This window comes from Psychrobacter sp. CCUG 69069 (assembly GCF_021023115.1).
Taxonomy (GTDB): domain Bacteria; phylum Pseudomonadota; class Gammaproteobacteria; order Pseudomonadales; family Moraxellaceae; genus Psychrobacter; species Psychrobacter namhaensis.
This window is the reverse complement of the sequence record NZ_QQAI01000016.1, coordinates 1-53,678: the sequence shown is the minus strand read 5'-3', so window position 1 is coordinate 53,678 and position 53,678 is coordinate 1. Positions and strand designations below refer to the sequence as shown.

Below are 53,678 nucleotides of genomic sequence, written 5' to 3'. Positions count from 1 at the left end.
CTCTGTATAACAAGATGCTGTTTGCACTGGATTACTTTAAGTACAACATTAACAGCTGCATATTCTACGATTGGTGCAAACAAACACTGGTCCCAAGTCTTAAAACAAAATGCGTGATTGTCATGGATAATGCTCGATTTCATAAGAATAAGCGTATTCAAAAGCTACTGAACAGGCATGGTCATCGTATTTTATGGTTGCCACCGTACAGCCCAGACTTAAACCCTGAGCGAGGATAAAGCAAAGCACTGCTTTGCCCGAGTGCAAGACGAGAGCTGTGCTCGAGTGAGAAAAAATGGGCTCAGGTGAAGTTTCTACGCCAAGGCTGGATGGAGAATGATTTATCCAAATTGTTTTATGATATTTGTCCAAAGCATAACAGTTTTATTTTAAACTGACTATAGATATATTTGTCAAAACTAGATTTTTGGGTGAAAATATCACTTGGATTGTTGAAGCAAAATATTGGAAAAGCAAAGTAACTAAGGCTCAAGTATTGACACTAAGATCAATTGTAGATGATATAGGTGCAGACCGCGGGTTTATTATATCTGTAGCAGGATTTCAGAGTGGCGCTTTGAGGCAGCTAATAATACTAATGTAAAACTTAAAACCTTTGATGAATTGAAAATTGATACCAAGGGACTAATTGAAACTGAAATTTTAAAGACATATTATAAACGACTCTTACTTTTAGAAGATAGGTATTGGTCACACTCTAAGAGATTGAGAATTGAATACGGTCTTCGTCACGAAATTATGGATTTCTCAATGCAATTCACTGGTCAGCAATTATTAATGACAGCGCGAACAGCTATTATGGCGGCAGAAGAACGTAAATATCCTATACAGTTAGAATCTTTTTTAAAAGAACAAAAAGGTGAAAAAATTGCTCATAATTTTCAACAGCTCTCAATGTGGCTTAATCTTAATTTAAATCATTTTGAAGAGAAGCTACTGATGGCTGAATGGAAAATGTATAAAAATGGTGACTATAAACCCAATACGAGATATAGAACTAGTGATGATAAACAAACCACTACCCAAATTATGGCTGAGACAATCTATAATGTAGGAAAAGAACGATAAAAAATGCAAAAAAGGACATTTCTTACTTTATGTCCTAGTCGCAAACGTTATATAACTAACCAGTTACTATTTTAATGGTTGAGTTCTTAGATAGTATGAGTTTTTAAAACTAAAGAGTATTCTTGTGTTTACAAACCCTTTTTTGCTACTGCAAAGTTAGCACGCTTGAATAAGACGAAAAACTCTTCCAGTGTCAACTCTAAACTTGCATTAGACAAAGTAGTGCCAGAATTTTTAAACTCATCATAGCTCATATCTGTATAGCTAATATTTACCGTAAAATTTCTAGCTGTATTGCTATATGTTGCTTCAAAGCTGAATATAACTTCATTAGATTGAATGTATCCAGCATCTTTCACATAATCTGAAAGTGTTCTAATATCTGCATCATCAAATGCAGCTCCACCGACCCAGTCATTGTATTGAGTTGTAGCTATTTTATTTAACATTGTTAGTTTCCTAATATATAGTCAATCCCACTTAAAAGTGTTATAAACTAATTATCAAACCTAATTGTTATCATAAAGACCATGACTTACTCCCTAGATTTTCGAATGCAAGTACTAAAAAGCTTAGACGAGGGTATGACCTTTGCCGAGGCGGCTGAGTTCTATAATCTGAGCCCAACCACTATACAGAACTGGAAGCGGCGTGTTCATAGCAAAACAACCAGGCAAACCAAGCCCTATAAAATACCAGATGACGTGCTACTTAATGATGTCAAAGAGCATCCCGATGATTACCAGTATGAGCGAGCACGTCGTCTAAACTGTAGCAAAACAGGCATTTATCATGCCCTAAAGCGTCTTGGTATCAGTCAAAAAAAAGACCTTAGAACATCCAAAAGCCTGTCTGATAAAAAGAGCGGCGTATCAGAGTAAGCTTGATAACTTTAAACAGCAAGGCTATCCCATTGTCTATATGGATGAAAGCGGCTTTGAGCATGAGACCATCCGCTCTCATGGTTACGCGCCTATTGGTAAACCCTGTATTGATCGCTATAACTGGCAAGGTAAAAAGCGAACCAACGTTATCGGCGCTCTGTATAACAAGATGCTGTTTGCACTGGATTACTTTAAGTACAACATTAACAGCAGCATATTCTACGACTGGTGCAAACAAACCCTGATCCCAAGTCTTAAAACCAAATGCGTGATTGTCATGGACAACGCTCGATTTCATAAGAATAAGCGTATTCAAAAGCTACTGAACAGGCATGGTCATCGTATTTTATGGTTGCCACCGTACAGCCCAGACTTAAACCCTGAGCGAGGATAAAGCAAAGCACTGCTTTGCCCGAGTGCAAGACGAGAGCTATGCTCGAGTGAGAAAAAATGGGCTCAGGTGAAGTTTCTACGCCAAGGCTGGATGGAGAATGATTTATCCAAATTGTTTTATGATATTTGTCCAAAGCATAACAGTTTTATTTTAAACTGACTATAGTTCAATTTGAATAATTCATATGGAGGTTTATAGCTAAAATTTCAATATGATTTTAATGAACTTAAGTTTTTTATTTTAATGCATTGCTAAACATAAAATATTATTCAGAAAGCTGGAAGCGCATAACATTATATTTTAACCAAAAACCCAAAATTACTTAATATAGATCAGTGTTTTACCTACAGTATTTTAAAAAAACTGACAATCCAAAAATAATAAATATCAAAGGAGAAAATATGACAACCTCAAAAGTAACTTACCAAGGCGATCTACGTACCACCGCCATTCATCTGCAATCAAACAATGAAATCGTCACCGATGCGCCAACGGATAATCAAGGTAAAGGCGAAGCGTTTTCACCGACTGATTTATTGGCGACTAGCTTAGCCAGTTGTATGCTAACGATCATCGGTATCAAAGCGCGGGAGATGGGTATCGATATCGCAGGTACTACGAGCGAGGTGACCAAAGTCATGGCCGCTGAACCGAGACGTGTTAGTGAGATACATGTTACTATTACTTTTAATCAAGAATTAGATGATAAGACGCAAAAAATATTTTATAACACGGCGCTGACTTGTCCGGTTGCGAAAAGCATCCATCCTGATATTATGCAGAAGGTGACTGTTAATTCTAAGAGCTACTAACTTTAAGAACTACTAATTCCAGAAACTAGTAACCTCTATAATGGTGATTGATATGGCTACCAAAACCTTACTTATTGTCGCTCACGCACCGTCGCCCAATACCGAGAAGTTGGCACAAGCAGCTTACGATGGGGCCAATCATCCTGATATAGATATCAATGTCATTCTAAAATCACCGCAGGATACACAGCCCGAAGACGTAATCGCAGCCGATGCACTATTATTAGGCACGACTGAGAATCTTGCGTATATGGCAGGGCTGACCAAGGACTTCTTTGATCGCTGTTACTATCCCGTATTAGAAGAGAAACAAGGCATGCCATTTGCCTTGTACATTCGCGCAGGCCAAGATGGTACAGGTACCAAACTTGCGATGAAAACAATTACGACTGGGCTGCGTTGGGAGTGGATTCAAGAGGCGCTGATTTTACAAGGGGAGTGGCAAGAGGTATTTGCCGAGCAAGTCGAAGAGCTGGCCATGACACTAGCCGCAGGAGTAGAGGCTGGGATTTACTAGCATTAATGTTATGCGTTGTCTAATACTGCCAACGTTGTCTTTATTTATGGGTGGGATCAGTGCAAAGATTCAATTTGGGTAATACAGATGTAGAGCCGCGGGAGACACTGCCATTTTCTCAAGCTTGTGAGAATAATAAAGAGGCCATCTTAGCGGTATTAAAAACCGTACTGGCATCGTCTGCGCACGTCTTGGAGGTGGGATCAGGAACCGGGCAACACAGTGTGTACTTTGCACCGCATCTGCCACATTTGCAGTGGCAAACCAGTGATTTGGACAGCAATCACACGACTATCCGAGCTTGGCACAATGCCTATCCATCGACTAATTTGTCTCTGCCGTTGTCGCTTGATCTGGCAAAAAGCGATTTGCCTGTTAGCGTTACCCAGCCGTTGCCTTATGACGCTATTTTTACGGCCAATACCCTACATATTATTACTTGGCCATTGGTTGAGCGGTTATTTGCGCTAGCGGGTGACACATTGCCCATATATGGAAAGTTGATAGTATATGGCCCATTTAACGAAAAGGGACGCTATACCAGTGATAGCAATGCTCAGTTTGATCAATTGCTACAGCAACGAAACGCTGGTAGCGCTATTCGTGACAAAGAAGCGGTTATAGCATTGGCTGACAGTCACTATCTAACGCTAGTCGCAACTCATGCTATGCCTGCTAACAATCAACTGTTGGTATTTGAAAAGGTAGCTACCTAGTATTAAAACTCAGCTGTATTAAGTCTCTCATCGTACCTACTTTTTATTGATAAAAAGCACCGGCACCATAGCTTACATAGAACTGCTACAGTACCTGTGCTTCGTAAACATCACTATTTACCTTAGATAGAGTCAAGAAGTCTCTTATTTGTTAGGGTACTCATTCGCTAAAAAATCTAAATAACGGTTCCATGAGCGCTTATCCGCCCGAGCGCCGTATCTGTCGCTACCAAACACAGTAAAGGCGTGGGGCGCACCGCTATAGGTGATCATCTCATGAGGCACCTTGGCCGCCTCTAACGTCTTGCCTAAAGTCGCAAAGCTCTCTAAGGATACAGAGTCATCAGCAGAGCCATGGAACACCAAAATCTCTCCAGTAGTCTGATCATAACTTTGACCCGTTGGAATATCAAAGGCACCGTGGAAAGGGACAAAGGCTTTTTGCGGGAACCCTGAACGTGCTAGCTCTAACGCAACGGTACCCCCAAAACAGTATCCCATGGTAACGCCTTTACGCACATCATTACCTTGTAGTCGTCCTGCATTCAACGCTCCCTCTAGCAAGCGCCGCATTTTGCTGCGATCGTCATATAATGCGCCGGTTAGGCGTTTATTTTCCTCAACAGAAGTGGGGCGGATTCCTTGTCCAAACATGTCTGCCGCTAGGACGTTGTAGCCTTCAGTCGCTAGCATCTCAGCGCGTTTGCGTTCATAGTCTGTGAGTCCATCCCAATCATGAATCAGTAAAATAAAAGGGGCGTTGGGCTTATCCGCTTTGGCGTAATAGCCTTCGTATGCTTGGTCATCCACAGTATAGGTAACATTTTTGGTTGTAATGGCAGCAGCCGTTTGGCTGACGGTCAATGCCATCATGCTCACTGCAGCACTGATGATCAAAGAGGAGTAAGCACTTTTAGAGAGAAAACGCGGTGTTGATAACATAGTCGGTAGCCTTATGGTTTTATAAAAAAGATAAATATATGGCTAAAAACTATGTCCATTTTATTTATCAACGATGATTAGCACGTGTCCTCACTATGAATCATTTAGAAGATTATCGATTAAATGGAGAACACGGCCTAATTGCTCATAAAATCATACCGTAAAGAATAACTACATTACAAGATGCGATTGTTAAAAGTTATACGTCATTAAAAAACGTAACGTTCGCTTAATCCATGAATGTGTGCAAAGTTTAACCAAAAATCAACAAGGTTCACTATATAAAAAACTGAAATTTTGGTTAGTATAAGTCGCAGGCCTATTATTTCTTTTTGTTTTAATAATTGGTAACGCTGGAAGCACAGATAATAAAAGACATGTGAAGTCACAACTATCTCAAAGGATACTAAATCTGTGTGAGCACATTTTTGATGGTCTCAAAAAGACTATTTTACTCATTAGTAAGGATATTTTATGAAAAAGAATCTTGATCATAACGACCCCGCTAAAAATATGAATACGGAGCGTGGGAATGGAGGTGAACCTCACCAGCGTGCTGAAGGTGACACTCAAGTGTTAACCACGCAGCAAGGTGTGCCTATCTCTGACAATCAAAATTCTCTAAAAGCCGGAGACCGTGGTCCAACGCTGTTAGAAGATTTTGCCTTACGTGAAAAAATTACCCATTTTGACCATGAGCGTATCCCTGAACGTGTCGTTCATGCTAGAGGTAGTGCGGCTCATGGCTATTTTGAGCTGACCGAATCACTGGCAGAGTACACAACGGCCAATATCCTAACTGAAACTGGTAAGCAAACTCCGGTCTTTACCCGTTTCTCAACGGTAGCTGGTAATAAAGGCTCAAAAGATACACCGCGCGATGTGCGTGGTTTTTCCACTAAGTTCTATACGGACGAAGGCAACTGGGATTTAGTGGCTAACAACATGCCTATTTTCTTTATTCAAGACGCTATTAAATTTCCAGATCTCATTCATGCAGTAAAACCAGAGCCAGATCGCGGATTTCCACAAGCCGCCTCTGCCCATGACACATTTTGGGATTTTGTCTCTTTAACCCCTGAAACCATGCACAACGTTATTTGGCTGATGAGCGACCGTGCGTTACCACGTAGTTTTAGTATGATGGAAGGTTTTAGTATTCATAGTTTCCGTTTGATCAACAAAGAAGGTAAAAGTACGTTTGTACGTTTCCATTGGAAGCCAGTAGCAGGCGTGCAATCACTCATTTGGGATGAAGCGGTTAAAATTTCTGGCGCTGACCCTGATTATAATCGCCGAGATTTATTTGAAGCGATTGAAGCGGGTGATTACCCAGAATGGCAATTGGGCGTTCAGCTCTTCACTGAAGAAGAAGCCGATAAGTTCCCATTTGACCACTTAGATGCAACCAAGCTGATTCCAGAAGAGACCGTACCAGTGAAGATTATCGGTAAGCTGGTACTGAACCGTTATCCTGATAATTTCTTTGCAGAAACTGAACAAGTAGCGTTCTGTCCATCGCACGTACCACCAGGTATCGATTTCAGTAACGATCCTCTATTACAAGGTCGTCTGTTTAGTTATTTAGATACGCAGTTATCACGTTTGGGTTCACCAAACTTTGCGCAGATTCCAATCAATGCGCCGAAGTGTCCGTTTGCCAACAACCAAAAAGACGGTCATATGCAAATGCGAGTGCCAAAGACGCGTGCTTTATATGATCCACAGAGTCTAGATCCAGAAAGACCCCGTGAAAGTGAAGAGAAAGGCTTTAAATCGTTTGATGAACAACTGGATGATGGTGTTAAAGGTCGCGTAAGAGCAGAGAGCTTTGCCGATCACTATAGTCAACCGCGCATGTTCTATCGTAGTCAAACGCCAGCAGAGCAAGCCCATATCGCCACCGCTTATACCTTTGAGCTCAGTAAAGTAGATACACCACATGTACGTACACGTATGCTTGGACACTTGCGTCAGATCGATGAAGAGTTGGCTTCTCGCGTGGCTAAGGCGCTGGGTATGGAGCTACCAGAACCTGCTAATGCTGCGGCACCAGTACAAGATTTAGCGCTATCAGAACCGTTGCAAACGATTGGAAGAACACCTAAAACCTTACAAGGTCGCATGATTGGTATCTTGGTCGCAGAAGGCTCAAAACATAGCGAAATTAAGAAGTTTGAAGAAGCTGCTATGAAAGAGGGCGCACGAGTCAAGATTGTTGCACCTAACAAAGAAGTAGCGTTAGATGATGGTACGCGTATCCAAGCAGATGAGCGGGTATCAGGCGGACCGTCAGTGTTTTTTGATGCAGTCGTGAGTATTATTATGCCGGATCAAGCCAAAAAAATGGCCAAAGACAGTGCTACGTTAGATTGGTTTAATGATGCTTATGTACACTGTAAAGCGATTGCCTATTGCGGTGCGACAGATGAGTTTATTTTAAGTAAACTACCGGTCAAAAAAGATGCCTTTGTTACGCCACTGGCTGAACTCGATAGCTTTATTGATAATGCCAAACAGCGTTTATGGGAGCGTGAACCAAAGGTACGTGATTTGGCATAAGCGTTTTCTAACCCAACTTTACTCTTATCATAAAAAGACTCAGCCTAAGTGCTGAGTTTTTTTATGGATAAAAAATACATGAGGAGAGTAAAAACGATAGTCACAAGCGTTCACTGAAAAGGATTTATTTTGTACTGATCAAGGCTATACTAAAAATACAAATATAAGCCAGTCAGGGATGATGAATGAGTTCATGTGAAATTGTACGCTTAGAAGGATATATTCAAAGCACCTACCTTGCTGTGTATCCCAATAAGATATTATTGCTGGATGGTGGCTGTCGCCCTGATGTCGCGATGGTGCTAGACTACATCAGACTTACTTTACAAAGGCCGATAACGGACTTAAAAGTAGTCGTAGTCACTCACATGCACCCTGATCATGCAGGCGGCGCCCATAAATTTAGAGAAAAAACAGGCTGTCTGATTGTGTCTGCAGACAAGTCGCGTCAGTGGTACAGTGGTCTTGGTGGACGTGCCATGCACTTTGTGGATATGAATCTTGCTAACTACGTAGCAAGACGTCAAGGTCGATCTCTCACAAATCTATATTATCCAGCGCACCTCAAACCCGATGTTAGGGTTACAGAGGGTGAGTGTGTGCCAGAATTTGCGGACTGGCAGATACTTGAGACGCCAGGACATACTGACCGTGATCTCTCTTTATTTCACGTAACAAGTCGGCAGGTATATACGGCTGATTTGATTATTAAGCTGCGCCATAAATTCGTTGCCCCTTTTCCCATTTATGACCCTAAAATTTATATTAAGTCGCTACAAAAAATCAGAGAATTAAAACCTTCGATGGTGATGATGGCGCATGGCGGTGAGCTGGCCATAGATGAGGCAACTTTTGATAAGCTGATCGCCCAAGCGCCTAAGCATCCACGTACGATTAAAGATACCATTAAGCATAAGCTGCTGTGGCGCAAAGATGCTGACTTTAGCGTTTTTAAAAGACGCCGTAAAAAATAAAACAACAAACAGAAAAAAGCCCAGTCACTATCACATAGTGACTGGGCTTTCTAAATATGGTGGGCCGACCGCGACTCGAACGCGGGACCAATTGATTAAAAGTCAACTGCTCTACCAACTGAGCTATCGGCCCTGAGAAATATAAAAAAGCAGTGCTTTTTTAGTTTCGCAAGATAAACTTCCTTAAAGGGAGGTTTATTAAAACTAGACATTTAAACAATGTCTTAAAAACTTTAATTTATCCTGTTAATGCCGAGTAGGGCAAAACACATGATAAACGTCATACTAAATATGGTGGGCCGACCGCGACTCGAACGCGGGACCAATTGATTAAAAGTCAACTGCTCTACCAACTGAGCTATCGGCCCTGAGAAGCGTTAAAAAATTGCATGACAATTTTAGCTTCGCAAGATAAATTTCCTTAAAGGGAAATTTATTAAAACTAGACATCTAAACAATGTCTTAAAACTTAATGCTTTACATACTGAGTTATCAATAATAAAAGAGACAGTAAGCTTGCTTCAGCGTTTAAAGAGTTTGTATCCCTAAACGTGAGAGCACATTATATATATTATTATGACAATTACAACCCCGTATTATAAAAAAAGTGCAAATCTCACGTAAAAACCTGTCTTTTTTTAGGATTTCGTTATTATATCCCTTTTAAGCGCTTATATTCGGACCAAAAGCGTTAATCATTAGCAGCTAGTCTCTGGAAAGTGCTTCAACGGGATCTAATTTGGCGGCATTACGGGCAGGCAAGAAGCCAAAAATAACACCAATCAAAGTTGAGCAGACAAACGCGGCAATGATAGAGGTCGGTGAGTAAATAACTTTGAAACTATCACCGCCAACACGATTGATTAATTCGCCAACGGCAAAGGCCAAACCAATCCCAATTAAACCCCCTAAAATACATACCAAAACGGCTTCAATCAAAAACTGCTGCATGATATCGCTTTGGCGTGCACCGACGGCCATACGCACCCCAATCTCGTTGGTGCGTTCGGTCACTGATACCAGCATGATATTCATCACACCAATACCGCCGACCACTAAAGAGATGATAGCGATGGAGGAGATTAACAAAGTCATTGCCGTTGTAGTAGACTCAATGGTTTGGCGAATAGAGTCTGAGTTGCGTATACGAAAATCATCGGTGCCGTGGCGACTTTCCATCAACTGAGAGATGGCAGACTCAGCGGCTGAAGAAGATATGTTGTCATTAATGAGGGCGACAAAACTTTCAATATTATTGCTGCCTTTGATACGCGACATCATCGTGGTATACGGCATATAGAGGGTCGGTGAATCAACACTTCTACCAAAGCCACCATCATTGGGCGCAAGGACACCAATCACCCGACCTGGTACACTGCCTATTAATAAAACCTCCCCGATGGGATTGGCATTATCTGGAAAAAAGGTTTTTTTGGCATTGTCGTCGATAATAATGTCTTGCGTACGGCGTAACATACTTTGCTCATCAAAACCTTGGCCTTGAACCAAGGTCTCACCACTGACACTAAGATAATCTTGACCGACACCACTGACGCTAGCCGCTTCTTGTATGTTGCGATAGCGCACATTTAGATTGGCATCAAGCTGAGGACTCACACTGATGACATAGGGCTGGTCTGCGATCGCCTGAGCGTCTTGTGGGGTTAAGTTTTCATCATTGTACTGGCGTCTTGGGTCGCCATAAGGATAGCCGTCACTGACGGTAATGGTGTTGGTGCCAAGAGAGCTGATATTGGTCAGGATTTGCGCCTGTGAGCCTTTGCCTAGCCCTACGACTGATACGACTGATGCGATACCGATAATAATACCAAGCATGGTCAAAAGGGTGCGCATTTTATGAGCACGCATCGCTAGTAAAGACATTTTAAACGCTTCAAGTAGGCGATCGATAAAGCTACTAAAGGCGCTTTTGCGATTATTGTCTAAAATGGGCTCAGGTTGTATGTGGGTTTGCTGATAATGGTCGTTTTTATAATCGGCAATCACGTAGCCGTCTTTGAGCTCAATCACACGCTCGGCTTGCGCGGCAAGTTTTGGGTCGTGCGTGACCATGATGATGGTATGACCTTGATTGTTTAGGTCATGCAATATCTTCATAACATCGTCGCCAGACTTGCTATCAAGCGCCCCCGTGGGCTCATCTGCTAAGATAATATCACCACCGTTCATGAGCGCACGCGCAATAGACACACGCTGCTGCTGCCCACCTGAGAGCTGATTAGGACGGTTGTGGATTTTGTCTGCTAATCCTAAATCTGCTAACAGTTTTTCGGCGCGTTCGCTACGAGTTTGTCCATCCATACCAGCATACACCGCAGGGACAGAGACGTTGTCTTGGGCGCTAATATCGCCAAGCAAGTGATAACGCTGAAAAATAAAACCAAAATGCTCACGGCGTAGCTTGGCCAGCTCATCAGCGTCTAAGCGATTGACTGACTGTCCGTATATTTTGTATTCACCCGCAGTGGCTTGATCCAAGCAGCCTAAGATATTCATTAGGGTTGACTTACCAGAACCGGACTGACCGATGATAGCAACCATCTCGCCTTGATTGATGGTTAGGTCGATATCATGGAGCACGCGAATGGTTTGCTCACCTGCTTTAAACTCTCTGATTAGTCCTTTGACCTGCATCAATGGCACGTCTGCTGCAATACTAGGGCTTGGGTCTTTGGTACTCATTTACGCTGCTGCCTATATCAATACTGCTTATACAATTGCTGTTACAAAAAGTGAGAAAACGTTTATGTATTAAGGTACATGCACAAAGGTGAAAGCACAGTTTTTGTATTTAAGGATTAAAACGGTCTACCACCTTTGGGACCTTGTCCTTTCGCCGCACTCTCTTCGCTTAGTATCACCTCATCACCTTTGTTGAGACCGCTTAAGATTTCTACATTGACGCGGTTGTTAATACCCGTTTTCACGATTTGTTCAACCACTGAGCCATTCGCTTTTAAAACGCGAACTTTAGCCATTTTTGTGTTTGGATCATCGTTAGTGGCGGCTGTCTTTTGGGGCTTATCAAGGGGCTGCAGGGCAGCGGCAGGGATTAGTAAGGCATCTTTTGCTTGATTGATGACGATGTAAACCTGAGCCGTCATATCAATACGAAAGCGCCGATCGGTATTGGGCACCTCAATATAACCGACGTAATAAATAGCAGCGTCGGTTGAGCTGGTGTCGCTAATTTGTTCAGGAGCAGGCTCAATTGCTTTGAGTACAGCGTCAAATTTTTGATCAGGATTACCAATGATGTTGAAATAGACGGGCATACCAGCGCTGACATTGATGACGTCTGCTTCAGAAATTTGAGCGTTGATACGGACAGTGGATAAGTCTGCTAACGTCACGATAGTGGGGGCCGTTTGATTGGCGTTGACGGTGGTGCCTTGCTCGGTGGTAATCGATACCACGGTGCCTGATATCGGGGCACGGATCGTGGTGTAACTGAGGTCTTCTTCAGCAGTGCTGACGTTGGTTTGCGATTTGCGTAACGCGGCTTGCTGACTTTTGATATTGGCCTCGGTAGTAGCAATGGCGGCCTTAGCGGTATCGATAGCAGCACGAGCATTGGCAACGGCGGCTTTTGCGGTTTCAACGCTAGTCGCTTGCGTATCATACTCTTGCTGAGAGATGGCATCGATAGCGACTAAATCCTGCAAACGAGCAAAATCTGCCTGTGCTTGCTTTAGCTCAGATTGACGACTGGCAAGGTCGGCATAGGCGCTCTTTAAGCTGGCTTGGCGGCTTAACGATTCTGCTTGAGCGCTTTGTATTGCCGCTTGGCTTTGCTCAAGGCTGGCGCGTTCATTGCTTAAGTTATTTTTTTGTGTGACTTGATCGATTTGGGCAATCAGATCGCCTTGCTGTACCTCATCACCAACCTCAACGTAGAGGCGTTTCACTTCCCCTGAAACCTGAGCACCGACATCGACCGTGTTTAGCGCTTTGACTTTGCCAGACGCCATCACATTATTTTCGATATCGCCAATCTCAGCCGTTGCCGTTAAATAGTTGGGGGTGGTTTCTTTGGGTTTTAAGAAGGTATAGGCTAGCGCCCCTAGTGCTACGACAATTAAGGCGACGACTCCCCATTTAACAGCAGATTTTTTGCTCATTTTGCGCATGACAACTATCCAATCACAATTAAATCAAGTGTAGCTATAGTAGAGGCTTCACAGGCAAAAGGGAATGGTAATTAGTTTAAGAAAGGTTAAGGCAACGTCGGGGCGGTAAAAATATAGAAATGGGGTTGATGCTAACCCACAGACAGGGAAAATACAGTCAGTTGAAAGTAAAATCGATACATTGATATCATCGTGCGAATGGGAAAGTGGGCTGCATTATCTTGTGGTAAATAAACGCTTGCCCGCTAATTCAAGCGCCGCCTGTAATAACAACTCCCACGCGGGCTGGCGAATAAGACCTTTGATTGCTTGGTCACAGCGATACAGCAAGGCCGGCCATTCAGCAGTTTGCGCTTTTGATTGCCTGCGGCACGCTTGTTGGTACAAACCTTGTTTACTGCGCCAAATCCCAAGTGCTTGCGGGTCTTGACCGTCCATTAACTGCATAATTTGACGCATGTCTTTACTGATTGCCCAAAGCACTAAGGTGGTGGGTTCATCGGTGGCTTTTAGCTGAAACATAATTTTGGCAACTTGGGCGCTGTTACCTGTCAGCATGGCATCCGACAAATCGAACACGCTAAATTGAGCATCACTGACCAGCGCGGCTTGTAAGTCTTTAATGTCCAGCGCCACGTTTGTCGTAGGCGGTGTAAGCGGACTCGTCTCCTGTCTCGAGTCATCACTGTTGCCGACTAGCTGCGGGGCAAACAAATAAGACAGTCGCCATAGTGTCTGATAAGCACTAAGTAAATGGTGCTCGGTATGTGACATCAGCAACTGCCAAGCATCTTGAGACAGCTTTAAACCAAACTGCTGCGCTTGTATCTGTAACAGCTGCTGGCGCTGCTGCTCGTTGTACAAGTTACAGTCAATGACATGACCATATTGAGCAAAAGGAGCAAACCACTTGCTGCTCTGACTGCGCTTATCTTGTTTGGGTGTGAGCCATAATAAACTATGACTGTGCGCCCCTGTTTGGGCGTCCTGCGCAAAGCGCGTAAGCTCGGCAATGACCGCTTTATCAGGTTTGTGATTACCCGTCACAATTAAGGCACTGGCATCGTCAAATAAAGACTGACTCCCCAGCTCTGACAGTACCTCTTGCCAGCTCTTAACCGATATCAGCTCTATACGCTTGATCGCGTAATTCTGCGCCCGCCAATGTGGCCGCATGGCATCGATAAGCCACTGACTCAGTAATGGCTCATCACCATGCGCTAGCCACAAACCAGCGACCGCAACGGAGGGTTGCAGCAGCTTTGGATAGGCCTTTATAAAAGTATCTTGCATAGAGTGGGGGTACACAGATTGGTGAGCGTGTCATACCAATCTCAAAAATATGATGAGCGCTGTCAAACTCGTTTAGCCTACTAAAAGTAGGGCTGACATGCGCTTTTTTGCTGCTCAGATTTTTGAAAATGGCATCATTTAATAATAGTATTGATCAAATACTATGGCTTTGGCATCACTACGACCGTAGGAGCCGTCTCTTTACTCATCTGCACAGCGTTATGTGTGGCAGGGGGGACTTTAGGTAGAGAGATAGCGACATATTGATCCGTGATACGGCGAGCCAAACTGTCATACAGCCAATCGCGAATCTGATCGCCTTGCTGATCATCGGTACTAACTGACGCTTCATTGTACTGATAGCTACGCTCGACTTGGATAGCATTGGTCAGCGTAACCGGCTTGCCGTTTTCTATCGTTTGATAGCTGACATCCGCTGATAAGACCAAGCGGATTTCTGTCAACACCCCGACCAGCTCATAACGTTTAAAACGCACGTTGCTGACCTTGATGGCAGCAATCGGTTCAGCGCCCGCTTGTTGATTGTTACTAGCAACATTGGCCGCCGTCATATTTTCAATGACATCGACCCCTAAAGTTTCTAGGCGCTGTGTTAAGGGCAGTTTAAGCGGAAAGGAAGTGCGATTGTCTTCGATAATCACCGCTGTTTTGGCGACGTTAAGCAGCATCGGAGCATCATAACCCCGTAGCTGGAAGCCGCAACCACTCAGACCAGCCGTTGCCCCCAGCACCGCAAACATGGGTAGGGCCGCCAGTAGCGCTGTCGCTAGTTTTGATCCACCTGATTGGTGAGCAAAATAATGGCTGAGTTTGCTTAATCTGGTTTGACGTGACTGCCCAGCTCGACGCTTATACGACATAATCGCTATCCTCATTTATAGAAGGCTTAGAGTCCTAAGCCTAAAAGTCTTCGCCTAAGACACTTAGCCTGCAACCACGATATTAACCAGTTTGTTAGGAACAACGATTTCTTTTTTGATCTCGCCTGTCAGGAATTTTGCCACCCCTTCCATTGTCCGCGCTTGCGCTTTTAACTGCTCTGGATCACTGTTTGGTGCCACATCCATCTTACCACGCATTTTACCGTTGACCTGTACCACCATCGTGATTGTGTCCTGTACAAGCGCACTCTCATCGACAGCTGGATAGTTCAATGTCAATGTATCAAGCCCTAGCTGCTCAAGTAAATGCTCACCAACGTGCGGGGCATATACCGATAGCATAATCAGCAAATCCACCAAGGCTTCATGCTGTACTTGCAGGTCTTGCTCATTATTGGCTTTAAAGCCGGATAGCTCATTGGCAAGCTCCATGAGACTAGAGACTGGCGTGTTCAATGCCAAACGATCACCCAAATCATTATCAATCTTGGCAATGGTCTCATGCGTCTTACGACGTAAGTTTTTGGCTTCTTTGCTTAAACCGTCTGTACTTAAGGCGTCATTGTTTAGCGACTCTACGCTTAAATTTGCAGCAGTAAGCGCTTGCATGTGATCGCTTGCAATGCGCCACACTTTTTTCACAAAGTTATAAGGGCCTTTTAGGGCATCATCTGACCATTCTAGCGTTTGGTCAGCAGGGGCCGTAAACAAAGTGTATAAACGCACCGTGTCCGCGCCATACTTATCGATGGTTATTTGCGGATCAACGCCATTGTTTTTTGACTTAGACATTTTTTCGATTTTACCAATCGTTACAGGCTTACCATCTAGCTTTAGTATGGCTTTGATCGGTTGGCCGCGCTCGTTGTAATCAATATCGATGTCTTCTGCAAAATAATACGTGGTACTGCCATCCGCATTGACGCGGTAAAAAGTACCAGCGAGTACCATGCCTTGAGTCATGAGATTGGCAAATGGCTCATCACCAGTGACTAAGTTCTCATCACGCATGAGCTTGTGGAAGAAGCGTGCATATAATAGGTGCATTACAGCGTGCTCCACACCGCCCACATATTGATCGACAGGCAACCACTTATTGGCAGCAGACTTGTTGACCATGTTTTGTGCATCGTCTGGGCTGGCAAAGCGTGCGTAATACCAGCTCGACTCAACAAAGGTGTCAAAGGTATCGGTTTCACGCTCAGCGGGATTGCCGCATTTAGGGCAAGTGGTGTTGACAAACTCTGGGATATTTTTGAGTGGATTACCACGGCCATCAGGGACAACGTCAGTCGGTAAGACAACCGGCAAATCTTGCTCTTCCACAGGTACCGTGCCGCAATGCTCACAGTTGATCATTGGGATAGGGCAACCCCAATAACGCTGGCGCGATACACCCCAGTCGCGCAGACGGTACTGGATTTTTTTCTTTGCCAACTCTTGTGGCTCAAGTTTGGCCAGCATTGCCTCAAACGCTTGCTCAAAGTCCAATCCGTCAAAATCACCTGAGTTGACCAGGGTATTCCGTTCGGTGTAAGCAAGATTGGCCTGAGTATCATTTGCCTTGGCGTCTGCTGCTACCTCATCAAAATAACCGTTCGGAATATCGATCACTTGTTTAATAGGGAGGTTGTATTTGGTCGCAAATTCATAATCGCGCTCATCATGAGCAGGTACTGCCATGACCGCGCCTGAGCCATAGCTCATGAGTACATAGTTGGCAACCCAAACAGGCACTTCTTCGCCAGTCAGTGGGTGCGTCACGGTGAGACCTGTGTCCATACCGATTTTTTCGGCTTTGGCCAGATCAGCTTCCGCCACTGAGCCTTTTTTGCAAAGGGTACAGAACTGCGCAATCACATCATCTTTTTCAGAGGCGTATTGCGCAAGTGGATGCTCTGCCGCGACCGCAACATACGTCACGCCCATCAAGGTGTCAGGACGAGTGGTAAACACATCTAGGGTATTTTTTTCACCCGCAAGCTCATAAGGGAAGTGGACTTCCATACCAGCACTACGGCCAATCCAGTTGCGCTGCATGGTCAGCACCTCTGATGGCCAATGGCCTTCTAGTTGGTCCAAATCATCCAATAGCTCATCGGCATAATCGGTGATGTTAAAGTAATACATGGGGATGTCGCGTTTTTCGACGGCAGCACCACTACGCCAGCCTTTACCGTCGATGACTTGCTCATTGGCTAAAACCGTATTGTCCACCGGATCCCAGTTAACCGTGGCAAGTTTTTTATAGACTAGGCCCTTTTTGTACAGTTGTAAAAAGAGCCACTGTTCCCACTGATAATACTCAGGACTACAAGTAGCAAACTCGCGTGACCAATCGATTGATAGACCCAGCAATTTGAGCTGTGCGCGCATGTTGTCGATATTGGCAAACGTCCACGCGGCAGGCGGCGTTTGGTTGGCAATCGCAGCGTTTTCTGCTGGCAAGCCAAAGCCGTCCCAGCCCATTGGCTGCATGACTTCATAGCCTTTTAGGCGGTAATAACGGCTCAACACATCAGAGATGGTGTAGTTACGCACATGGCCCATATGCAGCTTGCCGCTTGGATAAGGGAACATAGACAGCATATAACGACTTGGTTTGTCGCTTGGCTCATTACCCACTTCAAAGCGCTTGTCTGTTGCCCATTTGGTTTGCTGCGCCGCTTCAATCAGCTGCGGTTGGTACTGGGCATTCACATCAGAGTGGTCGTTAGAAGTATTATTGGTCATGTCATTAGCATTGTTAGTATTAGATTGGTCTGCTGTCACGGCGTTGCTCATAGTCGGCTCGGAATTGGTTAATACAGATAAAAATAGGTGGAATTTGACAATGCCATAGCATAGCGTAATTTGGCAAAAATTGCGACGATATGATGTGGTTGCTTATGAGGTTTATGGCAGAAAAAGACCTTAGGAATGATAGACTGTCTCTGTTTATCCAGCCTTGGGTATAATAAGACAGACAATGATCATTGACGAGGAACTTATATGACCATCACCATTTACGGTATCAAATCTTGTAGCACCATGAAAAAAGCGGTTACTAAGCTGGATGAGTTAGGCATCCCTTATGTTTTTCACGATTATAAAAAACAAAGCATCGACAAAGACACGCTACAACGCTGGGTGGATGAGTTGGGTATTGATAAAGTACTCAACAAGCGCGGCACGACATGGCGCAAGTTAGAGGACAGTCAAAAGCAAGCAGCTGATACCAGTGTGGATAACGCGATAGACTTATTAGTCGCAAACACCAGTATGATTAAACGTCCGATTGTAGAAGGACAAATCGAAGACAAAAACCAAGGTCAGCCAATATTGTTGTGCGGCTTTGATGAAGCCAAGTTTGATGCCACTTTTTTATAACTTTTATAAAAGAACATCATGATAAAGCCCGAGCTAGTAGCCTCTTAGCTCGGGCTTTATTACGCCTACAACAAACCAAATGACGCTGGCAAGCCAAACAATGAGCACGTACAGACGGATTTGTTCTGCGCTCCAATCTAGGGCAAACCACTCAATGAGAAAAAATGACTTCCAACCCTCGACCCATTTTGCGCCGCCATAACCAATAATCCACCAGCAATACAGGCTTTCTAGGAGAAAGATTAGACACCATAGCCACAGCGCCATTGTTTGCTCCTAAAGCAAGGCTGCATCCAAGTCGCGACTGATGAGCGTGCCAACCCCTTCATTGGTGAAAATCTCCAGCAAGGTGGCATGAGGCACGCGGCCATCGACAATAACGGCACTTTTGACACCGCTACGTACCGCGTCAAGCGCACACTGAATTTTGGGAATCATACCGCCTGATATCGTACCGTCTTCAATTAAGCTGTCGACTTTCTTTGGCGTGAGTCCAGTCACCACCTCGCCGTCACGACCGAGCACCCCTTTGATATTGGTCAGTAGCATGAGCTTTTCTGCTTGTAAAAACTCCGCCACTTTACCCGCGACTAGATCAGCATTGATATTATAAGTGTTGCCTTCACTATCAACACCAAGCGGGGCGATCACTGGGATAAAGTTGGATGAGATTAGCATGTTAATCACGTCTTTATTGACGCTAACGACGTCACCCACGAACCCTAAATCGACGGGCACTGCCATCCCATCTGCACCGATTTTTTCCATCATTAACTTTTTGGCCGTAATCAAGTTGGCATCTTTGCCGGTCAGACCGATGGCGCGGCCACCGTGCTTGTTGATTAAGCTCACGATAGATTTGTTGACGCTGCCACCCAACACCATCTCGACGATATCCATGGTGCTTTTGTCGGTGACGCGCATCCCATCGATACGGTCTGACTGACGGCCCAGCTCTTTTAACAAGTTATCAACTTGTGGTCCGCCGCCATGGACGACCACAGGATGCATACCAACGGTTTTTAGCAAGACGATGTCGCGGGCAAACGAGCTCTCAAGCGCAGGGTCAGTCATGGCATTGCCGCCGTATTTGACCACAATCAACTTATCGACAAAGCGCTGAATGTAGGGTAGAGCGGTGGTCAATACTTCAGCGGTAATTTTGGCATCATCTAAGTTAAGCGTCATTACAAACTCCTAAAGGACAGGGGTAAATGGATGGGTGGTTTGGGCACAGTGTTTGCGAAGTGTAAGCAAAACATATTCCAGTAGTACGAGGATATGAACGTATTGATTTTACTTTTAACGGATTATAGAGTTAGGACACTATAAAAGAGACACAGCTAGACTGCTATCAATTTTTCTTGGAAGCGTTTTGTCACAAGCCTACTCTGCAGGAATAGCGACAATTTGCTCTGCCAGTTTTTTATCAAACGGCCGACATAAAGTGGCAAATGTCGCTTGAACTGCTTTGAGGTCTTTTAAGCTGTTGCCCGCAAAGCGTGCGGTCAAATGATGGCTGGTATTTGATTGACGCACCACCCCAAAACCATGCGCAAAATCCAAACGCACGCCATCGATACAGCTTAGCTTTGTTCCGACTGGCAGCAACCGTCTCGCTTGCTCGAGCGTCAAGTGTTGTCTGTGCGCTGAACAGTGGCAAAGCGGGGGTGAACATGCATTCAGCAAGTCAAAGTCACGGCTCGAATCCACTGATTGGGAAGTCTCCACGAGCTGGCGTAGATACTGACAAAGTCGGGCCAACTGCTCTATGATTGAACAATCTGTCGGTCTCGTCTTTGGCACTGGTAGATAGTGGTCAGCGGTACTCACCATATCAGGTAGCGTGTGAGTAATGTCCGCTAGTACTTTTTTACCCCCGTGCTCGTCAGCAGCGGATAACCAGTGCAGCAGTCGCAATGCGGCGTACATGGCGTCATCATAAACAATAAAGCGGCGGTCATTAAATATAAAATGCCCTGAGAATTCTCCAGCAAAAATAATTTGACTGGCAGGCTGCTGCATCTGTTGACGCATAAAGCTGCTACCCGTTTTACTGACCACGGGTACTGTACCAAGCTCAGACAGTAGCTTTGGCAAATGATGGGAGCATTTAATATCAAAAAGGATTTGCGAGGTAAGTTGTGAATCAGCTAAAGCATCAGGACAGGCGGACAGTGCTACTTGGGCTAACAAGTATAGTAAATGATCAGGCATGACCACTTTACCGTTGTTATCAACCACCATCAAACGATCACCATCTCCGTCAAAGGCTATCCCTATATCGGCTTGATGAACAACAACGCTCTGCTGTAATGGTACAAGACGTTGAGGTTCGGTAGGATCGGGATTGCCAGCGGGGAAATTGCCGTCCGGTGTGTCGTTGAGCATAATAACTTGACGGCAGAAACGCTCAAACAAACGCTGGGCGACATTGCTGGTCGCCCCATGCATACAGTCAATCACTACCACTAAGTCAAGTTTGGCAGATGAGTAGTAAGTATCCTTAGGGTGCTGTTTATTGATTGGATAGATTTGATCAAATACTTGGGCAATGGCATCAATATAAGCTGTTGCGACTTGCTCGTGAGGTAAGACAGTCTGATGGCCGGTAACAGGCACAGCAGTGTCTATGCAAGGTGTACGTTGTTCTGGCTTCACTTTTTGCTGGTCGCTTGGATGATGGGCAGCGCTATCTACTAATTGCTGATACAGCATCTGAATATCGGTGCCGCTTGGGGAGCGATGGTCTACTAACCACTTGATCCCTAAAATGTCTTTGGCAGAATGACTGGCCGTCACAATAATACCATGACCCTGATATTGCTCTGCCCAAAAAACCATCATTGGGGTGGTCACTAGGTTTAGTTGAACCACGTGCAAACCATGCTGAGTCAATATATCAGCCAACCGATGAGCGATAACGTCACTACCGCAGCGCACATCATAGCCGATCACGATGATGGTTCTTTTAGAGTTAATAGTTTTAGAGTGAACAGTTTTAGAGCCAACAGTTGGCGTCAGTGAGCGGCTGTTGGCAGAGACGTCTTTTGAACCGCAGTTTTGCTGATGATAAAGCTGGGCAAAGGCAAGGCCCAATGCGGTTACAAAACGAGCAGTGAAGTGCTGGCGTGACCCACGAATATCATAAGCACGAAATAAGCATTGCTGCGCAGCAAAAGACGGCATTGCTTATTCTCCTTACTATCATGATTAATATTGTCGTGAACAATGTTGTCGTGGTTATTGATACCGCTACTCATACAACTTGAGTGTTAACTTTAATAATTGTCAATGGCGATGTCTATCTAATCTAATCACCGCTACTGCTTAGCAGCGACTACTGACGTCCTGAATGGCCAAAACCGCCAGCACCGCGAACGCTTTCATCACTAAATTCTGAGACGACCTCAAACTCAGGACGAGCGACCGGCACCACGATATACTGAGCCATGCGATCGCTTGGATTGAGGATAAAGTCTTCGTTGCTGCGATTCCAAATACTGACCATGAGCTCACCTTGATAGTCCGCATCAATCAGCCCAACCAAGTTACCCAAGACGATACCGTGCTTATGACCGAGACCTGAGCGCGGCAAAATCATACCCGCATAATTAGGGTCTTGGATATAAACGGCAAGGCCGGTGCCGATTAAGTGCGTGGCACCCGCTTTAATCGTCAAAGGCTCATCGATGCAAGCCCGCAAGTCAATACCTGCACTACCATCAGTGGCGCGAGTAGGAAGAGAAAACGCTTTATCTTCGGTGATTTTAGGGTTTAAGACTTTCACTTGTACAGCTTGCATAACGCACTCACTTAACGATTTAATGGTTTTATAAATAGAACAAATTTAACTTTTCAACACAAATAGACAGTATGCTTTTAAGGCAAAAGCAAGCCTCTGTCTTTAGACTACTGTTTTTAGATTAGGGTCTTTAGACTACAGTATCAGCACACTTGCTAAGCCCAAGAAAGACATAAAGCCGACAATATCCGTCACGGTGGTTAGGATAACCGAGGCAGATAATGCAGGGTCAATATTCATGCGTTTTAGCAACAAAGGAATACTAATGCCGGAGACGTTCGCTGCTGTCATATTAATGGCAATGGCAAAACCGATGACTGCACTGATTTTAATGTCATGAAACCACAATTGGGCAATAAACGCCATGATTATCGCCCATATGATACCGTTTATCGCGCCAACCCACAGCTCTTTATTGAGTAGCCACAAGCGGTTAGAGCCCCCGATTTGACCCATGGCCATACCGCGGATCACAACAGTGAGTGTCTGCGACCCTGCAATACCGCCCATGCTCGCGACCACGGGCATGAGTATCGCCAGCGCCACCACTTGTGCTAACACGGCTTCAAACTGCCCAATCACCGCAGCGGCTAAAAGAGCAGTACACAAATTAATGCCCAGCCAAACACTCCGACTTTTTGCGCTGGTCAAAATAGGCGCAAACAGCTCTTCGTCCTGACTGACACCGGCTAGGTTTTTCATGGTGCTGTCGACATCATCTTGGATAATCTCCATGATGTCCTCACCATTTAATTGACCCACCAACTCGCCATAGCTATTAATAACGGGCGCAAAGCGAATGTCTTCTGACCGGAAAATCGCGGCGGCATCTTGAATGTCTAAGCGATCATTAATAGTGACAGCCGTATCAATCAGCTCTGAGACTAAGGTGCTTTGGTCGTGTTTAATCAAGTCAACCAGACTCAGTAGTCCGAGTAACTGCTGGCTTTGATCGACCACCAACAGCTCTTGGCTCTCATCATCGAGTAATTCATCATTTTCTCGGAGCCAGTTTTGTACTTCAGCCAGACTCACACTGTCGCTTACCTGAATCAGGTCAGGATCCATATAACTACCAACTTCCCAGTCGGCATAGGTGTCGAGCTTATTCACCTGAACGCGAATGTCTTCATCCAAGGTGGCCATGACTGAGGAACGTACGCTCTCGGTCACGGTATCCAAAATCTCAGAGATGTCTTGAGCATCAAGGTCTTGGGTAAATAAGGAGATTTCCTTGGAGGAGATGTTTTCCATCAGTGGCTGACGGGTATCAAACTCTAGCTCAGCGAGCACCTCACCCTTTATGTTTTCAGGCACTTGCGCCCAAATCAACAGACGATTTTGGGTAGGAAAAGACTCTAGCAGGTTGGCGATTTCATACTCTGACTGCCGTTCTAAAAATTCAGTAATCGCCTCATAAGCCTTATCAGCAACCAGCCCCTGTAAGTACAGGAGCTTATATTCGGCGCTATATTCTGCCGGATTATAGTCTCCCGGTAGCACTGATGGTCGTTCCTGATCGGGCGTAGAGCTAGGCATAAAGGTTCCAGAGTTTTTAAAAGGTACAAAGTTTTTAACAGAGGTAATAAGGGCAAAGCCTAAAATGTTTGATTAAGCCATAAGCCACCAATTGACTTTTGACTTTGCGATCAAGCACTGAGCCGAACGCTAGCGTTTACCCAATAATGCTCGAATATTGGCCAAATACTCATCAGCGACTTTTTCAGGGTCTTTGGTGGCTTTTTTCTTTTTCGCCTTGGCCGGCCAGTCAATATGATCTTCTGGCAGCTCCTCTAAAAAACGTGACTCTGAGGTAACGCGCATTTGACCACCTGCACGGCGCTGGGTGGCGAGCGTCAAGGTTAGCTCACGGCGCGCACGGGTAATACCTACGTACATCAAACGCCGCTCTTCTTCGACCGTTTCGCTCAAGATAGAGTTGCGGTGCGGCAGCATCTCCTCCTCAAGCCCCATGATATAAACGTAATCAAACTCTAGGCCTTTTGCCGCGTGCAAGGTCATCAGATTGACTTTATTGGTATTCTCTTCTTCTTGCTGTTGCTCGAGCATATCAAGCAATACCAGCTTACGAATGATGGTATCAATCGTCCGATCTTCGTCTTCTTCCGCGCGATTGATCAACGACTGGATGCTGGTGTAGAGCATATCGATGTTATCGATGCGGTTTTTTTCTTGTTGCGGCGTTTTGGCATCACTACGGACAAAGTCAATATAGCCCGTCTCATCGATCATCTGGCGCACAATAGGCACAGGGTCGGGGTGTTGATCGAGCTCGCGCGTATAGTGCTCAATAAACTCACCAAACTCTTTTATCGTGCCGTAAGCCTTGGATGGCAAAACATGCGTCAAGCCAGCATGGGTACAAGAGGCCAGTAGCGAGATGCTGTGCTCTTGGGCAAACAAGCCTAATTTCTCAAGCGTAGCAGGACCCATGCCGCGCTTTGGCGTGTTAATAATCCGCAAAAACGCACTGTCGTCTTCAGGATTCAAAATCAGGCGCAGATAGCCCATGATGTCTTTGATTTCACTACGCGCAAAAAACGACTGACCGCCGGATAACTTATAAGGCACTTGTAGCTGACGCAACTGCGCCTCTAACATACGTGCCTGAAAGTTACTGCGATAAAGGACGGCATATTGCTCCCACTCATTCCCAAAACGCAGTTTATGTGTGACGATTTCTTTGGCCACACGCTCGGACTCATCATCGTCGTTACGGCAATTAATAATACGGATTTTCTCGCCTTGGCCTTTATCTGACCACAGTTTTTTCTCAAATAAATGCTCATTGTTCAGAATGACCGCGTTGGCCGAGGTCAAAATACGCGTGGTTGAACGGTAATTTTGCTCAAGCATGACGATTTTGAGCTTTGGAAAATCTTCTTTGAGTAGTGCCATGTTTTCAGGCTTGGCGCCGCGCCACGCATAGATAGATTGGTCGTCGTCACCCACGACCGTAAAACGCCCTTGGGGACCGACCAAATATTTGATCATTTCATACTGAGCGGTGTTGGTATCTTGATACTCATCGACGAGCAGATAGCGGATACGGTTTTGCCATTTGTCACGCAACTGCGCATTTTCACGCAGTATTTTCGTTGGCAATACAATCAAGTCATCAAAATCAACCGCGTTATACGCACGCAAATTACGCTCATATAAGGCGTAAAGGGTCGCAAAAATCATGTCTTCTGGATCGTCTAACGTTTCCATTGCCTGATCAGGCTCAATCAAATCGTTTTTCCAATCCGAAATCATCTTGATCGCTTTACCCACCAGCTCACGACTCTCAGCGCCGCTCAAATTATCGCGCATCATCAGCTCCATGAGCAAACGCTTGCTGTCGTCGCTGTCCATGATGGAGAAGTTGCCCTTAAGCGGGGTATGAATCAGCTCGTAGCGTAAAAACTGTAGGCCAAATTGGTGAAAGGTGGACACGGTCAGTCCACGCATTTTTTCGCTTGGCAACAGTTTGCTGACACGGGCTTTCATCTCGCGTGCCGCTTTATTGGTGAAGGTCACGGCAGTGATGCGCTCCGCTGGCATATTGCACTCTTCGATAAGATAGGCAATCTTGCGCGTAATCACTGAGGTCTTACCGGAACCTGCACCTGCTAGCACAAGCAATGGCCCGGATACGTAAAGCATGGCCTCGGTTTGTTTGGGATTAAGTTGACTCATAACGTGACCTGTAAGACAAAAGCAAAAAAGTGGGGTGCGCTGATAACATCATAGCTAAATGCAGGCGGCGTGTATCATTAAAATGGATATCGTGACGTTTTTAATAAAAAATCACATCATAAGGGTAAGAGGATTTGTGACTCAACGACAATATAATGATAGTAAGCCATTGAATTTAGGTTGGCTATTATAAAGCAAAAACCGTGACTTTGGGGAGGAGTTGGGTGCTGAATCCGTGCGTTAAAGCCGCCGTTTGAGGTCTTAGAAAATAAGGAAAACCGCTACTGCAACCGCTAGGGGCTAAAAGTGCGGATTTGGGGTTAATATAAGGTAACGTCTATATCATAACTTATGGTAAAAAAAACACATTTTTTTTGCAGATAAAGTGACCGTTCAATACAGTTAAAAACTAGCTTTTGGGCGCTGATATGCGTATAGTACGTAAATAATTTATGCCAGTTGTCACGTCATGATTGACCACGTGTAATGAGCTATTAAATCAATTAAGTAAACCTCGGATATGATATTGATTTAATACGTTGATCTTACGTTGTTAGGAGATGCGTTAGGCGACCAGCCTTTTATCCGCGCATACCGGAATATCTACAGTTGGTCACGTCTGACATCGTCGTCAATAAGCTTGATAATTGGTTGTTACCAGCACAGACCCTAAAATAGTAACTTAAATACAGTGGCTCAATGACAGTCGCTTTGTATTTTTGTCTGCGTTATGCCTATCGCTAGATGGCCTTAAAGTAGGTCAATATTTGCGCTGGGCTTAACACTCGATTGGGTGAGGAGCACGTATTATCATGTCTGCTTTTAATTGGTCAGCCATTGCTTTTATCTTAGCCGCCATTGGGCTAGTTGTCTTTATGCTGGTCGTTCCGCGTTTGCTTGGCGGTCGCTCTCAAGGTTCACAAAAAGAAGAAGTATTTGAAGCGGGTGTTGTCGGATCTGGCAACGCCCGTATTCGTTTGTCTGCCAAATTCTACTTGGTGGCGATTTTCTTTGTTATCTTTGATCTAGAAGCGCTATATCTTTACGCTTATGCGGTGTCAGTGCGTGAAGCGGGCTGGCTTGGCTTTGCTGCTGCCGCCGTCTTTATTACCATCTTAATCATTGGTTTGATCTATGAGCTAAGCTTAGGTGCGATGAACTGGGCCCCAGCTGACAAGCGTCGTAAAAAAGCACGTCTGTATGCCGCACCTGCTGGCTTTAATTTGGCCGACATCACAGGTTTTGATGGGGTTGATGAGCTGATGGTTGATCCGACGGGCAAAATCCCAGCGCAGTCCTCCGGACAAATTAATGTCTCAAACAATATTGAGACCAATCGCCGCCATCTACAAAACATCGATCATATTAATACCACCGGTCATGTCACTTCCGTGGATTTTGTGTCGTCTGCTCCGCGTGATAACGTTGGGCGTTAGTGGCTAACGGTCTTGTCAGGCTTCTTATAGCGGATAAAGACTGTTAGCAGAGACAGGATGACGCCGTCATGTTTGTCTGTTGAATGTATATTAATGATCATTTATTCATAATAGAAGTTAAGGCGGTCGTGATGGCAAGGTGTTTGCCACGCGACGCCTAATATAAAGGTTGTATGTTATGAAATACACATTAACAAAAGCCAACCCTGATGCAGATACCTATCCTGCACAGACCAGTCAAACGGTCAACGATCCTATCGAAGACGAAGTCAATAAAAATGTCTTTATGGGTCGTCTCGAAGACCTCGTCCATTCGACAGCAAATTGGGGGCGCAAGCACTCGCTCTGGCCATTTAACTTTGGTACGTCTTGCTGTTATGTCGAATATGCCACGACCTTAACAGCGGTCCACGATCTGTCTCGCTTTGGGGCAGAGGTTATTCGTGCCTCGCCCCGTCAGGCAGATGTCATGATCGTTGCTGGTACTTGCTTTATTAAAATGGCGCCCGTCATTCAGCGTCTATACGAGCAAATGCTTGAGCCAAAATGGGTCATCTCTATGGGGGCCTGTGCTAACTCTGGCGGTATGTACGATATTTATTCTGTGGTACAGGGCGTAGATAAAATCATCCCCGTGGATGTTTATGTGCCAGGCTGTCCGCCGCGCCCAGAAGCCTTGATTCAAGGGCTAATGCTGCTACAAGAGTCCATCACCAAAGAGCGTCGCCCGCTTGGCATTCATGTCAATGAGCAGGGTGTGTATCAGCCGCAAATGACGCCTGAGCGTGACCGTAAGCAAGCGGATCGTATCGCTGTGAAAAACTTGCGTAGCCCAGACAGTATTTAGTCAGCCGGTGTTTAGCCAGTGATGGTTTAAGCGAGTAGTTTGGCTCGATAATTAAAAATCCCTAAACGGGTTAAGTGTGCATACGCTCATCATAGTTCGCTTATGTTTAACATAGCTCAGTTATGATTAATGAAGGAATACATCATTCATGGTCACGGTAGTTGAAAATATAGATCCTAAGATTAAGCCTGTCCCAGCTGTTATCAAAGAGTTGGAAGATAAGTATGCTGGCAAGTTTGTGATACAGCACACTGTGGATGAGATTCCAACAGTTTGGGTCGCGCGTGCTGATTTACTAGACATTCTCTTGTTCTTGCGTAAATTGCCCAAGCCTTATGTCATGCTATTTGACTTGTCTGCCATCGACGAGCGACTGCGCCAGCACCGTGGCGGCTTGCCTGACAGTGATTTTACGGTGTTTTATCACCTGATGTCGCTTGAGCGTAATAGCGATGTACGCATTAAAGTGGCGCTGAGTGAAGATGATCTCAATGTGCCGAGCGCCACCCAGATTTGGCCAAATGCCAATTGGTACGAGCGCGAAGTGTGGGATATGTTCGGTGTGGTCTTTACAGGTCACCCCCATTTGACTCGTATCTTATTACCCAAGTATTGGGAAGGGCATCCACTGCGTAAAGAGTATCACGCGCGTGCGACGGAGTTTACGCCGTACTTCTTGAACACAGCAAAGCAGCAATACGAGCAAGAGAACCTGCGTTTTGTCCCAGAAGAGTGGGGCATGAAGCGCTCAGGGCGTGATGAAGACTTTATGTTCTTGAACATTGGTCCTAACCATCCCTCAGCTCATGGTGCGTTCCGCTTGGTGTTGCAGCTGGATGGCGAAGAAGTGGTCGATTGTATTCCTGACATTGGCTATCACCATCGCGGCGCAGAAAAGATGGCTGAGCGTCAAACGTGGCATTCATACATTCCTTATACCGACCGTATCGATTATCTCGGCGGTGTGATGAATGAGCTGCCATACATCATGTCGGTCGAAAAGCTGGCTGGTATTACTGTTCCCCCGCGCGCTGAAACCATCCGCGTGATGATGAGCGAGTTTTTCCGTATTACCAATAACTTACTGTTTGTCGGTACTTTCATTCAGGATGCAGGCGGCATGACCCCGGTATTCTATATGTTTACCGATCGCCAAAAAGCCTATGACGTCATCGAAGCGGTGACCGGTTATCGTATGCATCCGGCTTGGTTCCGTATTGGCGGTACGGCCGCGGATCTACCGCGCGGCTGGCAGCGTTTGGTTCGTGAGTTCTTAGATTGGATGCCAAAACGCTTGGACGAGTACGTCAAAGCCGCCCTGCAAAACAGTGTGCTCAAAGGCCGTACCCAAGGGGTCGCACAGTATAATGCCAAGCAAGCGCTGGCGTGGGGCGTCACTGGGGCAGGTCTACGGGCCACCGGCGTGGACTTTGATCTGCGTAAAGCACGTCCATATATGGGCTATGAAAATTACGATTTTGAAGTGCCAGTTGGGTATAACGGTGATGCTTATGATCGCTGTATGGTGAAAGTCGAAGAGATGCGTCAGTCGTTACGTATTATTCGTCAGTGTATGGACAACATGCCACAAGGACCTTACAAGGCCGATCATCCTCTGGCTGTACCACCGCCAAAAGATCGTACGCTAAACGATATTGAGACACTGATTAACCACTTTATCTCAGTGTCGTGGGGACCTGTGATGCCAGCGGGCGAGTGTACGACGATCGTCGAGGCGACCAAAGGTTTGAACAGCTATTACATTACGTCAGACAAAGCCACGATGAGCTATCGCACGCGTATTCGTACGCCGACGTTTGCCCACTTGCAGCAAATGCCGTCAGTCATCAATGGCTCGCTTGTATCCGATGCTATTATGTATTTGGCGTCGATTGATATTGTGATGGCGGATTGTGACCGTTAGCGTTTGTGAAAAAAGAGATATTAATCAATATATTATTGCCAAATGGCACACCAAAATGCTCTCACATTTCAATACGATCATAGTTGCAGTATGACCGACGTTGCCTTGTGATAGAGCAGGATGAGTGAGGAAAGATAAAAGATTATGAAAATTGTTTCCGACAAAATGCCAAAAGTAGATGTGGCAAGCATCCTCACCGCTGAGGAAATCACTGCCATTCATGAGTTTATGCATCATTATCCACAGGCACGTGCAGCCTCGCTCGATGCCCTAAAAATCGTGCAAAAACGCAACGGTTGGGTTGATGATGCACAAGTCAATGCCATCGCCAACATCTTAGACATTCCGATGTCAGATATGGATGGCGTCGCCACTTTCTTTAATCGCATTTATCGTCAGCCTGTCGGGCGCCATGTCATTCTTATTTGTGATTCGGTGGCTTGCTACTTAACGGGTTATGAAGCGCTCTCCGCTGAGATCAGATCGCAGCTAGGTATTGAGTATGGCCAGACTACCGCAGATGGCCGCTTTACGCTATTGCCGATTTGCTGCTTAGGAAACTGCGACAAGGGGCCTGCGGTGTTGATTGATGAAGACACTTATGGCCCTGTCCAGCCATCTGAGGTTGCGCAATTATTGGAGCTATACGCATGAGTTTAACGATTTCAGAGCAAATTGCTCGTCGCGGCCAAGGCCAAGCGCCAAGCCAATTGAATGCACAGCGTGTTCCGATTTATGGTGATAAAGCGACAGCCACTAGTGAAACCAAGCCTTTGACTTGGCGTTTGGCGCATCATGATGCCGTGCTTGATCTGGCAACCTACGAGTCTTTAAAAGGCTTTACTGGCTTAAAGCAAGCGTTAAGTAAGTCCCCTAAAGATGTGGGCAATATGATTAAAGCTGCCAATGTCAGAGGACGCGGTGGCGCAGGTTTTAACGCTGGATTGAAGTGGTCATTCATGTCCCCACCGGACGGTTTGCCGCGCTATCTCATCTGTAACGCGGATGAGATGGAGCCAGGCACGTTTAAAGACCGTTTGCTCATGGAGCGTCTGCCGTTTCAGCTGATCGAAGGGATGCTGATCACCGCTCACGCTATCGGAGCGACGGATGGCTATATCTTTATCCGCGGTGAATACATTCTAGCCGCTGAGCGTTTGGTCGCTGCTATCGAAGAGTGCTTGGCCAACAATCTCATGGGCGACAACATTCTTGGCTCAGATTTTAGCTTTAATCTGCACGTACATACGGGTGCTGGCCGCTATATCTGCGGTGAAGAAACCGCTTTAATCAACTCCCTAGAAGGTCGCCGCGCCAACCCTCGTACCAAGCCGCCGTTTCCGCAAATCTCTGGGGCGTGGGGCAGACCGACGGTGGTCAATAACGTCGAGACGTTAAATAATATGCCTGCGATTCTCAATCATGGTGTCGAGTGGTATCAGTCACTATCAAAGATCAAAGGCAAAAGTGAAACCCCTGGTACTAAGCTGTTTGGCTGCTCAGGATTGGTCAATGACCCAGGTCTATGGGAGCTGCCATTTGGCTATACAGCTCGCGAAATCATTGAAGATTTAGCCGGTGGTATGAAAGATGGTAAAACGCTCAAAGCATGGTTACCGGGCGGCGCATCTACTGACTTTTTAACCGCCGATCATTTGGATGTAGTCGTGGATTTTGACACCATTCAAAACGCTGGTAGCCGTATGGGTACTGGTCTGATTATGGTCGTCGATGAATCACAAGACATGGTGCCATTACTACGTAACCTTGAGATTTTCTTTCAGCGCGAGTCATGTGGTTGGTGTACACCATGCCGTGATGGTCTACCGTGGGGTGTCAAGCTGCTTACCGCCATCAATGATGGTGAAGGGCAAGTGGGCGATGTCGAAAAACTAGAAGGCCTGACGCGTGACTTATGGATTGGTAAAACGTTCTGTGCGCATGCCCCAGGTGCGATGGAACCACTAATGAGTGCGATTAAATATTTCCGTCCAGAGTTTGATCAAAAAATCGCGCAGGCGGTTGGTGTAGACGTCATTGATGCTGCAGCCAACCAACAGCCAGTAGTGAAATAAGGAGAGCGGCATGGCAGTCATACATATTGATGGAACCACTGTCGAAGTAGATAGCAGCGACAACTTACTACAAGCCTGCTTATCACTCGGCATTGATGTGCCGTATTTTTGTTATCATCCCGCCCTAGGCTCAGTAGGCTCGTGCCGTCAGTGCGCGGTCAAGCAATTCCAAAACGCCGAGGATATGGAAGCCGGTCGCGGTCGTCTTGTCATGTCATGTATGGTCGCACCTGAGAATGACACGTACATCTCAGTCACTGACGATGAAGCCAAAGCGTTTCGTAAGTCGATGGTCGAGCTACTCATGACCAACCATCCGCATGATTGTCCAACTTGTGAAGAGGGCGGTCATTGTCATTTGCAAGACATGACTTATATGTCAGGCCATAGTCGTCGTCGCTATCGCTTTACCAAACGTACCCATCACAACCAAGAGCTTGGCCCCTTTATCGCCCACGAGATGAATCGCTGTATCGCGTGCTATCGCTGTGTACGCTTTTATAAAGACTACGCTGGCGGCGAAGATTTGGGTGTTTATGGCTCAAACAATCGTGTTTATTTTGGCCGTGATCAAGACGGACAGTTTGAAAGCGAGTTCTCAGGCAACTTAACCGAAGTCTGCCCAACAGGTGTGTTCACTGATAAGACGCATTCTGAGCGCTACAATCGTAAATGGGACATGCAGTATGCGCCTAGCATCTGTCATGGCTGCTCGGCGGGTTGTAACACTTCACCGGGCGAGCGTTATGGTGAATTACGCCGCATTGAAAATCGCTATAACGGTGACGTCAACCGTTACTTCTTGTGTGACCGTGGTCGTTTTGGTTACGGCTATGTCAATCGTGCCGATCGCCCAACCCAAGCGCTTGAGCGTATCAATGATAAGCATGTCAAGATTAATATTGACTATGCCCTCGATGAAACCATCAAACGTATCAAGGACAAAAAAGTCATTGGTATTGGCTCGCCACGTGCCAGCCTTGAGACTAACTTTGCGCTAAAAAACCTCGTCGGCTTTAATAACTTCTCGACAGGCCTGAACCATCAGCAGCAATCTCTGGTCAATAAATGTATCGAAGTGCTTAGTACTGAGGGTATCTATAACCCAAGCATGACAGATATTGAAAGTCATGACGCGGTGCTGGTACTGGGCGAAGACATTACCCAAACGTCATCACGTGTCGCATTGTCAGTACGACAAGCGGCGAAAAACGAAGGCCTAAAAATGGCCGCCGCGTTGAAGACACAGCCTTGGCTTGCAGAACCGGTCAAACGTATCGCGCAAGATGCACTAAGCCCAGTTTATGTCATCGATGTGACGCAAACCAAGCTAGAAGACATCAGTAAAGTGAGCGTGGTCGCGACGCCTGAAGATATCACCAAACTTGGTTTTAAAGTGGCTGATGAGATTGCAAGCTTCGCTGGTGATATATCAGCAATTGTTAATCCACAAAACACTGAGCAACAAGATGACAATGTGAGTGATGATGCCAATACTGATGGCATGCAAGCGCTGGCGCAACAAATCGCTTATGATTTGATCCAAGCGGATAAACCATTGGTCATATCCGGTAGCAGCTTATCTTCTACGGCATTGATAGAAGCAGCGGCACAAATTACTCAGGTCTTAACGCAAAAACGCGCGGCAATCAAAGCGACTGAGCAGCAACAAGTTGAAGCGCATAATGCTATGGTTCGTGATCAGCAGCTCCGTGCAGCAGAGAAACAGGCACAAACTGGGCAACCTGAAGAAGACAAAGAGCTATCAGCAAAACCCGCCAAGCCTGCAACGGGCACCAATAAAGAAGCGCAAGATGATGTTGAGCGTGAGCCTGCTGAAACTGCTGAGCTAAGAGAAGTTAACAAAAGTTACCACGCTCAAGCGGGTATTTATTTGACCGTTCCTGATGCCAACAGCATGGGCGTTTGCTTGCTTGGCGGTCAGTCAGTTGAAGAGCTACTAGCGACCGATTTTGATGTGGTGGTGGTCGCTGAAAACCAACTGACAGACGCGATTGATGCCAATAAATTAACGCAGCTATTGACTGATAAAACCGTCATAGCCTTAGATCATCAGCTGCTCGATTGGCACAAAGACGTCGATATTGTCTTGCCAGCCGCAAGCTTTGCAGAAGCGGATGGCACCTTGATATCGGCTGAAGGACGGGCGCAGCGCTTTTTCCAAGTGTATGACAACAATTACTACCACCCAATGAGCAGCATCAAAGAAGGCTGGCGCTGGCTACATGCGGTCCATAGCAGCGTTGAAGGCCGTGATGTCGATTGGACGCAGCTTGATGATGTGATCAATGCCTTGATTGCAACGCATCCTAAACTTGCGGATATCAAAGGCGCGGCACCAGATGCCGATTACCGTATTACGGGTCTTAAAATTGCCCGTCAGCCGCGCCGCTATTCAGGTCGTACCGCCATGCGTGCGCCAATATCAGTCCATGAGCCGATGCAGCCAAAAGATTTGGACACCGGTTTAACCTTCTCAATGGAAGGTTATAGCGGCAAACAAACACCAAGTTCGATGATTCCTTTTGCCAATGTGGCAGGATGGAACTCACCGCAAGCATGGAACAAGTATCAAGATAAAGTCGGTGGCCACCTAAAAAATGGCGATCCTGGAGTGCGCTTATTCGATCAGCTAGCGCGCCTAGCCACTCGTCAGTATGTTGCGCCTGACGCCACGTCTGCGAACACGACAGACATGCAGCAAGGACAAGCCAAATTGGTGCCTATCCATAATATCTATGCCAGCTCTATGATGGCATCTCGTAGCCCAATCGTCGCTGAGCAACTGCCTGTTGCCGCATGGCGTATTGGTGTGGATGATGCTAAAGACTGGAATATTGCGGCCGGTGATTACTTGGCGATTGAAATCGATAAGCAACAAATCACCTTGCCAGTACAGCTGGTGGGTTATTTAGCAGAAGGTTGTATCGGTTATCCAGTTGGACAGGTGAGTATCATTCATCCGTCAATGCCAGCGTCGGTACGCAAAGTTGAGGCACCAGTGACGATGATGGGTAGCATGGCTAACGATATGATGAACAATAATAATGCTGCGCAAATGAATACAGCGCCGACCACCACACAGGAGGTGTAATATGCAAGTTACCCGTATTATCCCTGATGTGCCAAGCTTTTTGGCCGGTAGTATGAGCTTTGACGCTTGGTCTATTCTGTTTTTGGTGGGCCAATCGTTGGTCATCTTTTTAGTGGTGGTGCTGGTTGCTGCTATGATGATCATCTATGAGCGTCGCATGCTAGCCTTGTGGCAGGACCGTTATGGTCCCAACCGTGTCGGCCCTTTTGGTTCACTGCAGCTGATTGCTGACATGTTAAAAATCTTCTTTAAAGAAGATTGGACACCAAAATTTACCGATAAGTTTATGTTTACCTTGGCCCCAGCGGTCGCGATGTTTACCGCCTTGGCCTCCTTTGCCATTATTCCTATCTCGCCCATGCTGGGCGTGGCAGATTGGGACATTGGTATCTTGTTCTTCTTTGCCATGGCCGGTATCGCTGTTTACGCGGTGATGTTTGGGGGCTGGGCGTCTGCCAATAAGTTCTCGTTACTGGGTGGTTTGCGCTCTGCGGCACAGACCATCAGTTATGAAGTCTTTTTGGGTTTATCATTGATGGGCGTGGTCGCGTTAACAGGCTCCTTTAACTTGCGCGCTATTGTAGAGTCGCAAATTGATGGCTGGTATATCATTCCGCAGTTTTTCGGCTTTTTGACCTTTGTGGTGGCTGGTGTGGCCGTGACTCACAGGCATCCATTTGACCAACCAGAAGCAGAGCAGGAGCTCGCGGAAGGGTATCATGTCGAATACTCTGGTATGAAATTCGGTATGTTCTTTATTGGCGAGTATGTCAACGTTGTACTGATTTCTGCCCTCATGACGTGCTTGTTCTTTGGCGGTTGGCTGCCACCTTTTAATTTAGATATTCCATTTATTCCACCAGCTTTTTGGTTCATGATTAAGACGTTGTTCTTTATGACCATGTTTGTTTTGGCTCGAGGCTCACTCATGCGTCCGCGCTATGATCAGGTGATGAACTTTGGCTGGAAAGTTTGTCTGCCAGTAACCTTGATTAATTTATTGGTTACTGCTGCGGTCATTTTGATCTTTTCCCCAACGTTGTAATCATCACTAGCCATCACTGATGAACTAGGGTAAAGCTGATAAGGATAATAATCCCATGTTTACTACCATAAAAAAGACCGTCATTGGTATATTTACCATTGTCCGCAGCATGTGGATGGTCAATAGTCATGCGCTCAGACCGCGTGACACCATTCTTTATCCTGAAGAGCCGGTACCCGTACCGCCGCGTTTTCGTGGACGTATTGTCCTAACGCGCGACCCTGATGGGGACGAGCGCTGTGTGGCTTGTAATTTGTGTGCGGTGGCCTGTCCGGTTGGCTGTATCTCGTTACAAAAAGCTGAGCGTGAAGACGGACGCTGGTATCCAGAGTTTTTCCGGATCAACTTTTCGCGCTGTATTTTTTGCGGATTGTGTGAAGAGGCGTGCCCAACCACAGCGATACAAATGACGCCTGACTTTGAGCTGGGTGAATATAAGCGCCAAGATTTGGTCTATGAAAAAGAGCATTTGCTTATTTCAGGACCAGGCAAATATCCCGATTATAACTATTATCGTGTGACGGGTATGGCGGTAGCGGAAAAACCAAAAGGGGCGGCACAAAATGAAGCTGCACCGATTGATCTGAGGAGCTTGCTGCCATGATGAATATTTTAAACCATCCTGAATTGGCAGGGTTTTATTCGCTTGCGGCGGTGGCAATCTTTGCCAGTCTACGCGTGGTGACCCAATCCAATCCAGTGCATGCGATTTTATCGATGATTGTGTCGTTACTGGCGATTGCTGGCATATTTTTTGTGTTGGGTGCGCCATTTGCAGGGGCACTTGAGATCGTTGTTTATGCTGGCGCTATTATGGTGCTGTTTGTCTTTGTCATCATGATGCTCAATTTAGGGATGACCAATGATGAGCGTGAAGAGCGTTGGCTTGATGCGGGTACTTGGGCGATACCGACAGGATTGACCCTGATTATTGCCGTCGTGCTTTACGCAATGATTGGTCTTAATCATGACGAAGCCGCTATGATTGGCGGTACGACGGTTTCAGCCAAAGTCGTTGGGACAGTGCTGTTTACTAAGTACGTGATGCTCATCGAAGTGGCGGCGTTGTTGTTATTGGCGGCCTTGGTTGCAGCGTATCATTTGGGCAAAGAGTCGAGCGATGATGAGGTCGTCGGTAATGACCCTCAAGGCTTTCAGACCCATACGGGTAATACCAAGCCATATGGTAACGATAGCACCCATACAAAGAGTGAGGCAGTAACAATGGCTGAACCTTACGAATATAAAGATGTTGACCCGCATGACTATGTAAGTATGAATGTGGGTGTGAATAAAGTCACGCGCAAGGAGTCCGACTGATGGTACTAGCAGCGAGCGTGGCACAAGACGTGTCAAACGTGCCGTTTGCCCACGAGGTGGTAGGCTTAGTACAGCCTGTGGCTGAGGTACACAATGTATTGGGTATGATCCCTATGAGTCATGGATTAATTTTGGCAGGGATCTTATTTGCCATTGGTCTGTGCGGGGTCATGGTACGACGTAATTTCCTATTTATGCTAATGAGTCTTGAGATCATGATGAACGCGGCAGCACTGGCCTTTGTGGTGGCAGGGAGTCGCTGGGTTGATCCAGATGGACAGATTATGTTTATCTTTATTTTGACGTTGGCAGCAGCAGAAGCGGCCATTGGTTTGGCCATATTATTGCGGTTTTATCATAAGCGTGGGCATCTTGATGTCGATAGCGCCAATGAGATGAAAGGATGATGTCATGAGTTTATTACCATTAACCTTTATATTCCCGCTCATTGGCTTTTTGATTTTAGCCTTTATGCGCGACAAATTAACGGAACAGGTGGCAGCGGCTGTCGGTGTCGGTAGCATGCTGTTATCAGCTCTATGTACGCTGGTGGTTAGCTATAGCTTTTTGACCACCAATCCAGCCGGCACGGTCGTAGAGATTCCGCTGTGGACGTGGTTCCAAGTGGGTGACTTTGCGCCCCATTTCGGCTTGAGCTTTGATGGCTTGGCACTGACCATGACTGGGGTCATTACGGGTATTGGCTTTTTAATTCATCTGTTTGCCGCTTGGTACATGAAAGGGGACACTGGCTTTGCCCGTTTCTTCAGCTACATGAACTTGTTCGTTGCCAGCATGCTATTGCTGGTATTAGCAGATAACTTGTTCTTGCTTTATCTCGGCTGGGAAGGCGTGGGTATCTGCTCTTACCTTTTGATTGGTTACTATTATCATGATAGAGCCAATGGCCTTGCCGCGATGAAAGCTTTTACCGTCACGCGTGTGGGTGATGTGTTCTTAGCCTTTGGTTTGTTTTTATTGTTCCGCGAGTTCGGTACGCTGAATATCCAAGAGATTATTACGCGCGCGCCAGAAGTATTCGATATTAATAATCCAACGATGATGCTTACTACCATGATGCTCGTTGGCGGGGCGATGGGTAAATCAGCGCAGTTGCCACTGCATACATGGCTGGCTGATGCGATGGCTGGTCCGACACCAGTCTCGGCTCTGATTCACGCCGCGACGATGGTCACCGCTGGGGTTTATTTAATTGCCCGTCTGCACCCCTTGTTTGAATTGACCCCAGGTATCTTGTTGTACTGGGTTGGCGGCGTAGGGGCGTTGACACTGGTGGTTGCTGGTTTCTGTGCACTTGCGCAAACAGACATCAAACGTATTCTTGCGTATTCGACCATGAGCCAGATCGGCTATATGTTCTTGGCGCTTGGCGTTGGCGCATGGCAAGGGGCTATCTTTCACTTAATGACGCATGCTTTCTTTAAAGCCTTGTTATTCTTATCATCAGGTGCGGTCATTCTTGCGGTACATCATGAGCAAGATATCTTTAAGATGGGCGGACTGCGTAAGAAAATACCATTGGTATTTTGGTGCTACATCGTGGGTGGCGGTGCACTGGCTGCGATACCTTGGGTCACTGTTGGCTTTTACTCGAAAGAAGCGATTCTTTGGGAGACTTATGCCACCGGTCATATGGTCCTGTTTTATATGGGGGTATTCGGTGCGTTCTTAACCGCGATTTATACCTTCCGTATGATTTGGATTATTTTCTTTGGCGAAGAAAAAACCCATGCGCACAAATTATCAGGGGTGTCGTATTGGCTGCCTCTTACTGTACTGCTTGTGTTATCTACCGCGGTTGGCGCATGGATCACACCGCCCTTACAAGGGGTGTTGCCGGAGAGTGTTGGGCATTTATTAGAAGTGGCGGGTCAAGCGCATGGTAAACATACAGCAGAGTATATTGCGATGGGTGCGATGGCGGCAGGCTTGATACTGGCGGCACTACTATATGTGGTCAATAAGGGCCGACTGCTGACGAGCTTTAAGCGCTCGCGCATTGGTGGGGCGCTATATCACTGGTGCTATCATGGCCTCGGCTTCGATGCGCTATACGATGTGATTTTTGTAAAACCCTTTTTGTTCATCGGCCGCTTATTTAAAGCCGACCCTATCGATAAAACGTGGTATGTGTTACCTAAGCTGGCTTCAGCAGGTAATAAGGTATTGTCTGCGACGCAAACAGGGTCACTTCGAGGCTATGCTGCAAGCTTTGGCTTGGGTATGGCGGTATTGCTAGTGCTGGTAATGATGACGGTGGTATAAGATGATTGAGTTACAACAAACGTGGATGCTACCAGCATTGATTGCGATCCCTTTTATTGCAGGGTTGCTATGCTGGTTGGTAGAGCGGTTCAATAAACGTCTGCCGCGCTGGATTGCCTTGATTGGTATGACGTTGACCTTTGCCTTGTCATTGGTACTCTGGCAATACGGTGATTTTAGCGGTATGAGTAAGCAGGTGATTGCACCGGACTCTGCGGTGCCTTGGGTGGCTGAATTTAGTGTGCCGTGGATACCAAGCTTTGGTATCAGCTTTCATTTGGCATTAGATGGTTTGTCGCTATTAATGGTAGCGTTGACTGGCCTGCTCGGTATTGCTGCGGTGGCTTGTTCGTGGAATGAGATTCAGCGCCGTGTTGGCTTTTTTCACCTCAATTTGCTGTGGAGTTTGGGCGGCGTCATCGGTGTTTTCTTAGCCATTGACCTGTTTTTATTCTTCTTCTTTTGGGAGATGATGCTGGTCCCTATCTACTTCTTGATCGCGATTTGGGGTCATGATGTCGTTGGTAAAACCAAAGAATATGCCGCAACCAAGTTCTTTATTTATACCCAAGCCTCTGGGTTAATCATGCTCATTGGTATATTGGTATTGGTCATTATCAGCTACGCGCAAACGGGCGTGGTGAGCTTTAACTATAATGATTTGCTCGGTACGTCACTTGGCGGCTGGGAATATCCAATCATGCTGTGCTTCTTTATTGGCTTTGCGGTCAAGTTACCAATTATTCCTTTTCATGGTTGGTTGCCAGATGCGCACGCGCAAGCCCCAACCGCAGGTTCGGTGGATTTGGCTGGTGTGCTCATTAAGACGGCAGCCTACGGTTTGATTCGTTTTGTTTTGCCCTTGTTTCCAGTGGCGTCACAAGAGTTTGCACCGATTGCGATCACCTTAGGTACGATTGGTATATTCTACGGGGCGTGGCTCGCCTTTATGCAAACGGATATGAAGCGTCTGCTAGCGTACACCAGTATCTCGCACATGGGCTTTGTGGTATTGGCGATTTATGCCGGCACATTGCTTAGCTTACAAGGTCTGATGATTCAGATGCTCGCGCATGGCTTAAGCTCGGCGGCATTATTTATCATGGCAGGGCAGCTGTATGAGCGTCTGCACACACGCGATTTGACCTTGATGGGCGGCATGTGGGGACAGTTCCGCTACTATGCGCCGATATTGATGTTCTTCTGCGCCGCCTTACTTGGGATACCGGGCACAGGTAACTTCATTGGCGAGTTTATGATTTTGTTTGGCTCATTTACGCAGTATCCAGTGTTTGTCGTCTTGGCTACCTTTAGCTTGGTGCTGGCAGGGTTATACTCGCTTATTCTGATTCACCGCGCGCTATTTGGTAAAAACAATATCGAAGCGTTGGCCGTACAAGAAACCAAATCTCATGGATTACCAGTACGTAAACTAAAAGATTTGGGCAAGCGTGAGCTGTCATTACTACTGATGCTTGCCGCTGGTTTGGTATGGCTCGGATTGTATCCACAGCCGTTCCTTGATACTTCAAGTCATGCGATGCAGTGGATTAATAACGCATATATATACAGTCAAGTGACACAGGTAGATGCGTCGCAACTGCTTGATGCAATGGAGGCACGTTAAGTCATGTATAATATTACGATGAATGATTTGATGGGATTGTTGCCTTATGCACCGATTATAGCCGTCGTTATTACAGTGTTGGTGGTCATGATTGCCATCGCCATTAAACGCTCACATATGGTCACTGGCACGGTGACGGTTGTCGGTTTAAATATCGGTCTGTTTGTCTTAATTGGACAAATGGCTGGTATCATCGAGAGCGGAACGGTCTTACCAAGTGCTGAGCAATTATTTGTGATTGACAACTTTGCTCAGTTTAACATGGTGGTTATTTTTGTCTGCGCCTTGGCCTGCTGTACGTTATCTTATGCGTATTTGGCAAACCTCAAAGACAATAAAGATGAGCTGTATCTGCTCATGTTGCTATCGACGATTGGCGCGCTGCTCATGGTAAGCGCTCAGCACATGGCATCGTTCTTTATGAGCTTAGAGATGCTTTCAGTGCCACTATATGGCCTATTGTCCTATACTTATATGCGTAACCGCTCGCTTGAGTCAGGTCTAAAATACTTAGTACTGTCTGCGACTGCATCGGCAACGTTGCTCATGGGCATGGCCTTTATTTATGCAGAAGTCGGGTCGTTGGGCTTCAAGCCTATTAGTATGATGCTTAGCAATCTTTTTGAGTCGCCACTCTTGATACTTGGCGCAGCGATGATGATGTTCGGTATTGCCTTTAAATTGTCGGCGGCGCCTTTTCACATGTGGACGCCTGATGTTTATGAAGGAGCACCCGCACCGATCGCCACATTTTTAGCCTCGGTTTCCAAGGTTGCGATGATGGCGCTGGCTGTTCGCTTCTTAATTGACACGGCTTTATTGGCGTTGCCATCGGTACAGATGCTGCTTATGGTGATGGCGACCTTATCGATTTTGGTGGGTAATTTATTAGCCATACGTCAAACCAGTCTCAAACGTCTACTCGGTTACTCTTCGATTGCCCATATGGGTTACGTGCTGATCGTTATCGTGAGCATCGGGACGGCCGCGGATAGTATCTCGAGTATGTATATGGCAGTTTATGCCTTTACCTCTATCGGTGCCTTTGGCGTGGTGACATTGATGTCGAGTCCTTATCGCTTATCTGGAGAAGCGGATGAGCTGACTCATTATCAAGGGCTGTTTTGGCGTCGTCCGGTGCTGACCGCTGTCATGACTATTATGATGTTGTCATTGGCAGGTATTCCACTGACGGCAGGCTTTATCACCAAGCTGTTTGCAATATTGGCCGCTGTACAAGGCACCAATTGGTTCTTAGCGGCGATGATTATCTTGGGTAGTGCGATCGGCTTGTTCTATTACTTGCGTGTCATGCTCACGCTATTCAAACGTCCTAAGCAATTTATTGAGTTTGATGTGGCTGGGCAATGGGGTATCCGTACTGGCGGGATCATGGTGATTGCGGTCACAGCGATTATTGTCTTCTTCGGTATCTTGCCAAACAGTATGATTGAGCTGGCAAGTCTGGCTCGTATTTGGTAGAGCTGTCCTATTTAATGACGTTGCTGTCAAAGACATGGTATAAGTGGCTGTATGCTTATGCCGCTACTTAGCCATTGTTACGGTTAGAAAACCAAGATGCGCCAGCTTTGTGATAAGCTTGGCGCATCTTTTTATTTGTAACGTTTAAAAAATTTAGACAATAACGATTAATAATGTGTGAGTGAATGACTACTATGAGTGATAATATTCAAAAGGTAACAGTGCTCAGTAAAACCACCTGGACGCCAAATCTGTTTAGCTTTACGGTCAGCCGTCCAGATAGCTTTAAATTTACGGCAGGGCAATTTGTCCGTTTGGGTGTCAATCCTAGTCAGCTACAGTATTATAAGCAGCGGCAAGACGTCTCGGAAGCCACTGATGAGACGTTTGAGGCAGCCTTGAATGAAGACATCTTTCGAGCTTATTCGATTGTATCGTCACCCTTTGATGAGGTGCTAGAGTTTTTCTCTATTGTTATTCCTGATGGTGCCTTTACCTCGCAATTACAACACCTGCAAGTAGGGGATGAGCTGCTGCTTAATACTCTGCCGTTTGGGTTTTTGACGCTAGCACGTTATCAAAAACCACTGCCAAAAGACTTGTGGTTGCTGGCGACAGGGACGGGCTTAGCGCCATTTTTATCTATGTTACAAGACTTGAAAACATGGGAAGATTACGAGCATATCGTACTCGCTTATAGCGCACGCTCGACAGCAGAGTTGGCGTATATCGAGAAGATTGAGCGCTTGCAAGAAGACTTTGGCTCGCTGGCTGACAATCCAGCAAAGCTGATTTTTATTCCAATCGTGACCCGTGAGCCTGTGAAAGGAGCGTTGTCAGAACGTCTACCAAAGCTATTATTGGATGGCACTCTGCAAGAGCGGGTAGGTATTGCTTTAGACGTTGATAGCACCCACGTCATGCTATGCGGTAATCCAGATATGGTGGAAGACACCAAAGAGGCGTTAAAGACGCTCGGCTTGGTCATGAATCGTCGCGGTGAAGGAAATATTGCGGTAGAAAACTATTGGTAACCGCATGGTGAATATAAGCTTACTAGGGCGTGTCCTCAATTCAATCGATAGTCATCTAAACGGACTAAAAATGGCTAAATCTTGCCAAACAGCGGCAAATAGTTGGTTAATATCTCGATATTATCTGCACTATTTTTCTTGTTTGACTGCAATTTATCTCATTTTTATCACCATTTTTAAAATGAGGACACGCCCTAGCATAAAAAAGCGCTGACGCTAAAGACAGGAGTCTCTAAGCGTCAGCGCTTTTTTATAAAGTGACAGTCTACCGGCTTTACACTTGGCTGGGTTCGGTGGCGTCATCTATCGGGTTGATAGGGCCTTGCATCAGCTCAGGCTCATCATCATCGCTAATGATGTCTTCGTTGCTGCTTGCCGCCAATAAATCCCGATAATTGATTTGGGTTTTTAAAACCAATTGTTCTTCTTCAAGCTCGCCGTAGTTCACCTGCACCTTGTGTAAGGTACTGATGATTTTTTTGTTTTTCTTAAGCCAGCGATTAATATCAAGATAAATGACTTCATCTTTTGCACGGGCAATATTGATGTAAGACAGAATGAACCCTAAAGGGTCTTTTTTTAGGATGCTGTGATAAAACCAGATAAATAGCTTAATACCTTGGCGTTTAAGAAAAGACTCACAGCGTAGGTTTAGCACATCGGTATAAGTCTGCTGGCCAAACACAAAGCGCTGAACGTTACGGTCAAGCTGCACATGGACCAAACTAAAGTTACTGGCTACCTCAGCATAAATACCACCCGCATTAACCGTGCAGTATAAGCGAAACCAGTGATCGTGTATCTCAACGCGCAACTCTAAGATGGCTTTGACGTTGTCGGTCACAAACTTTTGCAACGCATCATTGACGTATTTTTGAGCGACAGGGAGGGGGATTTCATCTTCAAGCTTATCGGTCGTTTTATTGTATAGCTGCTTGATCGACTGGGTGAGGCGATCCCAGCCACCGCTGAAAGACTCATCAAAACGGTCGCCAATATCCTCAAAGAACTCATCAAAACTGTCTGAATTATTCACGTTATCACTCATGTTATCAAAGCCACTCAAACTTATTATCCTTATCATTATAGGGGGCATCATTGACGAGATGCGGTACAGATCACCTATTAAAAACTATAAAATGGCGTCTATGCAAGTCACTAGCAGCGCTAAGATATAAATCTGCCCCTGTATTTGATTACAACTTATCAATAACATTGCACGTATATTTTAACGGATGCAAGCTAAAAAAACGTATTTGTTAACGCACTACCTAAAAAACGGTGTTTAAACTATTATCAATACGGTGTGAGTGGGTGGACGTGCCCCATTTACGGTTACGCTAGCAGCACAATTCTAAGTCATGTTATGATAGCACTCGCATACACTGCCAGCTCTACTACGATCGGACTTGGTGTTCGCTCGATCTATACTTAATGTCTGAGACCTATTGTGGCCTATATCAAAGACTCGCAAAGCTATCATTTTTCTGCACAAGCGCCTAAGCGTGACGTAAGCTTGCCTGTTGCTGTTTTTATTGCCGTTGCCGTCCATGCCCTCATTATTTTTGGTATCAGTTTTTCTACGGGCAAAGACCCCGCTGCAATGATGCAAGATGTCGCAAAAGTGCTCACAGATAACATGAAGCCAAATGAAGATGCACATTTTATTGCCAATGCCTCACAAGTAGGCGGCGGTACGATACATGAGACGTTAAGGCAAGAGACCGATCAGATCAGTCCACTGGCGGCTGAGCAAATGAGCGAGACACAAGATGTCATTAATTTACAGCGTCAAGTTCGCCAGCAGCGCTACCAAGAAAGCTATCTGCGAACCACCTTAAGCTGGCGACAAGCGGCGGTAGAGTCTGACAATGACAGCAAACAAGCACAAGATGATGTCATGGCCCAAGAAGAGCGCCTACGTAAACAGATCGCAACGCTCGAAGCCCAACTCTCGCAACGTCAGCAGGTCTATGCCACCAAATCAAAAGTGGTGACGATGGATAGCAATTCAACGACGCGCGGCGATGCAGCTGATTATATCAATACTTTTCGTGAGCATGTTGAGCGCGTTGGCAACCTGCACTATCCGGTACAAGCTCGGGCCCAAGGCATCACGGGCGAAGTACGCCTGATGGTCATTATTAGTAATAATGGTAACATTAAAGCCATTCGCTTGCTAGAAAGCTCAAACTCAACGATATTAGATGAAGCGGCTAAGCAGTCAGTACGGCAAGCGGCTCCTTTTGGCCAGTTTACTAAAGACATGAAAGACATTGTCGAGTTGCGCCTGATACGTACTTACCGTTATAGCGATAAAGTCGATGTGACGTATTAATGACTGATGCCAATGGCTGAAACGATAGACACCAAAAGTTATTAATATGAATCTCTCAATACACTTACAGAATAAAGAGTCAGTATGGAATTTTTAGGTTTTACCGTAGACATCGCCACCCTAACTGCCAGTGCGGTCGTTTTAACAACCAAATTGGTGTTGGCCATATTAATATTCGTCGTTGGACTTTGGCTGGCTAAAAAGGCGGTTGCTGTTGCCCATAAGGTGATGTTACGTGGCCGCTTAGATGACACCGTTGCTAGCTTTTTAGGTCGTCTTTTATATGGTGTGTTGTTGGTTGTGGTCACCTTGGCAGCGTTGAGCAAAGTTGGCGTACAGACCACCTCTGTCGTCGCGATATTGGGCGGTGCTGCGGTTGCTATTGGTTTGTCACTAAAAGATCAGCTGTCTAACTTTGCTGCTGGCATTATGATTGTGACCTTTCGCCCATTTGTACGCGGTGATTACGTGCAGATCAGCAGCTATACTGGTACGGTGACAGAGATCACTTTGGTGAACACGCATCTGACGACGATAAACAATCACGACATCATCATCCCTAACAGCGATATTACGACCTCAGCTGTGGTCAATTATACAGCGCTTCCCAATCGCCGCGTCGACATTACAGTTGGTATTGGTTATGACGCCAATATCAAAACGGCCAAAGAAGTGATGCTGAATTTGGCAAAAAATAATCCGCTGGCCTTTACCGATCCTGAGCCGATTGTGCGAGTGACCAATCTGGGCGATAATTCAGTGGATCTTACCTTAAACGTTTGGACAACCAACGCTGATTGGTGGACGATGCAGTGTGAGTTGCTAGAGCAGTTTAAATACGCGTTGGATGACGAGCATATTGAGATCCCATTCCCGCAGCGCAGCGTCCATGTCAAAGGTTTGGATCACATGATTAATCAAATGGGGCAAGCCCAAAAACTGCCTTTGGCCAAAGACTAGTTGCTTTAGACAAAATTATTAAAAGGACTGGCTGCGCTTGGCTTAAGCATTTGGAATATAGGGATTTGGTAAGTTCAGACTTGCCAAAATATCAATCTCAAAGCTTTCCATCTCATCTTGTTCGGCCTGTCCAAGCTCGTGATCAAAACCCAGTAGGTGCAACATGCCATGTATTAACAGATGGCTAATATGCTGCGCCACGGTTTTGTCTTGCTCTTTGGCTTCACGCACCATCACTTCGTGACAGATAATAAGCTCACCGAGTGGTAACGTGGGCATCAGCTCAATGACGGCAATGGGTAAGTCACTTGGGTAAGATAAAATGTTGGTCGCATAGTCCTTACCGCGCGCTTCTAGATTTAATGCATGCCCCTCAATACTATCAGTAACGTACAAATCTAGCGATTTAGATTTTTCTTGCCACAGTTCAGGGTCGATATCCTCAAAATAGGGGAGTATCAGACCACTATTGACGCGCGCATTGACATACTCTAAAGTTGCCCTCATGACGGGCAGTAAGTGCTCACGATGGTAAAAGGTATCAAGGATCTCATCGTCAATACTATCAGTAGCACTGATGTCGAGTGCCGCTAAGCTTGCGTTGTTGCTGATGATTGCAGCATCTGTCTCGTTGTGTGGGTCGTTATGTGTGTCATGATGCTCATCGTTAGACTGACTCATGCCCTTATCCTTTTTATTGTTTTGTGGGGTTATTGCCTGATGGAATGCTGTGCTTAAATGGCACGAGTGCCGCAAGTATTTTGGGTATTTTACTAAGGCCACTATAACCAAGTTGTAGGTAGGCTACCAGTAGAAAATAATGCCAACCAACGCTTAACAAGAGAAAACCGGACTACTCACTGGTAGTCCGGTTGTATGTTTCTACAATTAGAACACTGAGGCAATAAGTTTACAGTTTAGCGGCAGCATCCGTGATGGCTTGTTTGCGCTCTTGTTCTTTGAGGCGTTCAAATTTACGCTTCTCTTGTAGCGCCATTTGCTCATCATCGAACACATCATAAGCTTCGACAATTTTTTGTACCAACTGGTGACGTACCACATCTTTTGAGTCAAATTTGGTGATATGAATCTCTTCGATACCGCTTAAGATATCCATCGCCTGCGCCAAACCTGACTTATGACCACGGGGCAAATCGACCTGCGTGATGTCACCTGTGATGACCGCACGTGAGCCAAAACCCAAACGGGTCAAAAACATTTTCATCTGTTCTGGTGTGGTGTTTTGCGCTTCATCTAGAATGACAAATGAGTTGTTTAACGTACGACCACGCATGTAGGCCAGCGGCGCGACTTCGATAATCTGACGTTCAATCATTTTGCCAACTTTTTCAAAGCCGAGCATCTCATACAGCGCGTCGTATAACGGACGTAAATACGGATCAATTTTTTGGGTCAAATCGCCCGGTAAGAAGCCCAGTTTTTCCCCAGCTTCTACGGCAGGACGCACCAATAAAATCCGCTCAATCTCATTACGCTCAAGCATGTCGACCGCACAAGCGACTGCCAGATACGTCTTACCCGTACCAGCAGGACCAATACCAAATGACACATCAGAGCTGAGGACGTTTTTTACATAGCGTTGTTGGTTGCCACCGCGAGGGACGATGCGTCCTTTGCGAGTGCGTAAGCTAACGGGGGTAAACTCACTGGCGGCCTCTAAGTCGTCTTCCTCTTCTGCACCATCAGAGTTTTGCTCATCGGCGTCCCTATCTTCATCGCGCGAGATGCTCGATTGGATGATCAGATGCAACTCTTCTGCGCTGATGTCTTTGGTGTTTTGTGCTTCGTCTACCATCTTATAAATAATACGTTCACCGCGCTCAACACTCGTTACATCGCCACTAAGGCAGAAGTCGCCTTGGCGTTGAATGATTTTGATATCGAGGCGTTCTTGGATATATTTCATGTGATTGTTATATTCACCAAGCACGGTTTTGAGCTGTGCTGGGGTTAATGATTCAAACTTTATACGGCGGCTCATGGAATCAGTCAAGCGATTATCCTTGTGTTGTATGCCCGTGACTATTGATCAGTTTTGTTTGCTCAGTTCTGATTGCGTGACGGGCTGAAGAGATAAAATAGTCAGTTATGTGATATGGGTTTTAAATAATAAAGATAAAAATAACGGTAACATTCTTATTGATTTTGTGGAGGGGGATAAGCAAGCATCTAGCCTTTATTATGGTAGATGGTTTCTAAAATTCAAGCCATATATTAGATAGATGGCGCTGTTTTTGTATGGCAATTGCAACCGATATCGTCACTTTTATAGAGTAAGTGAATGCGCGTGCCATCACGTGTCATTGACTGTTTAGATGTGACGATCAGCGATAGAGCGCGGCTCCTGCCAATACATTAACGATATTGAGTTGCTTGGCTTTACCAGTGCGATCATGGCTTACTATAAGATCAAATAAGTGCTGTGTCTATCGTTAAGAGCAGGGCATGCTAGGCAATTTGTGGTAATCTATTGGGCATAAAACAGCGTTTTATTATTGAATTTAAAGTATAAGTAAAATGCTAAAATCAGAGGATAAAAATAAGTTCCACCAATGATTCATTGCTTATAAAGAGCGTGCCCAACCGATTATAATAGGAATAATAATGACGCAAAATACTGATTCAAATTTATTGAATGCGACAAACGGACAGGCAATCACTGAGCAACAGGTGCTTATCGCGGGTGGTGGTCATGTTGGCTTGTCCTTTGCCCTACTGCTAGCACATCATGGGATTGCCAGCACTTTACTGGAAAAAAACAGCTATCCAACCATCAGTCCAACCGATGACAGTACTCGCAGTCATTACTTGGACAGTCGCAATACCGCGCTATCGCGGCGTACCGTACAGATTTACCAAGAGATTGGACTGTGGGATGAGCTACACAGCCATGCTTGCCGCATCGATGCGGTACAGATTAGTGAGCAAGGTAGCTTTGGCCGCGCGCAACTGAGTAAGGCCAAAGAAAAAGTAGAATCATTTGGACAGGTGATGGAAAACGCTTGGCTCGGACGCAAGCTGTTGTTAGCGGCTCAGCAGTCGCCACTGATTACTTTGATCGATCATGCCAATGTGACGGCAGTTACGCAGCAAACAGACGGGGTGACACTTAGCTTTAGCTATTATGGTGAAGAAGAGCATGAGCAGCAACTCCAAGCGAGTGTCTTGGTTGCATGTGATGGGCGCGACTCTACGGTGCGTCAGCTGTTAGATATTGGTACGACGACTTATGATTATGAGCAAACTGCGATTGTTGGCGTGGTTGAGACGGATAAACCACATGAGCATGTGGCAATCGAGCGTTTTAGTCCAGCCGGTCCGCTTGCCGTGCTGCCATTGACGGATCCAGAGGGCGATGGCAATGATGAATACCAAAAAGGATACAGACGTTCGGTCGTGTGGATCTGTCCTAAAGGTGAGGAGACGCAGTATTTAGCGGACGATGCGCACTTCTTGGCGACCTTACAGCAGGGTTTTGGGCAACGTGCTGGTAAGTTTGTGGCTGCTGGTCGCCGCGGCGCTTATCCGCTGACTCGCGTACTGGCAGACAAACAAGTGGCGGGGCGCTGTGTCATCATGGGCAATGCCGCTCATACCTTGCATCCTGTGGCAGGGCAAGGCTTTAACCTTTGTATGCGCGATGCCCACGTATTGGCGCAAATGCTGAGGGCGCAAGTGCTCAGAGGTGAAGACATTGGCGATACACAGTTATTAAAACGCTATGAGCAGGCGCGTCAAACCGATCAAAAACGGGTCATTCGCTTCTGTGATGCCGTGGTTCATGGCTTTACTCATCCGAACCCAGCAGTGAAGCTGGCACGAAACGTGGCTTTGGTTGCCTTTGATAAACTGCCAAATATCAAGCCACTGGTAGCGAATTATGCGATGGGTTTGAAATCGTAATATCGTCAGTTGAAAATAGAATCGATACGTTAATATCATCGTGCTAATGGGATACATTTTTCTTGCTTGCTGCTTGCAAGCGTGACAGAGGCTGCGAAAAACTCCTCCTATTCACACTGTATCGGTTTTAAATAGAATGGACTGTATCTACAAAAAATACGCGGATGCCTCAAGTTAGCAGTCATAAATATGATGAGCAGATTATCGCTCTACAAAGGATGTTCCATGAAAAATAACCATACAATTATTATTGGCAGCGGTATTGTTGGTGCCACATTGGCTTTAAAGCTGGCACAAGCAAAAATGCCAGTGACGTTGATTGACGCACGCCCTGCGCGTGATGAATCGGCTTGGCAAGCGGTATTGAGCAAACGTGATGCCCGTGTTTATGCGCTGAGCTTAGCCAGTATTCACTTACTCACAGAGGTCGGCGCGTGGCAAAAGATTGCCGCCTCCAAGCGTAAAGCGGACTACTCGCAAATGCAGGTATGGCAGCTCAATGGCATGGGTGAGTTATTGTTTGGTGATAGTAAAGATCAAAACCTTGACGCAAAATTGCTCGGCAGTATGGTGGAGCCTGCGGTCATCGAACATGCACTATGGCAACGTTTATACGGCGAGGATGTCAGTGACTACCTAACCATTATCGCTAGGCAAAAAGTTGTCAATATGGATTGGTTGGGCGCGCAGCAAGGCTACCGCGTGACTTTAGACGATGGTACAGCAATTGAAGCGGCGCTAGTGGTTGGAGCTGATGGCCGTGGATCATTTGTGCGTCAGCAAGCAGGGATTGGACTCGATACCTTAGATTATCATCAAACCGCGATTTGCTGTGCGATCCAAACCCAAAAACCGCATCAAGCGACTGCGCGCCAAGCCATGCTACCGACGGGTACACTAGCGTTATTGCCGTTAGCCGATATTACAGATGCCGATAAGGCCAATCCACACTATTGGCAATCGATAGTTTGGACACTGCCGCGCAATCAGGCATTGGCATTGATAGAGGAAGAAGATCGTGTTATCGCAGACAAGCTGGCGGCCGCTAGTCACTATGAGCTGGGCGCTATTCAGCAAATTGAATCCATCGCCAGTTTTCCTTTGACAGCGCAACAAGCGAAAAGTTATGTCGCTGATAATTTGGTGTTGGTCGGTGACGCGGCCCATGGCGTCCATCCGCTGGCGGGTCAAGGGCTAAATCTGGGTATGCTCGATGTGAAGGCGTTAAGTGAGCAACTAGCGCATGACTTTGCTCGTAGTGGCGGTAAGTTTTGGGGCAATAATCAAACGCTGCGCACTTATGAGCGTTTACGCAGTCCGCATAATAGCCTGATGATGCACAGCTTTTCGGCGCTTAACTGGCTGTTTGCAGGGTCGCTTGCCCAAACGCGTCCCGTGCAGCAAATACGCAGTGAAGGGATGTATCGCGTTGGCAAAATAAAGCCACTGATGCGCTTGTTTGCTAAGCAGGCGAGTGGGGTTTAGCTACATGTTATATATGGATTAAACAGATAGTTAGCGTTTTACATTTTAATTAACAAAAGGAATCATAGAAACATGGAAGCTCATGCCCGAAATCTAGAACGTATATTCGATAGTACTGTCTCATATCAAATCCCACTTTTTCAACGACCTTATGTTTGGACAGAAGAAAAAAATTGGTGTCACTTATGGGATGATATCATTGATGTCTCCAATCGATATTTAGCCAGTGAAAATTGTCGCAATCATTTTTTAGGTGCTGTAGTTTTAGAACGTGACAATAATGCGACAGGTTCTATTGAAACAAGACAAGTTATAGACGGTCAACAGCGATTTACTACTTTACAGATAATGATGATTGCTATTAGAGATGTTTGTAGAAAATACGATAACAATAAGTTATATGACCGTTTTAATGACTTGGTGTGTAATAAACGTAGCAAGGTTGATTTAGACCAAGAAGCATATAAAATTTGGCCAACCAATAGTGATAGATCTGCTTTTAAGACAGTACATCACTTAAATAGCTATGATGTAGACCAGATATAGTCAGTTTAAAATAAAACTGTTATGCTTTGGACAAATATCATAAAACAATTTGGATAAATCATTCTCCATCCAGCCTTGGCGTAGAAACTTCACCTGAGCCCATTTTTTCTCACTCGAGCATA

The 53,678-nt window shown here is 45.9% G+C and carries 45 protein-coding genes and 2 tRNA genes; 30 read left to right on the top strand and 17 right to left on the bottom strand.

Annotated elements, in window-relative coordinates; translation table 11 throughout:
• From DVY93_RS10305 to DVY93_RS10300, 3 genes are all read left to right on the top strand, one after another.
• The coding region (locus DVY93_RS10305; RefSeq protein WP_230710649.1) for a transposase at window positions 1-239 on the top strand (239 nt) is incomplete at its 5' end.
• 155 nt (window positions 240-394) lie between these two features.
• Entirely contained in the window at window positions 395-604 is a 210-nt protein-coding gene (locus tag DVY93_RS12535; RefSeq protein WP_442966519.1) for a restriction endonuclease, read from the top strand.
• A gap of 167 nt (window positions 605-771) precedes the next feature.
• Window positions 772-1,089: a hypothetical protein gene (locus tag DVY93_RS10300; RefSeq protein ID WP_230710647.1), complete on the top strand. Its 318-nt coding sequence runs from the start codon at window positions 772-774 to the stop codon at window positions 1,087-1,089.
• A gap of 128 nt (window positions 1,090-1,217) precedes the next feature.
• Here DVY93_RS10300 and DVY93_RS10295 read toward each other — a convergent pair whose 3' ends face one another.
• Window positions 1,218-1,538: a hypothetical protein gene (locus DVY93_RS10295; RefSeq protein WP_045451621.1), complete on the bottom strand. Its 321-nt coding sequence runs from the start codon at window positions 1,536-1,538 to the stop codon at window positions 1,218-1,220.
• Between the two features lie 81 nt (window positions 1,539-1,619).
• On the opposite strand from DVY93_RS10295, the gene DVY93_RS10290 reads away from it, so the two are divergent.
• The 5 genes from DVY93_RS10290 to DVY93_RS10270 all read left to right on the top strand — a co-directional run bounded on the left by DVY93_RS10290 (window position 1,620) and on the right by DVY93_RS10270 (window position 4,412).
• On the top strand, window positions 1,620-1,970 hold the full coding sequence (locus DVY93_RS10290; protein ID WP_230710646.1) for an IS630 transposase-related protein: 351 nt from the start codon (window positions 1,620-1,622) through the stop codon (window positions 1,968-1,970).
• A 40-nt stretch (window positions 1,971-2,010) separates the two neighbouring features.
• Window positions 2,011-2,367 (top strand): transposase, encoded by a 357-nt coding sequence (locus DVY93_RS10285; protein WP_230710645.1) that lies wholly within the window; start codon window positions 2,011-2,013, stop codon window positions 2,365-2,367.
• 401 nt (window positions 2,368-2,768) lie between these two features.
• Window positions 2,769-3,179: an OsmC family protein gene (locus DVY93_RS10280; RefSeq protein ID WP_230710644.1), complete on the top strand. Its 411-nt coding sequence runs from the start codon at window positions 2,769-2,771 to the stop codon at window positions 3,177-3,179.
• A gap of 52 nt (window positions 3,180-3,231) precedes the next feature.
• Window positions 3,232-3,696, top strand: coding sequence for a flavodoxin family protein (locus DVY93_RS10275; RefSeq protein WP_230710643.1), 465 nt, complete (start codon window positions 3,232-3,234; stop codon window positions 3,694-3,696).
• Window positions 3,697-3,755: 59 nt separating this feature from the next.
• Window positions 3,756-4,412, top strand: a complete 657-nt coding sequence (locus DVY93_RS10270) for a DUF938 domain-containing protein (protein WP_230710642.1) — start codon at window positions 3,756-3,758, stop codon at window positions 4,410-4,412.
• Window positions 4,413-4,556: 144 nt separating this feature from the next.
• Here the strand turns inward: DVY93_RS10270 and DVY93_RS10265 are convergent, their stop codons facing one another.
• A complete protein-coding gene (locus tag DVY93_RS10265) occupies window positions 4,557-5,354 on the bottom strand; it encodes a dienelactone hydrolase family protein (protein ID WP_230710640.1) in 798 nt (265 codons plus the stop codon).
• A 474-nt stretch (window positions 5,355-5,828) separates the two neighbouring features.
• Here DVY93_RS10265 and DVY93_RS10260 point away from each other — a divergent pair, with 474 nt between their 5' ends.
• Both DVY93_RS10260 and DVY93_RS10255 read left to right on the top strand, forming a co-directional pair.
• Complete coding sequence (locus DVY93_RS10260; protein WP_230710638.1) at window positions 5,829-7,916, top strand: catalase; 2,088 nt, start codon at window positions 5,829-5,831, stop codon at window positions 7,914-7,916.
• 185 nt (window positions 7,917-8,101) lie between these two features.
• Window positions 8,102-8,890, top strand: a complete 789-nt coding sequence (locus tag DVY93_RS10255; RefSeq protein ID WP_230710636.1) for an MBL fold metallo-hydrolase — start codon at window positions 8,102-8,104, stop codon at window positions 8,888-8,890.
• 57 nt (window positions 8,891-8,947) lie between these two features.
• Here the strand turns inward: DVY93_RS10255 and DVY93_RS10250 are convergent.
• The 7 genes from DVY93_RS10250 to leuS all read right to left on the bottom strand — a co-directional run bounded on the left by DVY93_RS10250 (window position 8,948) and on the right by leuS (window position 17,969).
• Window positions 8,948-9,023 (bottom strand) — tRNA-Lys (locus DVY93_RS10250).
• A 159-nt stretch (window positions 9,024-9,182) separates the two neighbouring features.
• A tRNA-Lys gene (locus DVY93_RS10245) sits at window positions 9,183-9,258 on the bottom strand.
• A 337-nt stretch (window positions 9,259-9,595) separates the two neighbouring features.
• A complete protein-coding gene (locus tag DVY93_RS10240; RefSeq protein ID WP_230710635.1) occupies window positions 9,596-11,593 on the bottom strand; it encodes a MacB family efflux pump subunit in 1,998 nt (665 codons plus the stop codon).
• A gap of 116 nt (window positions 11,594-11,709) precedes the next feature.
• Entirely contained in the window at window positions 11,710-13,041 is a 1,332-nt protein-coding gene (locus DVY93_RS10235; protein WP_230710634.1) for an efflux RND transporter periplasmic adaptor subunit, read from the bottom strand.
• Window positions 13,042-13,257: 216 nt separating this feature from the next.
• Window positions 13,258-14,334, bottom strand: a complete 1,077-nt coding sequence (gene holA, locus DVY93_RS10230) for a DNA polymerase III subunit delta (protein WP_230710633.1) — start codon at window positions 14,332-14,334, stop codon at window positions 13,258-13,260.
• A 161-nt stretch (window positions 14,335-14,495) separates the two neighbouring features.
• A complete protein-coding gene (locus DVY93_RS10225) occupies window positions 14,496-15,215 on the bottom strand; it encodes an LPS-assembly lipoprotein LptE (RefSeq protein WP_230710632.1) in 720 nt (239 codons plus the stop codon).
• A 63-nt stretch (window positions 15,216-15,278) separates the two neighbouring features.
• Complete coding sequence (gene leuS / locus DVY93_RS10220; protein WP_442966518.1) at window positions 15,279-17,969, bottom strand: leucine--tRNA ligase; 2,691 nt, start codon at window positions 17,967-17,969, stop codon at window positions 15,279-15,281.
• 258 nt (window positions 17,970-18,227) lie between these two features.
• On the opposite strand from leuS, the gene DVY93_RS10215 reads away from it, so the two are divergent.
• Window positions 18,228-18,605 (top strand): Spx/MgsR family RNA polymerase-binding regulatory protein, encoded by a 378-nt coding sequence (locus DVY93_RS10215; RefSeq protein ID WP_230710630.1) that lies wholly within the window; start codon window positions 18,228-18,230, stop codon window positions 18,603-18,605.
• Between the two features lie 276 nt (window positions 18,606-18,881).
• Here DVY93_RS10215 and argB read toward each other — a convergent pair whose 3' ends face one another.
• The 5 genes from argB to DVY93_RS10190 all read right to left on the bottom strand — a co-directional run bounded on the left by argB (window position 18,882) and on the right by DVY93_RS10190 (window position 26,112).
• The gene (gene argB / locus DVY93_RS10210) at window positions 18,882-19,793 is read right to left on the bottom strand and encodes an acetylglutamate kinase (protein WP_230710628.1); all 912 of its coding nucleotides are present in this window, start codon (window positions 19,791-19,793) and stop codon (window positions 18,882-18,884) included.
• 198 nt (window positions 19,794-19,991) lie between these two features.
• A complete protein-coding gene (locus DVY93_RS10205) occupies window positions 19,992-21,794 on the bottom strand; it encodes a phosphomannomutase (protein WP_230710626.1) in 1,803 nt (600 codons plus the stop codon).
• Window positions 21,795-21,945: 151 nt separating this feature from the next.
• Complete coding sequence (gene dut, locus DVY93_RS10200; RefSeq protein ID WP_230710624.1) at window positions 21,946-22,410, bottom strand: dUTP diphosphatase; 465 nt, start codon at window positions 22,408-22,410, stop codon at window positions 21,946-21,948.
• A 135-nt stretch (window positions 22,411-22,545) separates the two neighbouring features.
• Window positions 22,546-23,949, bottom strand: coding sequence for a magnesium transporter (gene mgtE / locus DVY93_RS10195; RefSeq protein ID WP_198335148.1), 1,404 nt, complete (start codon window positions 23,947-23,949; stop codon window positions 22,546-22,548).
• A 129-nt stretch (window positions 23,950-24,078) separates the two neighbouring features.
• Window positions 24,079-26,112: a UvrD-helicase domain-containing protein gene (locus DVY93_RS10190; RefSeq protein ID WP_230710621.1), complete on the bottom strand. Its 2,034-nt coding sequence runs from the start codon at window positions 26,110-26,112 to the stop codon at window positions 24,079-24,081.
• A gap of 812 nt (window positions 26,113-26,924) precedes the next feature.
• On the opposite strand from DVY93_RS10190, the gene ndhC reads away from it, so the two are divergent.
• From ndhC to DVY93_RS10120, 14 genes are all read left to right on the top strand, one after another.
• Window positions 26,925-27,548: an NADH-quinone oxidoreductase subunit A gene (gene ndhC / locus DVY93_RS10185; RefSeq protein ID WP_193005617.1), complete on the top strand. Its 624-nt coding sequence runs from the start codon at window positions 26,925-26,927 to the stop codon at window positions 27,546-27,548.
• A 178-nt stretch (window positions 27,549-27,726) separates the two neighbouring features.
• Window positions 27,727-28,395 carry a NuoB/complex I 20 kDa subunit family protein gene (locus DVY93_RS10180; protein WP_193005618.1) on the top strand — a complete coding sequence of 223 codons (669 nt, stop codon included), beginning with the start codon at window positions 27,727-27,729 and terminating at the stop codon, window positions 28,393-28,395.
• Window positions 28,396-28,543: 148 nt separating this feature from the next.
• Window positions 28,544-30,319, top strand: a complete 1,776-nt coding sequence (gene nuoC / locus DVY93_RS10175; protein ID WP_230710619.1) for an NADH-quinone oxidoreductase subunit C/D — start codon at window positions 28,544-28,546, stop codon at window positions 30,317-30,319.
• Window positions 30,320-30,463: 144 nt separating this feature from the next.
• On the top strand, window positions 30,464-30,973 hold the full coding sequence (gene nuoE / locus DVY93_RS10170) for an NADH-quinone oxidoreductase subunit NuoE (protein WP_193005620.1): 510 nt from the start codon (window positions 30,464-30,466) through the stop codon (window positions 30,971-30,973).
• A gap of 56 nt (window positions 30,974-31,029) precedes the next feature.
• Window positions 31,030-32,394: an NADH-quinone oxidoreductase subunit NuoF gene (nuoF, locus tag DVY93_RS10165; RefSeq protein ID WP_442966516.1), complete on the top strand. Its 1,365-nt coding sequence runs from the start codon at window positions 31,030-31,032 to the stop codon at window positions 32,392-32,394.
• Window positions 32,395-32,404: 10 nt separating this feature from the next.
• A complete protein-coding gene (gene nuoG / locus DVY93_RS10160; protein WP_230710615.1) occupies window positions 32,405-35,509 on the top strand; it encodes an NADH-quinone oxidoreductase subunit NuoG in 3,105 nt (1,034 codons plus the stop codon).
• 52 nt (window positions 35,510-35,561) lie between these two features.
• Entirely contained in the window at window positions 35,562-36,554 is a 993-nt protein-coding gene (gene nuoH / locus DVY93_RS10155; protein ID WP_230710653.1) for an NADH-quinone oxidoreductase subunit NuoH, read from the top strand.
• Between the two features lie 55 nt (window positions 36,555-36,609).
• A complete protein-coding gene (nuoI, locus tag DVY93_RS10150) occupies window positions 36,610-37,158 on the top strand; it encodes an NADH-quinone oxidoreductase subunit NuoI (RefSeq protein ID WP_193005623.1) in 549 nt (182 codons plus the stop codon).
• The gene (gene nuoJ / locus DVY93_RS10145) at window positions 37,155-37,874 is read left to right on the top strand and encodes an NADH-quinone oxidoreductase subunit J (RefSeq protein WP_193005624.1); all 720 of its coding nucleotides are present in this window, start codon (window positions 37,155-37,157) and stop codon (window positions 37,872-37,874) included. The genes nuoI and nuoJ overlap by 4 nt, the downstream gene beginning before the upstream one ends.
• A 98-nt stretch (window positions 37,875-37,972) precedes the next feature.
• Window positions 37,973-38,281: an NADH-quinone oxidoreductase subunit NuoK gene (gene nuoK / locus DVY93_RS10140; protein WP_040641932.1), complete on the top strand. Its 309-nt coding sequence runs from the start codon at window positions 37,973-37,975 to the stop codon at window positions 38,279-38,281.
• Between the two features lie 4 nt (window positions 38,282-38,285).
• Window positions 38,286-40,160 carry an NADH-quinone oxidoreductase subunit L gene (gene nuoL, locus DVY93_RS10135; protein WP_198335137.1) on the top strand — a complete coding sequence of 625 codons (1,875 nt, stop codon included), beginning with the start codon at window positions 38,286-38,288 and terminating at the stop codon, window positions 40,158-40,160.
• 1 nt (window position 40,161) lies between these two features.
• The gene (gene nuoM / locus DVY93_RS10130; protein WP_193005626.1) at window positions 40,162-41,787 is read left to right on the top strand and encodes an NADH-quinone oxidoreductase subunit M; all 1,626 of its coding nucleotides are present in this window, start codon (window positions 40,162-40,164) and stop codon (window positions 41,785-41,787) included.
• 3 nt (window positions 41,788-41,790) lie between these two features.
• Window positions 41,791-43,269, top strand: coding sequence for an NADH-quinone oxidoreductase subunit NuoN (gene nuoN / locus DVY93_RS10125; RefSeq protein WP_230710613.1), 1,479 nt, complete (start codon window positions 41,791-41,793; stop codon window positions 43,267-43,269).
• 194 nt (window positions 43,270-43,463) lie between these two features.
• Window positions 43,464-44,303 carry a ferredoxin--NADP reductase gene (locus DVY93_RS10120; protein WP_230710611.1) on the top strand — a complete coding sequence of 280 codons (840 nt, stop codon included), beginning with the start codon at window positions 43,464-43,466 and terminating at the stop codon, window positions 44,301-44,303.
• 274 nt (window positions 44,304-44,577) lie between these two features.
• On the opposite strand, the gene DVY93_RS10115 is transcribed toward DVY93_RS10120, so the two are convergent.
• A complete protein-coding gene (locus DVY93_RS10115; protein WP_230710609.1) occupies window positions 44,578-45,351 on the bottom strand; it encodes a hypothetical protein in 774 nt (257 codons plus the stop codon).
• A 402-nt stretch (window positions 45,352-45,753) separates the two neighbouring features.
• Here DVY93_RS10115 and DVY93_RS12475 point away from each other — a divergent pair, with 402 nt between their 5' ends.
• Window positions 45,754-46,641, top strand: a complete 888-nt coding sequence (locus tag DVY93_RS12475; protein WP_193005630.1) for an energy transducer TonB — start codon at window positions 45,754-45,756, stop codon at window positions 46,639-46,641.
• Between the two features lie 84 nt (window positions 46,642-46,725).
• Window positions 46,726-47,601, top strand: a complete 876-nt coding sequence (locus tag DVY93_RS10105; RefSeq protein ID WP_198334991.1) for a mechanosensitive ion channel family protein — start codon at window positions 46,726-46,728, stop codon at window positions 47,599-47,601.
• Window positions 47,602-47,643: 42 nt separating this feature from the next.
• Here the strand turns inward: DVY93_RS10105 and ybeY are convergent, their stop codons facing one another.
• Window positions 47,644-48,282, bottom strand: coding sequence for an rRNA maturation RNase YbeY (gene ybeY / locus DVY93_RS10100; protein ID WP_198334990.1), 639 nt, complete (start codon window positions 48,280-48,282; stop codon window positions 47,644-47,646).
• A gap of 229 nt (window positions 48,283-48,511) precedes the next feature.
• Window positions 48,512-49,603, bottom strand: a complete 1,092-nt coding sequence (locus DVY93_RS10095) for a PhoH family protein (protein WP_230710651.1) — start codon at window positions 49,601-49,603, stop codon at window positions 48,512-48,514.
• Between the two features lie 623 nt (window positions 49,604-50,226).
• On the opposite strand from DVY93_RS10095, the gene DVY93_RS10090 reads away from it, so the two are divergent.
• The 3 genes from DVY93_RS10090 (at window position 50,227) to DVY93_RS10080 (ending at window position 53,556) form a co-directional block, all read left to right on the top strand.
• Window positions 50,227-51,525 carry an FAD-dependent monooxygenase gene (locus DVY93_RS10090; protein WP_230710608.1) on the top strand — a complete coding sequence of 433 codons (1,299 nt, stop codon included), beginning with the start codon at window positions 50,227-50,229 and terminating at the stop codon, window positions 51,523-51,525.
• A 225-nt stretch (window positions 51,526-51,750) separates the two neighbouring features.
• Window positions 51,751-53,010 (top strand): FAD-dependent monooxygenase, encoded by a 1,260-nt coding sequence (locus DVY93_RS10085; protein WP_230710607.1) that lies wholly within the window; start codon window positions 51,751-51,753, stop codon window positions 53,008-53,010.
• 72 nt (window positions 53,011-53,082) lie between these two features.
• Window positions 53,083-53,556: a DUF262 domain-containing protein gene (locus DVY93_RS10080; protein ID WP_230710606.1), complete on the top strand. Its 474-nt coding sequence runs from the start codon at window positions 53,083-53,085 to the stop codon at window positions 53,554-53,556.
• The last annotated feature ends 122 nt before the right edge of the window (window positions 53,557-53,678 follow it).

Coding starts and splice junctions, on each gene's coding strand:
- DVY93_RS10300 (WP_230710647.1), top strand. CDS start 772: ATGCAATTCACTGGTCAGCAATTATTAATGACAGCGCGAACAGCTATT.
- DVY93_RS10295 (WP_045451621.1), bottom strand. CDS start 1,538: ATGTTAAATAAAATAGCTACAACTCAATACAATGACTGGGTCGGTGGA.
- DVY93_RS10290 (WP_230710646.1), top strand. CDS start 1,620: ATGACTTACTCCCTAGATTTTCGAATGCAAGTACTAAAAAGCTTAGAC.
- DVY93_RS10285 (WP_230710645.1), top strand. CDS start 2,011: ATGGATGAAAGCGGCTTTGAGCATGAGACCATCCGCTCTCATGGTTAC.
- DVY93_RS10280 (WP_230710644.1), top strand. CDS start 2,769: ATGACAACCTCAAAAGTAACTTACCAAGGCGATCTACGTACCACCGCC.
- DVY93_RS10275 (WP_230710643.1), top strand. CDS start 3,232: ATGGCTACCAAAACCTTACTTATTGTCGCTCACGCACCGTCGCCCAAT.
- DVY93_RS10265 (WP_230710640.1), bottom strand. CDS start 5,354: ATGTTATCAACACCGCGTTTTCTCTCTAAAAGTGCTTACTCCTCTTTG.
- DVY93_RS10260 (WP_230710638.1), top strand. CDS start 5,829: ATGAAAAAGAATCTTGATCATAACGACCCCGCTAAAAATATGAATACG.
- DVY93_RS10255 (WP_230710636.1), top strand. CDS start 8,102: ATGAGTTCATGTGAAATTGTACGCTTAGAAGGATATATTCAAAGCACC.
- DVY93_RS10240 (WP_230710635.1), bottom strand. CDS start 11,593: ATGAGTACCAAAGACCCAAGCCCTAGTATTGCAGCAGACGTGCCATTG.
- DVY93_RS10235 (WP_230710634.1), bottom strand. CDS start 13,041: ATGCGCAAAATGAGCAAAAAATCTGCTGTTAAATGGGGAGTCGTCGCC.
- holA (WP_230710633.1), bottom strand. CDS start 14,334: ATGCAAGATACTTTTATAAAGGCCTATCCAAAGCTGCTGCAACCCTCC.
- DVY93_RS10225 (WP_230710632.1), bottom strand. CDS start 15,215: ATGTCGTATAAGCGTCGAGCTGGGCAGTCACGTCAAACCAGATTAAGC.
- leuS (WP_442966518.1), bottom strand. CDS start 17,969: ATGACCAATAATACTTCTAACGACCACTCTGATGTGAATGCCCAGTAC.
- DVY93_RS10215 (WP_230710630.1), top strand. CDS start 18,228: ATGACCATCACCATTTACGGTATCAAATCTTGTAGCACCATGAAAAAA.
- argB (WP_230710628.1), bottom strand. CDS start 19,793: ATGACGCTTAACTTAGATGATGCCAAAATTACCGCTGAAGTATTGACC.
- DVY93_RS10205 (WP_230710626.1), bottom strand. CDS start 21,794: ATGCCGTCTTTTGCTGCGCAGCAATGCTTATTTCGTGCTTATGATATT.
- dut (WP_230710624.1), bottom strand. CDS start 22,410: ATGCAAGCTGTACAAGTGAAAGTCTTAAACCCTAAAATCACCGAAGAT.
- mgtE (WP_198335148.1), bottom strand. CDS start 23,949: ATGCCTAGCTCTACGCCCGATCAGGAACGACCATCAGTGCTACCGGGA.
- DVY93_RS10190 (WP_230710621.1), bottom strand. CDS start 26,112: ATGAGTCAACTTAATCCCAAACAAACCGAGGCCATGCTTTACGTATCC.
- ndhC (WP_193005617.1), top strand. CDS start 26,925: ATGTCTGCTTTTAATTGGTCAGCCATTGCTTTTATCTTAGCCGCCATT.
- DVY93_RS10180 (WP_193005618.1), top strand. CDS start 27,727: ATGAAATACACATTAACAAAAGCCAACCCTGATGCAGATACCTATCCT.
- nuoC (WP_230710619.1), top strand. CDS start 28,544: ATGGTCACGGTAGTTGAAAATATAGATCCTAAGATTAAGCCTGTCCCA.
- nuoE (WP_193005620.1), top strand. CDS start 30,464: ATGAAAATTGTTTCCGACAAAATGCCAAAAGTAGATGTGGCAAGCATC.
- nuoG (WP_230710615.1), top strand. CDS start 32,405: ATGGCAGTCATACATATTGATGGAACCACTGTCGAAGTAGATAGCAGC.
- nuoH (WP_230710653.1), top strand. CDS start 35,562: ATGAGCTTTGACGCTTGGTCTATTCTGTTTTTGGTGGGCCAATCGTTG.
- nuoI (WP_193005623.1), top strand. CDS start 36,610: ATGTTTACTACCATAAAAAAGACCGTCATTGGTATATTTACCATTGTC.
- nuoJ (WP_193005624.1), top strand. CDS start 37,155: ATGATGAATATTTTAAACCATCCTGAATTGGCAGGGTTTTATTCGCTT.
- nuoL (WP_198335137.1), top strand. CDS start 38,286: ATGAGTTTATTACCATTAACCTTTATATTCCCGCTCATTGGCTTTTTG.
- nuoM (WP_193005626.1), top strand. CDS start 40,162: ATGATTGAGTTACAACAAACGTGGATGCTACCAGCATTGATTGCGATC.
- nuoN (WP_230710613.1), top strand. CDS start 41,791: ATGTATAATATTACGATGAATGATTTGATGGGATTGTTGCCTTATGCA.
- DVY93_RS10120 (WP_230710611.1), top strand. CDS start 43,464: ATGAGTGATAATATTCAAAAGGTAACAGTGCTCAGTAAAACCACCTGG.
- DVY93_RS10115 (WP_230710609.1), bottom strand. CDS start 45,351: ATGAGTGATAACGTGAATAATTCAGACAGTTTTGATGAGTTCTTTGAG.
- DVY93_RS10105 (WP_198334991.1), top strand. CDS start 46,726: ATGGAATTTTTAGGTTTTACCGTAGACATCGCCACCCTAACTGCCAGT.
- ybeY (WP_198334990.1), bottom strand. CDS start 48,282: ATGAGTCAGTCTAACGATGAGCATCATGACACACATAACGACCCACAC.
- DVY93_RS10095 (WP_230710651.1), bottom strand. CDS start 49,603: ATGAGCCGCCGTATAAAGTTTGAATCATTAACCCCAGCACAGCTCAAA.
- DVY93_RS10090 (WP_230710608.1), top strand. CDS start 50,227: ATGACGCAAAATACTGATTCAAATTTATTGAATGCGACAAACGGACAG.
- DVY93_RS10085 (WP_230710607.1), top strand. CDS start 51,751: ATGAAAAATAACCATACAATTATTATTGGCAGCGGTATTGTTGGTGCC.
- DVY93_RS10080 (WP_230710606.1), top strand. CDS start 53,083: ATGGAAGCTCATGCCCGAAATCTAGAACGTATATTCGATAGTACTGTC.